Raw genomic sequence first — 57,671 nt, 5'->3', positions numbered from 1 at the left:
GAGTGCGCCTTCACCAAAGTCTCCACAAGCTAAGAGAGATTGTTTGGGTTGTATAACATTGTATCCTATTGATTTTAAAATATCAATATTTTTCATCGTTAAAGGATTGGCATACATATTAGTATTCATAGCAGGAGCAATATATTTGGTTTTGCTTGGATGTAGCGCAAGGGCTACAGAAGTTACAATATCAGAAGCGGCACCATGAGAAAGGCGACTTATGGTATCCGCTGTGGCAGGAGCAACAACAAAAATATCAGTGTGTTTTGCGATATCGATATGATTAACAACATCGGGATGTTCTTCATCCATAATATCAAGGTGTACTTTATTTTTAGATAAAACTTGCAAAGTTAAAGGTGTAATGAATTGTGTAGCTGCTTTTGTCATCAAAACAGTAACATTATGGTTCTTTTTGTTGAGCATCGAGACGATATCTGCAGCTTTGTAGGCTGCAATGCTGCCAGTAACAGCAAGAGTTATATTAGCCATGATAAGCCTCCTCGGATTTTTTTACAATTACTTGAGCAATTTGTGGTTTAGTTTGAAGCTGAGTAATATCCGCAGAACCACTAACTAAGAAGGCTAGATGGTTTTCTCCTTGGATATTAGCTAGATCATTTGCAATAATAAAATCAGCAGAAGTTTCTTTGAGTTTGCTTTGGGCAACCTCCAGCAAGTGCTCCTCACTGACGCCAGAAAGGAGTTTAAAGCCAAAAAGAAGAACTTCAGGTTTCCATTTTTTAATAAATGAAATAACTTTCGGTGTTTTTTCCAAGAGCATCATTTGGTAATCAGAATTTGAGGATATTTTTTTCTGTACTTCAGGGCGGAAATGAATGAGCTGTTCTTTTGTAAGTGGCTGTGGCAAGTCATCTACCCCAGTCATATAAACAGGACGATAATCAGAAACTGCCATACTGTGGACAACAACATCGACTGCTGGAAGAAATCTTTCTACATTATTTAGTAAATCTTGTGTATCGCCAATTGGGATAACAGTTAAATTTTCTTGTTTTGAGGGTAGCTGTGCAAAACGTCCAGCTAACAAAATAACCTGATGTCCGTGTGTCAAAAATTCTTCAGCAGTTAATTTTCCTAAACTACCTGTTGCGAAATTAGTGATACCGCGGACGGTATCAATGGACTCAGTGGTACCACCTGCTGTAATTAAAATCTTCATGGCTTTATTTTAACCTAAGTCTTTTCGCAATGCAAGAAGAGTATACCCCGCTAGGTAACAAAACCAAGAAAGCGGTTGCAATAGTTAGGGAGATGAACTATAATTTAAAATGAAAAAGTCAAAAAGAAAAGAGAGCAATATGCTGACAGAAGAAATTAGAAGTAGTTTTTTACAAGTTTTAGAAGAAGGTGTTAAGCCCGCTACAGGTTGTACAGAGCCTGTGGCTGTGGCCTATGCTGCTGCAGTATGCCGCACATATTTAGAAGATCCCCATATCGATCGAATAAATATACGGGTGTCCGCTAATGTAATGAAAAATGCCTTGGCTGTAATTGTTCCTGGAACGAAAGAAGCTGGAGTAGAAGTAGCTGCAGCTGCAGGTGCCCTAGCAGGAAATGCTGAAGCTGGCTTGAAGGTAATTTCTGAACTCTCGCCAGATATAGTTCCAGAAATTATTAGCCTTGCTCGGTCAAACCAAGTAAAAGCTGAGGTTGCTTCTGTAGCAGATAAATTGTACGTTGAAGTTAGCATAGCTTCAGGGTGTGAAACAGTTACAGTTAAAATTGCAGGGGGGCACACTTCCATTTACTGGATACAAAAAAATAAAGAAGTGATTTTCAAAAAAGAAAAACTTCAATCTAATGAAGAATCAAGTAGTGTTGAATTTTTAAAAAAGTGCAGTTTTGCGGAAATCTGGGATTTTGCAACTAGTCAAAATCTGGAAGATATTTTACCTTTAATAAAAGCACAAGAATTAAACATGAATTTGGCTTCAGAAGGTTTAAGCAATGATTATGGGATGGGGATTGGAAAAGCATTACTTAACCACAGAAGCCTTTCAGAACTCAGTCTTGAAGAGCAAATTGTTATTTGTACAGCTGCAGCTTCAGATGCACGTATGGGAGGCTGCCAGCATGCAGCAATGACAAATTCTGGCTCAGGAAATCAAGGAATTACAGCCACAGTTCCTGTTTGTGTCTTTGCACAAAATAGGAGTGTGAGTGAAGAAAAACTTATTAGGGCATTAACTCTTTCACATCTTACAGCTCTTTATATTCATGCATTTTTACCTTTACTTTCTGCTTATTGTGCTACAGATTCGGCAGCAATGGGAGCAGCAGCCGGTTTAATTTATCTCGAATCAGAGGATGAAGAAAAAGCTGGGATGGCAATTAAGAACATGATTGGTGACGCAGTAGGAATGATTTGTGATGGTGCAGGTTTTTCTTGTGCACTAAAAGTAGTGAGCTCTGTATCCTCAATGTATCGTGCAGTACAGCTGGCTCAGGCAGGCGTGGTTATTCCAGCAACAAATGGGATTGTTTCAGGAGAGGTAGATGACTGTATCCATGATTTAGGACTTTATGTTTCTAGCGGAATGCAGAATTCTGATCCTGTCATATTAGATATTATGATGCATAAGAAATAAAATCTAGAAAAAGAAAAAAGCTCAGAGAAAACTCTCTAAGCTTTTTTCTTTATTGTTTAGGTTCACCGTGGGGATAAAAATTATCTTTTGCCATCTCATCATAGATGACATAAATAGCTTCACGAGGTGCTCCAGTATGTTTCATCACAGACTCTGTGATCTCTTTTGCTAAAGCTTTTTTGGCTTCAGCACTACGTCCTTCAACTAATTCAACATGTACAAATGGCATAGTAATCCTCCTTAGGATTGTTTAATATGCTTTTATTTTATCATTTTTTCTGCAAATGAGCACCTTTTTAAATAGGGGCAACATAAGGATTAAAAAATAGTACACTTTCCAAGCTCATTTTTTTGATTTAATAATTTTTATAATTTATAATTATTCATATAATGTAATTTTGGAAAAAGTCACAACATTCTAATGTTTGCGATTTTACTAATAAAATAGCTTGTTTTCACTTATTTCAGGAAAACTAGATATAGAGGAGGAGTTGAATAAAAAAATGGTTGTTGAATAAATATTGTTAAAATAGGAGGATATATTGTGAAAAATGAAAAATGGAAAAATTATTTAAAAAGTAGTCAATATATAAAAAAACATTTATTATCAGCCGGTATATCAGGAAATGTACTTCTAGCAGGTGTCGTAGTAGCTGGGGCTTATACGCTATTCCCAAACCCTATCGTTGCCAATGCTGCGGTATTAGGAGTAGAAATCTTTGGGGATACCACCTCTTCAAACAACACGACTTCAAGTCTAGCTAACCCCTATCCAGAAGGGTCACAATAAAATGTAAACTTTACAATTTCAGGGAATTCTGCAGTAACTACGAATGTCTTATCTGGTACGCGATATGCAGTCATTGTTATTCCACCAGAACTACGGGGAACGATAACACCGGGACAGGCAACCGGAAGCACCAATGTCTCGGTTGATTTGACTAAAGTTCCACTAATAACAGGACTAGTGGGAACATTAAATAATACGTTGAGTGGTTTAACAAGTATTGTTGACACAGTGACGAGTACAGCAGGACTGAAGTTTGATACCTCGCGACTCTATGCTGATTTGAATTTATTGTCCAATGTAATGACCATTGATCAAGGCGCATGGTCACAAGCAGCAACTCTAAGCCCTGATGGCTCAATGATTATAGTTGATTTGGATAAAGGTTTGGGTCCAATTTTAGCTAATAATGTGATTAATATCTTGCAAGACTTAAAATTAGCGGTTAATGACCTCAATGTTACTGTTACAGCAAGCGATCCTTTGGGTACATTACACTTAACAGCTGCGACTCTTAATACTACGCTGGCGCCCATAAAAACTGCTTTGACCGTGGCTATTGATGGTGTATTAACTCCTGTTTTAAATGATGCAGGTGTTTTGACACAACAATTGTTGGATGTTTCTTTGCTAGGAAGTACGACGGTTAATGTACCAACAACGATAAATATACCTACGACATCAATGACACAAGGAACTGTTACTTCAAAATTTGTTGGTACAATTGTCCAATCAGATATTTTGGATGTGAGTCTTTTCAGTGGATCAGATAGCTCTTCAAATATTTACTGGAATGGATTAGCTGTATTACCAACACCACCTGTAATTTCAACTGTTACCGGAAATTCTCAAGCCGGTTATGTTGTAAAAGGAACAGCTGACCCAGGAAATACAGTAAAGATTATTAATCCGGCTACAGGTCAAGAAATTGGAAGCGGATTAGCAGATAGTTCAGGTAACTATAGTATTACGTTGCCAGCCGGATCAGTTGGCGCCAATGCAGATATTAATGCCACCGCGACAGATACGGCCGGCAATGTAAGTGCACCAACAGCCGGCAAAACCCCAGCCGATGCGGATACGACAGCCCCTGATGCACCGACCATTACTAATGTGATAGGCAATTCCACAGACGGCTATACAGTGACTGGTACAGCCGAAGCAGGTGCGAAAGTAGAAATCAAAGACTCCACTGGCGCAGTTATTGGCACTGCCACAGCGGATGGTTCTGGCAACTACAGCGTAACTTTGCCGGGCTCAGTTGGCCCAAACGCTGATATCACAGCGACCGCAACCGATGCGGCCGGTAATGTAAGTGCACCAACAGCCGGTAAAACGCCAGCGGATGCGGATACGACAGCCCCTGATGCACCAGTAATTACCGGCATCACAGGTAACTCTACAGATGGTTACACTGTCACAGGTACGGCCGAAGCGGATTCGAAAGTAGAAATCAAAGATTCTACCGGAACAATCATTGGCACTGCCACAGCGGATGGTTCCGGCAATTACAGCGTAACTTTACCGGGCTCAATTGGCCCAAACGCTGATATCACAGCGACCGCAACCGATGCGGCAGGTAATGTAAGTGCACCAACAGCCGGCAAAACGCCAGCCGATGCGGATACGACAGCCCCTGATGCACCAGTAATTACCGGCGTCACAGGTAACTCTACAGACGGTTACACTGTGACAGGTACGGCTGAAGCGGGTTCGAAAGTAGAAATCAAAGATTCGACTGGCGCAGTTATTGGCACTGCCACAGCAGATGGATCTGGCAACTACAGCGTGAGCTTACCAGCTTCAGTTGGCCCAAATGCCGATATTACAGCGACCGCAACCGATGCGTCCGGCAATGTAAGTGCACCAACAGCCGGTAAAACACCAGCAGATCCAAAGGATACTACAGCGCCAGATTCACCTAAGGTTACGGACGTCACTAAGAATCCTGACGGAGGCTATGATGTAGGTGGAACTGCAGAACCAGGTTCTACGGTTACGATTACGGATGGCAATGGTAATGTGGTTGGCAGTGGTAAAACAGATGATTCTGGGCACTTCCACATTACATTACCAGCTGGTAGTGTGAAACCAGGGGATGTTCTGAATATTACAGCAACAGATGCAGCAGGTAATGAGAGTGCGCCAAGCCATTTTCAAATCCCATCTAATACCGTTGTACCAGTGACATTTGGTGGAAGTGGAGGTCAATATTCAAATGGCTTGCCAGCTTATTATGCCAAGGGTGTAACCCTTCCTGCAACAGGGGAAAGTGACAACACCCTGCCAACAGTAATTGGTTTTAGCCTTTTAGCTTTTCTAAGCCTTTTACTTACAAATTTAAGAAGAAGAAAAGATGTTAACTAAGATATATCATAGTTGGAACTGAAGCGATTTATTTCTTCTTTCTTTCCAAAACCCTGGGTGAAGATCTGGGGTTTGTTTTTTTATATTCTTGATAAAAACAACTTATTTTACCGTGGATAAAAAATTAAATGTAGATAGACAAATTCTAATAATATGAATAAAAAGAAAGAAATTTTCTTATTCTGTAAGCATTAAATTATCTGAACGATATTAGAGAGTGTTATAATAGTGGTTGAGAAAGGAACTTATTTATGAGAAAATATTTTGCAGAATTTATCGGAACATTTGTTCTTGTATTTTTAGGTACAGGTACTGTAGCTATTGCTAATACTGGAGAAACCGCTATTGGTTACTTAGGCATTGGTTTAGCGTTTGGTTTAGCCGTAACGATTATGGCGTGCGCGGTAGGAGGTGTTTCAGGTGGACATTTTAATCCAGCTGTTTCCCTTGCTATGGTGATTAATAAACGTTTGGCAATCAAAGATGGTGTTGCTTATGTAATTTCACAATTTGTAGGTGCACTTGCTGCTTCTGCAGTATTGTCAATTTTCATTAAAGCTTTGAACCTTCCTAAAGATGGTTTTGGACAAACAGACTTTCCCAATATTACAGCTGGAGAAGCTTTCTTATTCGAAGCTATTATTACCTTCTTATTTGTATTTGTTATTTTGATGGTTACCAGTGAAAAATATGGGAATGCCGGCTTAGCCCCAATTGCTATTGGTTTAGCTTTAGCATTCTTGATTATTGTAGCTTTGAATTTAACCGGTGGATCATTGAATCCCGCACGTAGTTTTGGACCTGCTGTCTTTGCAGGCGGTTCGGCATTGTCACACTATTGGGTGTACTTATTGGCACCATTGGTAGGTGCGGCAATTGCTGCAGTAGCTGCTAAATTTATGGGTAGCGAAGATTAGTTATAATAGAGTAGATTAGTAAGTCTGCTCTTTTTTGATGAAAATTTATCTTTTGAATTTAGAAATTGTGAGTAAAAAAGGAAAAATGCCTCGCTTTACGAGAGCATTTTTATTTTATGCTTGTCTATTTCGACGTATCGAAAAAGCTACAAATGAGAGAATGAGTAGAACGAATCCAGAAAGGACAGAGGTAAGTCCATTGTCATTACCTGTTTTTGGTAAAGTATTACCAGATTGTTTTTTCCCTTTTTCTAGATGATTTCCAGCGGGCATTGCAGGGCTATTTGACTTACTTGTTCTCGTTGTCTGTACGTCTGTCTTCGTGCTTTTCTTTTTCTCTGTTATCACGGGGTTTGCTTTTTCAAACTGTGGATGTTGAACGTCTTCCACTTTTTTGGATTCATCAACAATGACTTCTTGACTAGGCGCAACATGTACATCGACTTGATGCTTTTCTGCTGTTTGATTGGCCTCATTTTCTGTTATAGAAGAGTTTGCATTTTCTGTTTCAACAGCAGGTATTTCTTCGAGTTGCTCTGATTCGTCTTGCACAACTTCCTGATTAGGCGCAACATGTACATCGACTTGATTTTTTTCCGCTGTTTGATTGACCTCATTTTCTGTTACAGAAGAGCTTGCGTTCTCTGTTTCAACAGCAGGTATTTCTTGGAGTTGCTCTGATTCGTCTTCTACAACTTCTTGACTAGGCGCAACATGTACATCGACTTGATTTTTTTCCGCTGTTTGATTGGCCTCATTTTCTGTTACAGAAGAGCTTGCGTTCTCTGTTTCAACAGCAGGTATTTCTTGGAGTTGCTCTGATTCGTCTTCTACAACTTCTTGACTAGGCGCAACATGTACATCGACTTGATTTTTTTCCGCTGTTTGATTGGCCACATTTTCTGTTAGGGAAGAGTTTGCATTTTCTGTTTCAACAGCAGGTATTTCTTCAAGCTCTTCAAAGTTGTTTTCAAGTGTTTCTTCAGTCGCTTCCTTGATTCCTTGTTCACCATTGGCATCACCATCTGCAAAAAGGTTTACAACATCGGAAGTTCCTTGATCTTGAATCGTTTCTTGACCATAGGGTTGGTAATTCACATTACACGTGTTAGTAAAGGATTTGATAGTATTATCAGTGATGATTGTGTTATACATGAAGCTAAAAGAGGCTAGGCGCGCATATTCGCGTTTAATTGTAATGCTAAATGAATCATCGGGAAGAATATCTATGCTACCGTATCCTTTAGCTACAAACTCATCGCCGGTTATCTGGAAGTTTCCTAAATAATTTTCAATACTAACGCGAAATGATTGTGCATCAAGTTTTTGCCCAAGTCCATGCGTGTCAGTTAATACAATATCACTTGAGAGTTCTTCCTTTGTCATATTAGCATTAACAAACCAGCGTACTTTTCCTTTTTCGCCTAGCATGTCACCGCTCTTCCAAAAGAAAGGACGAGTTCCTATTTGCCCTGTATTTCCTGGGTCACCATGAATTGTAATTTCTTGGGCTGTTGCAGTGGTGCTTAAATTTGTTTTGATACTTGTATCGTTAGGATTTTTAGTTCTTGTTGCCTGTAATCCAAAATTAAAATAGCCTTTGACATGTTCAAGCTGATTAACTTTTTCATTAAAGGTGGCAATGACACGGTCTTTATATATGAGTGCTTCACCCAATTCACCTAAAGAAATTTTACGAGGAGAACCGTCGTTTTCTGTCATTCCTTGTAACTCGGTAGGAAGTGTGAAAGTAATCGTGTCACCAGCTTTTACCTTGAGGTTATCCTTGCTGCTGAACTCAACTCTGACAGAAGTCGTCTGACCTTGTGTCAGTTTAGTATTTGAAAATTTGAGACTATCGACAAAGTTGGTGTTGCTTAGTTCTGCAGCAGATGCATGTTCTGAATGGAGCATCAAACCTAAAAAAGCGGTAAAAAAAATGAGCAATATTTGTATTGTTCGTTTCATATAAGAGTATTTTTCCTTTTTGTTTTCTTTCTATTTTAAAAATTGACTTTTTCAGTCTGTTGAAAATTCTAACAAATTTATTTTATGAAAACAACTGTATTGACTTGAAGGAGCAAATATAATTAACAGAAAAACTTTTATTTTGATAAAATAGATGCAGAACACAGAGGAGTAAATAAAATGATAACAGCTATTGCAACAGATATGGACGGCACTTTTTTGGATGAAAAATCGACTTATGATAAAAAGTACTTCTCTACTCTCCAACAGAAAATGAATGCCAAGGGAATCCGCTTCATTGTGGCCAGTGGCAATCAATACTTCAAGTTAAAGTCTTATTTTTCAGATACGAAAGATATTATTTTTATCTCTGAAAATGGTGGGATTATCACAATCAATGATGAGATGGAAATGGTCGCAAGTTTTGATGCAAAAGAGGTAAGTCAAGTTCTAAAGTTACTTGAAGAACTCGAGATTCCTGTTGTTGTGTGTGGTGCCAAGAGTGCCTATACCTTAGAGAGTGTTTCAGAAGAGTTTGAAACTTTCGCCCATAAATATTACGAAAAACTGGAACTTATCCCCTCTTTTGATAAGTTACCCGATGATACAGTAGTTAAATTTGCTACAATTATCCCGGAAGCAGAATTAGCTGCTGTCACGGCAAGATTGAATAGTCGTTTTAAAAAAGGAATAAAAGCGGTAACGAGTGGGAATATCTATCTGGATATTGTCCTTGAGGGCAGTAATAAGGGAGCAGCTATTGAGAGAGTTTTGCAAGAACTTGCACTTTCACCGCAACATTTAGCGGCTTTTGGAGACGCCAATAATGATCTCGAAATGTTGCAAATGGCTGGTTATTCTTATGCCGTAGCCAATGCTAATGCTCAAGCGAAGGCCAAGGCAAAGAAGGTTATAGGCAGTAATAGGGAAAAAGCCGTGCTGGCAGAGATTGATAAAATTATGCAGTGAAAGTAGGAAAAAAGTACAACTTCGAATGCGTACTTTTTTATTTTATGCTTTTTAAACTAAAAAATTAAGAAAGTATTAAGAAATCAAGCTAAAATTTGTTAATAACTTTCTGTTATACTGAGGGCATCAAGTAGAAATGAGGGAAAAGATGAAGCATACCGTTCTAATTGTGGATGATGAAAAAGAGATACGTGAAGCGATTGCACTTTATCTAAAAAATGAGGGGATACATGGGATTCAGGCAAAGGATGGTGTTGAAGCACTGGAAATTCTTGATAACGAAGAAGTTCATTTAATTATTATGGATATCATGATGCCCAAGCTCGATGGTATCGCAGCCACTTTTAAGATACGCCAATCACAACAGATTCCTATTCTGATGCTGAGTGCTAAAAGTGAAGATACAGATAAAATTTTGGGCCTACAAATTGGGGCGGATGATTATCTGACAAAGCCCTTTAATCCTTTAGAATTAATCGCTCGTGTCAAGTCACAGCTACGCAGATATACCTCCTTAGGGAGCTATGAAAAAGCAGAAAGTACCATCCAGCTTCATGGCTTGACTATTGATCAAGACGGTAAGGAAGTACGAGTAGACGGGGCACTGATAAAATTAACACCCACAGAATTCAAAATTACAGAATTATTGGCTTGTAATGCTGGAAAAGTTTTCTCTATTAAGGAAATCTATGAACGTGTTTGGCAAGAGCCGGGATTTAATGCTGAAAATACTGTAGCTGTACATATAAGAAAAATCCGTGAAAAAATAGAAGTAAATCCAAAAAATCCAAAATATTTAAAGGTGGTGTGGGGCATTGGCTACAAAATGGAAAAATAAATTCGCTGTGAGTATTGGACTAGCTTTGCTACTTTTGGGAGTGAACAGTTTAGTTTTTACAGCCTTGAATGCTGAACAATACATTTTTAACGACTATTTTCAGTCGAAATACTTCAAACAAGAGGTTGCAACTTTAGAAGAAGCACTGATCAATACTCAGGTAAATCCAAATCTACCGATAAAGGTAACAGCAGAAGATATTGAAGAATATCGTATGAGTCAACCGGACAAGTATTCGCAAGTAAGTGTGATTAAAGAAGATCCTGTCTTTCTTGAACGACTCAAGGATGCGAAAGCAGCTGGTGACAAAACTGCAATCAAGAAACTTGAGGACCAACAAAATAAGAAATTAAATGAAGTAGAAAAGTTTTTCACAGATGACAAATACGTCACAGAGAAGGTAAAGGAGCATAAGAAAGAACTTATTGCGCAACAAAAAACAGATTGGATGCCACAATATAAAGAGCTTTCCTCAGATATTCATTATCAAGTGACTGAAATTAACTCGGGGAAATATCTAGACAATCTGTCTGACAATAAAACCTTTGCTACAGCAAAAACTTTATTCAAGGGCAATATCAGTCAAATTAATTTTGATGGTCAAAATCGCTTTGATGGTCAAATTATTATATTAAAAAATAGCAACTTCAACCAAAGAGCATCTGTTAAAAGCTTTACTGAAATGAAAAATCTAACCATTGGGCTTCTTTGTATGAGTATTTTGAGTTTTGCAGCCTTTCTTGTTTATTGGAAGAAAACGAAAAAAGGAGAAGATATACTTCTGGAAAAAGTTCAATCTTGGGATAAAATAGCGCTTGATGGGCAGATTTTCCTTGCTTTGATTCTTTTCCTCCTTTATTTGTCACTTACACGTGAAGCTAGCCTTACATGGAGCTTCCTTCCATTGCTCCAAAAATTCTGTTGGGCATTCTTAGTTCTCTATCTGTTTGCAATTGTGAGTTGGGGAATTTATCATAAAGCACAGGAGCGTGAAAATTGGCAACAAACCTATCTGGCCAGAAGTATAAGACTCTTAAAAGATGCTGCGGATAATTTTTCAACAGGGTCAAAAGCCTGGTTCATTTTCTGGAGCATGGGTGCAGCAGTAGTTGGTTTCCTGCTGGCAATGATGTGGGGAGGACAAGGAATTATTCTTTACTTGTTTGTGCTTGTGATTTATCTTTTGTTGATTTCGATTTATCTGCTGCGACGTTTGGTCATGTTTAATCAGACTGTGAAAATTATTGAGAAGATTGCTCAAGGAAAAAATGCGGAAGTCTTAAACGTCAAGCCCAAGGGGAAAACAGTTTTTCGTAAAGTTTCTGAAAATCTCAAAACCATCAATGAGGAAGTGAAAACTTCCAAAAGCCAACAAGTAAAAAGTGAGCGCTTGAAGACCGAGCTCATTACAAATGTTTCTCATGATTTAAGAACACCTTTGACTTCAATCATTACTTCTGTTGATTTATTGCGGAATGCCGATCTGTCCCAAGAAGAAAAGAATAAGTATGTTGCAGTTATCGATCAAAAATCAAAGCGTTTAAAAGTTCTCATCGATGATCTTTTTGAGGTTTCCAAAATGGCCAGTGGTAATATTGATTTGAAAAAAAGTAGAATTGATCTTGTGCAATTGCTCGATCAATCACTGGCTGAACTTTCTGAGAAAATCGAAGATTCCTCCCTCAAGTTTGTTACGCAAACGGATAAGGAACTCTTGGCTTTAGTGGATGGGGATAAGATGTGGCGCGTTTTCGAAAATTTAATCCATAACATCTTGAAATACTCTATGGAAAACACTAGGGTTTATATTTCAGGACATAAAAGTGAAAATGGCACAATTGAATTGGTCTTTAAAAATATTTCGCGAGAAGAACTCGGAGAAAATAGTCAAGAATTGTCGCAGCGTTTCAAAAGAGGCGATTTATCGAGGAACACAACAGGTTCAGGCTTGGGGCTAGCTATAGCTCAGTCGATTGTGGAAGCACATGAGGGACGTTTCCTTTTAGAAACAGATGGAGATTTGTTTAAAGTAACTTTGTCCTTTCCGAGTTTAGAGCTTGAATAAAATAAAAAAAGCACTATCTACATAGTGCTTTTTTTATTTTATTTTTTGTGGTGATCAAGTTTTTCTTTGACATTATCAACTGCATCTTCTGATGCATCTTTAATGTCTGCAGCAACTTCCTTCACCTTACCGATTGTTTTATCAAGGACGCCTTCAGCTTTTTTCTTGTTGTCACCTGTAACATCACCAACAACTTCTTTAGCGTTACCTTTGAGTTTGTCTGTTGTACCTCTGTCGACCATAAAAAATACCTCCTTGTTGTTTATACTTTTATTCTACTGGTTATTGTTTCCTTTTGCAAGGTATTCAACTCGTAAATTTTTTAAGCGTCTGATTTATAGGATTTTCTGATGTAGGACAGTTTTTATAGAAAAAATAATGCACTATATTTGACTCTGTGAGATTAAACTGCTAAAATTTATCCTAAAGTGACACTGTGTCATTTATAGAGTCAAGGGAGGAAAAAATGCCTAAAGCTACATATCTAAAACTTCCAGAAGAAAAAAAACAACGCATCTATGCGGCTTGTAAAACCGAGTTTGCGGATAAACCCTTCCATCAAGCCACGGTGAGAAATATTGTGCAAAGTTTAGAAATCCCTCGGGGGAGTTTTTATCAATATTTTGAAGATTTAACAGATTGTTATATCTATGTTCTGTCTCAAGAGACAAGTGAGCTTCACCAGCTTTTCTTAGATGCGATTAAAAAATATCCGCTTGAAAAAGCCTTAGATGAATACAAGCATTTGTTACTAAAGGAACTCGTACATAATGAAAATTACGCCATCTACAAATATCGCTTTTTAGATTGGAATCACGAATTGACATTAGCTTGGAAAAAGTATAATCCTCAAACATTTGTAAGTAAAGAGCCTGTTTCGCCAATGATTTCTGTGTTTAAAGCAGTTGTTCACGATCTTGTTTACAGACTATTTGCAGAAGAGTGGAGTGATCAAGAATTTGTTGCGCACTATGACAGTGAAGTCGCAGTGATTATGAAGGGCCTCTCAGGCAGTCAAAATCATCAATAAAGAAGAGAACGAAGAGTTCTTCAAGGAGTTGTATTATGTTTTTATCACTTAAAGAAATATTTTATTACAAGACAAGGTACACTTTGATTGCAACAATCATATTTTTGGTTTCTTATGTTGTTTTCATATTGTCAGGCCTATCAACTGGCCTTGCTAGCCAGTTTAAACAAGCTGTAGTGGATTGGAATGCAGAAAAGATTGTTCTGTCAGACAGTTCGAATAACATTCTGTCTGCTTCTCAGATTTCAAAAGCAGAGTTAGATAATATTGATGGAAAAGAGTTGTCTCCCGTTTCAGTTTTTTCAACTTCTATTAATCAGGGAGAGGATAAAAGAGAGAATATTACGGTTATGGCGCTCCCAATAGGTTCTGATATTCTACCACAAGTCAAGGATGGCGTTGATTTTTCAGAAGACAAGAAAGAAATCGTCATCCCAGAAAATCTTGCTGACAAGGGCTATAAAGTGGGAGACAAGATAAAGGTAGGAAATAACGATACAGAGTTAAAAATCGTTGGTATCGCCAAACCGACTTACTACTCAGCAACACCTGTCGTCTACAGTTCATTTGCTACGCTTTCCGCAATTAAAAACATGAACGCAGCAGCCGCAGATGATTCTGTTAATGGTGTCATTGTAAAATCGGGTCAAGTAACCTTGAAAGGTTCAAGTTCAGATAAATTGAAAGTCATCACAACTTCTGAACTTATCAACAATATCCCAGGTTATTCTGCACAGAAAACAACACTGAGCGCAATGATTTATTTCTTGTTCTTGATTGTGCTGCTCATTATTGCTGTCTTTATGTATGTTATTACGCTTCAAAAAGTTCCAATCTTTGGTATTATGAAGGCGCAAGGGATTTCAAACTTCCTTATCATGAAGTCGATCTTATGGCAAAGTTTCTGGCTAGCATTGGTCGGTGTAGTTGCAGCTTTTGGTGGGAGCTATCTCACAAGCTTCGTGCTACCGCAAGCTATGCCGTTTGCAATTGATTTTTCTATATGGACAATTTATGGGCTCATATTGATTGTCGTATCAATACTGGGTTCTGTATTTTCACTGTATACGATTAGAAAAATTGATCCTACTCAAGCGATTGGAGGTTAATAATGAAAGATATTCTACATATGGATAAAGTCACAAAGAGCTTTGGTAAGGGGCGAACAGAAGTTCAAGCCTTGAAAGGCATTGATCTACGGGTACAAGCTGGGGAGTTTATCTCAATCATTGGCCCTTCAGGTTCTGGTAAAAGTACTTTTCTAACAATTGCTGGAGGGCTTCAGTCTTCAACAACAGGGACAACAAAAATCAATACGATTGATTTTAATAAACTCTCAGAAAAAGAACGTTCAAAAGTAAGATTTAAAGAAGTGGGTTTTATCTTACAAGCTTCGAATCTCATACCTTATTTGACTGTCAAAGAACAGTTGAAACTTGTGGATAAGATAAATAAAAAGAACATTAATCGAGGTAAAATAGATGAAATGCTCGGCTCTTTAGATATTTTAGAGCTACAAGATAAATATCCTGGGGAACTCTCTGGTGGGGAACGTCAACGTGTTGCAATCACACGTGCACTTTATAATGATCCAAGCTTGATTTTAGCTGACGAACCGACAGCCAGCTTAGATACAGAAAGGGCTTATCAGGTTGTGGATATTTTAAGAAAAGAAGCACATGAAAAAAATAAAGCCACTATTATGGTCACCCATGATTCGCGGATGATCAAAAATAGTGACAGCGTATATCGTATTGAAGACGGCAACCTCTTTAAGGTAGACAATCCTTGAGGGAGGATAAATAAAAAATGAGGGATAACTCCCTCATTTTTTACGGTTTATATTTTACGACGTTTTAAATAGAAGTAAGAGACGATGAGAATAAGAAAACCGCCAATCGAAAGAAGAGCTAAACCGTAAAAAATATGCGCAGCACTTAGATGTGATGATTGTGGATTAATTAATTGTAGGAAAAATGTTTTTGAATTATTTTGCTTCTCAGTAAGAAACAAGAGGAAAATAATGAGAAAGAATTGATGAATCAAGGAACCTTTTTTTTGAGTTGTGTTTTTTAGAAGAATACGGTGGTCTTCGGGAATATGAAGTGCCATGAAATACTGGTTATTGAGCCATTTATTTAGGAGAAAATGACCATAGCTTAATAAGAAAAAACTAAAACTCAGAGCAGAAGGTACTAACGTCATCAATAACCCAAGCACTAATCCCAGTAAAATGAAATTATCCATGTGTGGGACCAATTGAGTGATTTTCTTATAAGTTGCTAATGCGATGACCATTCCTAAAGCATAAGGCAGGTACAATAAAAGATTTTCTGAACCTTTACCAAAGATATTGATGACATAGAGAGAACCGAATAGAAAAAGAAAATTACCAATTGCACCGTTAAGAAAAGTTAAGATATTTAGGGAAAGTGGTATTTGATAATTCCGGTATTCTTTTCTCGTCTTGTAAATAAGAAAAACAAAGAAAAAACTAAAGCCTAGTAATGAAACCCCAATAGCCAAGGCAGAACTTAGAAGTCTTCCCGTACGTAAGAGGATTAATAGAAGGCAGAGCCCCGTAAAAATAAATAGGTCTTTTTTAGAGAGATATAGAGCGGCTTCGGGTTTCATTCTGTTAGTGAGAACCTGTTTACCTACGGCTTCATAGGCATATCCAAGAGCAATTGCATAAAACAAAATGTATAAGCCAAATGATAAGGAAAGTCCCAAAGTCCCTGAAAGGGTCAATCCTGCAAATAAAGCAATCAAAGCTAAGAGAAGAAGAGGATAGGAAGTTTTCTTTTCCGTATTTGGCTGAAAGTGATTAAGTGTGACTGTCGCAGTAGGAAGCCATGAGGCGCTTAAACCAATAAGAACGCCTGCAGGCAGATATAACCAAGAATTCAAGGGGCCAATAAAAGCAAACACAGAACCTGCAAGGCCTGTATACAAGGATAGAATAAGAAGTTCTAAACTAGAAATAGTATTTTTAATGGCACGGACCAGAAAGACGCCAAGGATACGACAAGTATAGTATAAAGCGAAGGGTAAAACAGAACGTTCAGTTATTCCATCATTTAAACTAAGAAAAAGCAAGAAGGGCACCATGATAACGGTATTGGAAAGGACCACTAACATTGACTTTCCCCAATCATAAGCTATTTCACGTATTTTAATTCTCATTTTTCTACCTCTAAATTTTTGCTAAGAAACAAAATGAATTATCTGAATTATTATATCACGTTGCTTATAAAGATAACAGGGAGTTGTGTGAACAAGAGAAAAATCAAAGAAGGAAGCAGTCTATATTAAAAAAATGAGTGAGATATTCTTAAACCTTAAAAAATGATTAAATTGAACAATCAACTCGTTTAAGTTATAATAGATGCAATAAGGAGGGATTTATGAGACATATGAAAGAGAACAGTATGTTTTTCTAAAAAGATATACTCTAAATCCCGCCAAAATACAGAAGTAAATAGTAGGGAGTTTAGTAGTGAAAAAGATTGAATTAAATGTATCGAGGGTGATTTATGGCTTATTGGGCTTAACTTTAACCTTTGATGTGCTCTTGTCATTAAGTCAACGCACACTTTATGAAAATTTAAGTTCAGTTCTATTGCTCGTAGCTCCAATCCTGATCATGGTTTATATCATTTCAACACAAAGTGGTAGAAAGAGTACGTGGAAAACAGCACTTTTGTTTTTAATGCTCTTTCTAATTTTTGTCCTTGAAACGGGCGTTGTGATTGGGCACGGCTTAAGTCCAACACCGCTCTTCAATGTTTTAGCGGTGATTGCATATACAGGTCTCATAAGAATTTTCCTAGAAAAGAAGTGGACAATGGAGTTGGCTACTTTGAAAAGATGGACCTTTGGACTTTCAGGATTTTATCTTATCCTTGCACTCATCTTTGGTTTTTTTACGGTAAATCAAATTCCAACTGAAATATACAGCAATGTTCGTATCTTTTTAGTTATACTGACCTTGGCTGTTCAACTTTTATTGCTTGGTCTTTCAGGCGTAATTTTATTTAATAAATTAAGAAAAAGTATTGGAAATTTTGCTTGGGGCTTTACGGTAGTGCTTCTCGGCATTTTTGGAGGTATTCTTTTCTATGTACTACAGGCTGACGTCAATGCACAGCTAGTAGCCCGCTTTTTATTGCTTGTCCAAATCGTTATGGCAATCTCATTGATTATCGAAAGCATCTATACTGGTCTTTCCAATTACTTTAAGCCATACAATAAGATACTGCTTTACTTGGTTTCTATCTTGCCACTTGTTTTTCTTTTCGAAAATAAATTCTGGGGCATGAGCTATTTGAAAGAGATTTTTGAAATCATGATTAGTAAATTGACATTTTTTGCAGTATTTTTCTCAATTCTCACTTTTATTTATTATACGATAGAAACAATCTTGCTCTGGTATGCTTACAGTACAAAAAGCTATACGAGTGATCTCATCATGTTGAGATTGAAACGAATTATCGGATCATTGTATTAATTCCTTGTATGAACGAAGAGTTAGTCATCAAAAACACTGTGAAAAGCTTGTTAAATACCAATTATGAAAATCTTGATATTTATGTGATTGATGATGCCAGCATTGATAATACGGTGCAAGAAGTTCAAGAATTCCAAGGTAATAAGAGATTCCATCTTCTCCAAAGATTCCAGCCTCAAGCGCAGCAAGGAAAAGGTGAAGCACTCAATTGGGCTTATAAAAAAATAACGGATTCCTATATTGATAAAGGTTATATTTTTGAAGAAACACTTATCACTATTATTGATGCAGACTCAAGTGTGGCAACAGATTACTTTGACAAGGTAAATTTGGTCTTTAACTCGGATTTTGAATTGACTGGTTTACAATCAAAAGTACAAGTAATCAACCGTAACAGAGACACATCACAAGATTTGGAATTTGGTGAGATTATTAATGCGACTCAATCTTTGCGTAGTAAAACAAATACCGTAGCCTTTGGTGGAAACGGACAGTTTTGTAAACTCAGCACTCTGTATTCTTTGCATGAAGCACCATGGACAACATCGCTAGTAGAGGATTTTGACCTTTCTTTACGTTTCTTTTTATCTGATATATATAATGTACGTAATGTCCAATATGATGATATTAAAATCAAACAAACAGGAATCTATGATGATACGATGTCCTTAGTTAAACAGCGCGTGCGGTGGGCACAAGGCAATATCCAAACCTTTAAGTACATATTCCCTATTATCAAATCAGAAAATTTAGAGTTCAAACAAAAATTAGAGCTGTGTTTTACTCTGATAAAACCTTGGTTGATGGCTATAGAATATGTAGTCGTTATTTACACAGGCGTTGTTTTATTTGGCACATTGCTGCTTTTTGGTTTAAACGATGCAGTGAAAAGTTTTGTTATAATCTTTGCCTTGATGGTACTCTACATTTTCCTTATCAATATTGTCTGGGCAGTCCTGTATAATAAAAACTCTCAGGAAAAATTCAGATGGGGCCATGTTTTAAGCGATGCTTACTATTTGACCAAGTTTTTGATTGTTCTCAGTCAAATCTATCCGCAAGCGACACTCAGAAATTTCAGATCGCAAAATACATGGGATAAAACGAAACGTCAAGCTTAATTTTTCATAAAAAAATTGTAAAAAGAAAGGATGCAACTTGAAAAAATATATCTTACAAGAGAATAATTTTGTTTATTTTTATAATAAAATATATGATCATGCGCATAGTATAAAAGGAGTGGAGTGCGTGCTTCGTGAACAAAATGATAAGCAAGAATGGGTCCTTCCACAAAATATCGATCATTTACCCTTTTTCATACTGAAAGACAATTTAAAAGAAAGCATCAAAGTTGCGAATCCCGAACATTTTAAAGTTGTCATTAAACTTACGCTTGAACAATTTTTGAGTCGCAAGTTTAAAAAGAATATCAAAACGATTGCTGAGTCACTCCAACCATTTGACCTTATTATTGAAATATCTCATAATGAGATTGTGAAAAAGAAGAAGAGTCTAAGACGTGTCAGTCGTAGAATTACAAAGTGCAAAGCCTATGGTATCAATTTTTCTATCAATAATCTTGGAGCCGAATTCTATTTTGCCCGCAACATTCATCGCTTGCTTCCTTTAATTGATGTATTGAAGTTAGATATGCGACATTTTAATGATAAAGAAAAATGGATTGATTTAACCATTAAGTTTTGGAAGAAACTGGCCAATAAATATCAACTTGAGTTAGTTGTGTCCGGTGTTGAAACGGATGAAGATGAAAAACTTGTTGATTTATTAGACATCAATTTGAGGCAGGGTTATCTCTATGGCCCACCTCAAGCAGTGATTGACTGAGGAACCTTTTTACCCCTGAACAGAAGGAAAGAGCTTTTCAGTATATTTGAGGAGAAAAGTAGGCTTGAAATTTGACGAATTAATTTTTTATAGACAAAAAATTTGTGATTTTACTCAAAATGACAAAGAAGAATACGAACTGTTATTGAGATATAAACATGCTGATGTTTGTTATTTCCCGTCGGAGATGTTTGATGAGATTGTTTCTGACCATCAGCTCCATAATTTATACCTTCAAAGGCTGGAAGTCCTCTTGGAAGAACAGCTCAGTAAGGATGATTATATTTATTCCCTGAATCTGGATTATCAAGAACTTTATTTTGAAGAAACGGTAGAATTTTTGAGGACATTTAAATATAGGAACAGGTTAAGATTAGAACTCACAGAGCGCTTGCCCGTAAACTGTCAAAATGAAGAAGACTTCTTGCCGATTGAAGCCATCCAAACGCTTAAGAATTTGGGATATGCGATTGCTCTAGACGATTTTTTATCGGGGATAAATCATTATAAAACGCTATTCATCCTAGATGATTATATTGATCGTGTAAAGATTTCAGCCTTAGATTTTAACAGTTATTTATCACCTACTAAGTTAAAGGATTTTATATTTTCAATTGTTGATACGATTAAATTTCTTAAGAAGGAGATTGTAATTGAAGGAGTTGAGGTGGAAGAGCTTCTCGCAAGTTTTCCAAAAGAATGGCTCCAACAAACTTATTACTATGATAGACCGCATAGCTTCTAATAAAGGAGAAAAAAGATGATTCATATTGATGACATATTAGGCAGTAACTTTATTGATAAAATTTTTTTAATGCCTACCGTTCTAGGTATGATGTTTATTGCTAAGTATATGATTCAGTATTATCAGTTGGATCGAAATAAAGTCACTGCTTATATCTTATATTCGAGCAATTTTGCTTTATTTATAATTTTACTTAAATTTCTGTTTAACGACATTGACCAGGGTTCGCCCTATGGTTATATTATTAGTGATATTTCTTTAGTCTTTATTGCGATTTCGGTCGTTTATTTAGTTGCACCCCCTACCAAAAATATTGAATACGAGGTGTTGCCACAGTTTATTATATATTATGGACTTTATTTGCATGTTTACGGTTTTGATATCCAATCCTCTCTCTTAGTGCTTTCCGGATTGACTATATTTTGGCTTGTGATTTATGTGCTATGTAATTATAAGGAATTGATTTCGAAATATTACATTTCCTACTTTTTCCTTAGTATATTTATTACCCTTGCAGCAATATTAGTAGCTTTTTCGCAATTTGACATTCCAATGAGCTATGTGCTTGGTATTTTAGGAAAGGTATTAGCTGTGCTAGTTATCGCGAAGATCGCGATACATTTAATCAGTATTATTGCCTTGATGTACTCGGATTTAAAGAAAGATGCTTATATAGATGCTTTAACCGATACTTATAATCGTAAAAAGTTTGAAGAAGTCTTGAAGGAAATTTTAGACAGTAAGAATGTTCCACTTTTTTCGATTGCTTTGTTTGACGTGGATTCATTTAAATGTATCAATGATTCCTATGGACATTTGGCAGGAGATTATGTGCTGCGGGAGATAAGTTATGGCATTAAAGATACTTTACTTCAAGAGCATAATAATGGTCAACTGTTTCGATATGGTGGTGATGAGTTCTTTGTGCTCTTTAGAAACCAGTCTGGGGATAAGGTCAAAGCAATAATGGATGATATCCAAAAAAATATCTCGGAAAAAGATTTTATCTATAATGATACCTTATTAAATGTTTCTATATCTGTAGGTGTTTCAGAAATAAGAGATGAAAAAAGTCTGAAGGACATTATTGATAAAGTTGATAAAAACTTATATGTCGCAAAAGCAAACGGGAAAAATCAAGTCTTCTATATGTAAAGAAGAGTAGAAATGGAGTAGACATGAAAAAAATAATGCTCGTTTTTGGTACACGACCAGAAGCAATTAAAATGGCACCCTTAGTCAAAGCTATCGAGAAAGATGAACGTTTTGAAGCTGTAACGGTGGTCACAGCGCAACACAGAGAAATGCTGGATCAAGTTCTCGATATTTTTCACATTCAACCTGATTACGATTTAGATATCATGGGAAAAAATCAAAGCCTTAGTCAAATCACCACACGTGTTATTGACGCCATTGATCAAGTGCTGGTAGAAGAAGAACCAGATATCATGCTTGTTCATGGAGACACCTCGACAACTTTTGCAGCCTCTATTGCTGCTTTCTATCATAAAGTAACTTTGGGACACGTAGAAGCAGGATTGAGAACTTGGGACAAATATTCACCTTTCCCAGAAGAAATGAACCGTCAAGTCACAGATGTGCTCTCCGATATTTACTTTGCACCAACTGAAGAAAGCAGACACAATTTATTAAAAGAAAATCATCCGGATGAGAATATCTATGTGACAGGCAATACTGCTATCGATGCTTTACGATATACTGTACCAGCACATCTTCAAAAGGATCGTCGCCAGATTCTGGTGACGATGCACCGCCGTGAGAATCTGGGTGAACCAATGGAAAATGTTTTCCGTGCCATCAAAACGATTTCCGAAGAATATGTCGACTTTGAGGTAGTTTATCCACTTCATAAAAATCCAAAAGTGAGAGAAATTGCTTATCGCATTCTTGGCGACTTGCCGAATGTGCGACTGATTGAACCATTAAATGTGGTTGATTTTCATCGTATGGAAAACGAAAGCTATCTTATCCTGACGGACTCAGGTGGTGTGCAAGAAGAAGCACCTTCTTTTGGTGTGCCTGTCCTTGTGTTACGTGATACAACAGAAAGACCAGAAGGCGTAGAAGCAGGCGCCTTAAAATTAGTCGGTACAGATGAAACCGATGTTTATCAAGCCATACGGGAACTTCTTGATAACGAAGAAGCCTATAATAAAATGAGCCACTCTAAAAACCCTTATGGTGATGGACATGCCAGTGAAAAAATACTTGATGCTATTGATCAGCATTTTAAACACTGAACACCATGAAATCGCAATAAAATACTCTGACCTTATAAGAAGTCAGAGTATTTTATTGCGAGAAATCATCCTCACTATTTGTACTATAAAAAAATCAGATATATAAAAGTTTTTTCCTCGCGTTTTTGAGGGAAACTGATATAATGATTCTAAGAAACTGAGACAATATTATTTTATCCTCTCGTAAAGTTTCTGGAGAAGTATGTACTTCTACCTTTTATAAAAATGAAAGAGGTTTTTGTATGAGTTATGCGAATGAAAAATCGTTTAACAAAGCTACTTCAGCGGGCTTTATAATCGCGCTTGGAGTAGTTTATGGTGACATTGGGACAAGCCCTTTGTATACCATGCAGTCTATTGTTACAGGACAAGGAGGCTTGCAAAATATTTCAACGGACTTTATCCTTGGTGCGGTTTCCTTAGTTATCTGGACACTGACCTTGATTACAACCGTTAAGTATGTGCTGATTGCCCTCAAGGCCGATAATCATCAAGAAGGTGGGATATTCTCCCTCTTCACCTTAGTTCGACGGATGGCTAAATGGCTGATTATCCCAGCAATGATAGGAGGGGCCACCTTACTTGCAGATGGGGCTTTGACTCCAGCAGTTACAGTTACCTCTGCTGTCGAGGGCCTAAAAGGAGTTCCTGGTTTAGGAGAAATCTACGCCAACCAGTCATGGGTTATTGTTACAACGCTTATCATTCTGGCTATACTCTTCCTTATTCAACGTTTTGGAACCGGCCTAGTCGGAAAACTTTTTGGACCGATAATGCTTATCTGGTTTAGCTTTTTAGCTATCACAGGTCTTTTAAATTCCTTTGCGAATCTTGAAATTTTTAAAGCAATCAATCCTTACTATGCTGTCCATCTCTTGTTAAGTCCAGAAAATAAGGCAGGGCTCTTTATTTTAGGTTCGGTATTCTTGGCGACTACCGGAGCAGAAGCCCTTTATTCTGACCTTGGACATGTGGGCAGAGGCAATATCTATGTCAGCTGGCCTTTTGTAAAACTTGCAATTGTTTTATCTTACTGTGGACAAGGGGCTTGGCTTTTGGCACATAAAGGTGGCGATTTGGGAGGTATGAACCCCTTCTTCGCCGTAATCCCTACAGACATGATGATCTATGCCGTTGTTTTAGCGACTTTAGCTTCTATTATCGCATCACAATCTCTGATTTCGGGATCATTTACCTTAGTTTCAGAAGCCATTCGCTTGAAGCTTTTACCGATGATGCGGATTTACTATCCAGGGAAAACTTTAGGTCAGCTTTATATTCCAGCAGTCAACTTGATTTTATGGCTTTCGACAAGTGCGATTGTACTTTATTTTAGAAGCGCGGAACACATGGAGGCAGCTTATGGTCTAGCCATTACTGTCACTATGCTTATGACAACAGTACTTCTGGCATATTATCTCGTTTACCGAGGCTTAAAGAAACCTTTGGCTTACCTGATAGCTGCATTCTTTGCTAGTATTGAATTGATTTTCTTTATTGCCTCAGCAGCCAAGTTTGTTCATGGAGGTTATGTTGTAGTGATTATGGCGGCCATGATTATATTTGTGATGTTTGTTTGGTTCCAATCAAGTAAAAGTGTGAACAAACATATTAAGTCACTGGATCTCAATGATTTCAAAGGACAATTGAAAGAACTCAAAGAAGACAAGGAGATGGATCTCTATCAAACCAATCTCGTTTATTTGAGTAATAAAATGGAAGGTGATTTTATTGACCGTTCTATCCTATATTCAATACTTGATAAACGTCCTAAAAAGGCGGAAGTTTACTGGTTTGTTAATGTGAAAGTTACTGATGAACCATGGACTTCCGAATATGAAGTTGATATGATGGGAACAGATTATATCGTTAAAGTTCATTTGTATCTAGGGTTTCGCATGAAACAAGAAGTGCCCCGTTATCTTCGGACGATTGTTAAAGATTTAATAAAATCAGGACGATTGCTTAAACAAGAGCAAAAATACACCACAATGCCTGGTAGGGATGTTGGTGACTTCAGATTTGTAGTTATCGAGGAACGGGTGACAAATGCACAAAAACTTCCAGCTTTTGATCGATTCGTCTTGAAAGCAAAAGCCCGAATCAAGCGTTATACAGCAACACCAGATCGCTGGTTTGGCTTACAATTTTCGGAAGTGTCACTTGAGCGGGTGCCATTAATATTATCAGATGTATATAATTTGAGCATCAAAGAACGTCCAAAACTAGAAGATGAAGGTGAAGAAGACATAAGCTATTAGTATAGATACAATTAACCAGAACAACTGGATTTTTCCAGTTGTTTTTTTGTCATGCCACTTGTTGAAGAGTTACTACAAAGTATCTAAGGCACCTCGGAGTACCTACTATACAAATAGTAAATCTTGCTATATAATGAGTGCTATAGAAATCTGTAATTCATAAGGAGGAAAATATGAAGGCAATAGAAGTATCTGAATTTGGTAACAGTAACGTTCTTAAGTATAAAGAGCTTAAAGACCCAGTTATGAAAGATGATGAGATTTATGTCAGCCTCAAAGCTGCAGCGGTCAACCCAGTTGAAACCTATGTGCGCCAAGGAACATACGCGCAACTGCCTTCGCTCCCTTATATCCCAGGAAAAGATGGAGCTGGGATTGTCAAAGCTGTAGGTGCACAAGTGAAAAACTTTAAGGTAGGTGATCGTGTCTTTGTGACTGTAGAGAGTGATGCTCAGTTTGGAACATATGCACAAGCAATAACATGCAAGGCCACCGAAGCGACCTTACTCCCAGAAATTATGACTTATAGTCAAGGAGCAGCACTAGGATCGAGCGGCTTAACCGCCCTTTATGCCCTTAAGCAAAAAGCGGACCTTAAGTCTGGAGAATATATACTTATACATGGTGCAACTGGAGGAGTGGGGACACTTGTCCTTCAATTTGCCAAGCTGTATGGTGCCAAGGTTATTGCAACAGCAGGGTCTGAAAAGGGCCTTGAGATATTGAAAAAGCTTGGTGCAGACTATGTCTTTAACCATCATGCTGAAGGATATATCGAGAGAATACAGGACTTGACAAAGGACCATGGTCTTGATGTGATTATCGAAATGCTTGCAAATGTTAATTTACAGAAAGACTTAGATGCTATTGGCAACAACGGGCGAATTGTTATTATTGGTAATCGAGGTGAAGTAACCATTAATCCTCGTGTCTTGATGATGAAAGGGGCACATATCACAGGTCTAATGTTGGCAAATATCACACCAGAAGAAGTGGAGGAAAACACACACTTGTTACTGCAAGGTTTAAGTGAGGGTGTTAAACCTGTCGTTGATAAAGTATTCCCACTCGAGCAAGCTGCGACAGCGCAAGATTATATCATGGAAAACAAAGGAAGTTTGGGTAAAATCATTCTTGATACGGCAGCTGAATGATCTGAATAGATGAAAATAAAAAGGCAGGTTTTAATCTGCCTTTTTATTTTAGAAAAGCCTTGACTTTAGTGCGGAATCGTACTATAATGAAATGGTACGACTTCGCACTAAAAAGGAGCGGTTAAATGAAATATCGAGAAATAATGACACAATTTAGCACAGCGCTTGGCAAACTTGATATGACTTACGCGCTTGTGGCGCATGAATATAATCTGACTTTTAATGGACTAATGACGCTCTATATTATCGATGAAAGTGATACTGTCACCCAAAAAGAAATAAGTGAAATCTTATTTTTGCCGAAATCAACAGTACATAGCTTACTTTTGAAATTGCAAAAACAAGATATTCTTCAACTCACTAAAGGAAAAAATGAAAAGGAAAAATTTATCGTTTTCACTCCAAATGGAAGAAAAGTTTTTGAGGAGATTCAAGAGCAAACAGATATCTTTGAAACACAAGTTATAGAAGAATTCGGCTTGAAGAACACACAAGTATTTTTGGAGCAAACGAAAACTTTTACCGAAAGCTTGCTTGAAAAAGCACAGAGAGTTATGGAGGATAAAAAAGATGAAAATTGAAATAAGAGCATTTGATCCAAAGGATTATCAAAAAGCAATCCAGTTTGCTGTTAAAGGGATGAGCTTTGATAGGTACAGTAATAATAAAACCATCATCAATATGTATGCCAAAAATTTTCTATATTTTGAGCTGTCAAAAGCTACGCAAGCTATTGCTGCCTATGTTGATGGTGAAATGGTGGGCTTATTGCTCGCAGAGATATATGGAGAACCTAAACTGAAACAAACCTTTGGCCAAAAAGCCTACATGAAGACTTTTAACTTTTTGCGGACCTTTTCTAAAAACAAAGGCTTAGACACTTATGAAGCTACGAATAAAGAATTATTACGGTCGTATAAAAGTGAAGCATCACCTGAGGGCGAAATTTTGTATTTGGCTGCTGATCCCGAGAAAAAAATCAAAGGTGTAGGTACCGCTTTAATCAATGAGCTTACTGCGCGGGAAGCTGGAAAAGAAATATTCCTTTTCACAGACACGGGCTGTACTTATCAATTCTATGAATACAAGGGTTTTCATATGGCCGGAGCTCGAGATATTCAACTTGATTTTGGTCAAAATCGAATCGATTTAACTGCAATGCTTTTTAGTAAAAAGTTAGCGCAGCAATAAACAATAAAAAACCGTAAGCTTAAAACTACGGTTTTTTATTGTTTATGGATGAAGAAGAAAAATACAATTGGGCTAATTTTTCTTTTTGGATAATATTAGTAGTATCAATGAAATAATCGCATTACCATTTTTGGGCAGCCTGCGCGATTTTGTTGAGTGATGTTTCCCAGGATGGGTAAAAATGCAAAGCCATTTTTCCAGTAATTCCCTTGTGTTTTAAAATCTTTTTTTCTCGAAGAACGCTCTTGGGAATGATAAACTGGCCACTCAAGGGTCCATCAATGACTGAAATGACAAGTTTATCGGGAAAAGCTTCAAAACTAAAGGGGATATTTTTGTTGTTGGTGTCCTTTTCCCAAAATGCTACAAAATATCCTTGTTTTTTAGGAGTTTTTTTAGCGCGACGACTTCGAAAAGATAGACCATCTGCTTGAAAACAAAAACCTTCGTATTCAGAATTATAAGTATCTTTTGTAGGTATACTTGGAGATAAGCCTAAATCATTCAAAAGGGTCGTTATATAGGTCAGCGAATTATACATGGTTTAAGTTTACCACAAGTAAGAGAGAGAAAAAATCAAAGCTACTTATTTTGACACAGCAGCAATCAAAATAGTTTACAAAAAAATAGGAATGTAGTATTATTGACTAGTCAATGATTGACCGGTCAATTTAAAAAGGGGGACAAATGAACCTTAGACAAATGAGTCAGCTCTTTTACAAGCTAAAACTAGCGAATCAAGAGATGACAACGAAGTTTGAAAAAGAAACTGGCTTTAGTATTACCCGTTATGAGCTTATGATGTTTTTGAAGGAAAACGGTCAATGTTCTCAAGGGCAATTACAGAATGAGTTAAAAATAGACAGTGCAGCTATTACAAGGCATCTAAAATTGCTCGAAGCAAAAGGTTATGTTACCCGTGAGAGAAATAAACAAAACAATCGCGAAGTTTTTGTTAAAATCACGGATAGCTCAAAAGAGGCTTTGGAACGTTGTGAAAGAAACTATAATAACTCTTCTGAGAAAAGTTTAGAGCTAGCACTCACAGCTCAAGAAGAAGACGTACTTCTTGAGCTGCTCACAAAGTTATTGGGACATAAAGGAGAATAAAATGTCAACTCGTATTGTAAATAATGATTTTTCAGAAATCACATTTGGAAGAAAATCCGTGCGTGTTTATGATGAAACTTATAAAATTTCACATGAAGAAATGCTTGAAATGATCCAAGAAGCAACAACAGCACCATCATCTGTAAATATGCAACCTTGGCGTTTTGTTGTTGTTGAAAGTGATGAAGAAAAAGAAAAATTAAAACCTTTAATTCGTTTTAATACCCGTCAAAATGAAACTTCTTCGGCTATGGTTCTTATTTTTGGGGATCTTCTCTGTTATGAATTAGGGGAAGAAATTTATAACCAAGCTGTAGAAGAAGGCAAGATGCCAGCAGATGTACGTGATCAACAGTTAGAAGCGATTATTCCTTACTACCAAAGCTTTAGTAAAGAAGAAATGAATGATGTTGTCAAAATTGATTCAAGCTTAGCTGCAATGCAATTTATGCTCATCGCACGCGCTCATGGTTACGAAACAAATCCTATCGGCGGATTCGAGGCAGACCAATTGGCAGAAGCTTTTGGTTTGGACGAAAACCGTTACGTGCCAGTAATGATTTTATCTGTCGGCAAAGCCAAAGAAGCAGGATATGAATCTGTAAGATTAGCGGCTGAAAAAATTACAGAATTTAAATAACAAAAAGATGCTAGATTATCTAGCACTTTTTTATTATTATTTATCTTTCTTTCTTACTTATTGTTGATAATTTGAATTTCTCCCTCAACACCAAGAATATCCTTAATTTTAGCCTGTAACTCTTGGATAGCCTCTAGTGCACGTTCTTGTTGAGAAGGGGTTACTGCTTCAATCACCAAGATGGCGTTTGTAGTTTCTTCTGTCAACATGGTACGTTGGGCTTCACGCCAATTCAAAGAGCGACAGATCGCACCATCAAGGTCATAATATATAATTTCTTGCGCAAGAGCTGGCTCACTCTTTTGCGCCCCCAGAGGATAAAAATCTTCACCCCCCTTGGCTAAGCCTAAATGTAAATCGCCGTTGATTTTATCTAAGTCCTCACCGCCACAAGGTACACCATAACGAAGAGAAATACTATTATAGATATCCACAAGTGGGTTGATTGGTTCTAACTCTTTGCCCTGAGCCACTCTTTTTAAAAGAGCTTCAATAGAAGAGCGTGCACCTTTTTTCTTCTTAAACTGTGTAAAAATATCACGCCATTCGGAGATGACAAAGTTTTCTTTAAAATCATCTTCAACTAAAAATTTTTCAGACTCTTTAAATGCCTCCTTTAGAAGCTCTTGGTAGGGGCCTAAATCATGAACATGATTGTCAATATTGTTTACAACTAAGGTATAGAGTTGAGCTTCTGGAAAAAGTTCCCAAAAGTTTTTATCCACAGTAACAGTTTGCATAGTAGTTCTCCTTATTTCTTTTTTCATGATTAAATCTGTTTGCGTTAAAGTCCCTAAATGAAAATGACGTGACCCACATTCCACATAGCCTTGATTTTTATAAAAACCATAAGCAGTAGGATTGTGCTCCCAGACACTGAGCCAGATATATTCCTTGTGTGTGCGCTGTGCTTCTTCGAAAGCAAAATCTAATAAATGTTTTCCTAAGCCTAAGTGCTGGTGAGACTTTCTAACATATAGTCTTTCCACTTCAAGAGCCTCAGCTAAAGTAGAGTGTTCTGGAAGAGTTGCATTTTTCCACTTGATATAACCTGCGAGACAACCATCTTGGAAAATAAAATAGAAACTATTGTTAGAGTCATTGAATTCTTTGGTTAATTGTTGAGGATTAAAAGCTTTTTCTAAATAAAGCTCTAAATCTTCTGGTGGATTTTGTTCTCCAAAAGTTTCAGCGAAGGTTTCTATACTTAAGTCTTGTAAGACATGTAGATCTTGCATAGTAACGCGGGAAATTCTAATATTCACACCAACTCCTTTTAGTAGATTCGTTTCTTTCCTTTTTTAACATCGATCCAGTTATCCACGATATTTTGACTGATTTTTCCGAGTAAATTCTCTACTTGAGTAATCTCCTCTGCATTAAGACCGGATAAGGCAACTTGAGTAGAATAGTAAAGCTCTCTGTTTAATATAGGGTAAACTTCTTTGCCATGAGAAGTAACATATAGTAGTTTATTTTTTTTGTTTCCAGTATCTTCAACTTTTTTTATAAGTTTTTTTTCTACCAATTGATTGATAGCACGACTTGCTGTACTCTTATCGACACATAAAAGTTCAGAAATTTGTTGTTGATTAATTCCAGGATTTTCAAAAATACGACTGAGGTAGAGGTATTGTCCTTTTGCAAGTTTCAGCTCCTTGAATTCAATATTACTGATAGAATCTAAGGCGCGTGCTATAGTACCGATATCTCTTAAAATATTATTTTGAATAGTATTTCTCCTTTCATGAAAGAGGATGTATTGATTATAAAATAAAATAGTTGCGTTTGCAACTATTTAGTTATATATAATAAATACCTTAACTTAATAAGCCTAAAATATTATTCAACATATGAAGACAAATAACAAAAAATAAGGAACGCTGAGAGCTTAAATAAGCTAAAGCTAAAAGCATTGCTCCAGGTACATAGAGGACAAAATCCATAGGTTGCTGCATATGCATAGCGGTGAATAAACCAGTAGAAACAAGGACTGCAATTAGTGTTCCTGTATAATTTGAGAGTCTATTAAGGAAGATATGGCGAAAGATAATCTCTTCAATGATGGGGCCTAAAACACCAAGAATAAGGATGGTAAAGAATAAAGGGATTTGCTTACTCATTTCAGAGAGAGCAGCTTGATTTTCAGGGTTTAATCCCTTTCCATAAATACCTTGAGCCAGAGATTCCACCAAAAGTATCGCTGCCATCCATAAGGGGAGGCTTAAAATTTTCCATAAGGAATGCTCCTTAAAATAGCCAAAACTTTCTCTCAATTCTTTTCGGAAGAGAATAAGTGCTGTCAGTGCAGAGACTGTTATACCAACTGCGAAGTTTAAAAAATCAGATTCTACCCAATTTGTCTGAGCTAACTCAGATAGAAAGAGTAAGGGGATCATTCCAAGTTGGAAGGGGACAAATAAAATATATATAGTTAATACAATGAATTCTCTTTTATTATCACGTAAAAAATTCAAAAGTATAGACCTCCTTGTTTGAATTGGCGATTCGCCTCAGATATTTTAACATAGCATAAAGTCTATACCAATTAAATTGTTTATGTTTTTATAGAGAGAAGTCTTTTTCATATCTCATTAAGAAACAGCGAAAAGATATTTTCCTTTGGAAAATGTTGAAACAAGTTTGTAGAGCAAAATTCCCAGGAAATAATTGACAAATGCCGTAGAAAAAATCGTAATTAAAAGAACAGGAAGGCCCATTTTAAAGACAACCATAAGCTCCGAAATGTGAAGTAAAGTTCCCAAAAGATATACAGCAAAAACATACACGCAACCACTTATCAATGTGGCGAGGAAATAGATTACCCCTATTTTAGCTAAAAATAATTTGGGAGAAATTCTTAGGACTAACCTATATAAGAGTAAGCATGCCAAGGCTGACAGGGTACGGTCAAAAGCAGCTGGCAGCTGGAAAATCGGATTACCACCAAGAATCATGGAAGTAAGGATAACAAGACCGCTTGCCAAGAAAACTTGTTTGAGTGTAGGTTTAATCATTATACAGAGGAATAAAAAGGCCAAGGAAAAGTCCGGGCGAATAATTCCAGCGATACTGGGAGTGATAATATTCAAAATTTGTCCAAGTATAATGAAGATTGGAGTAAGTGCAATAGTATTTGATGATTTGTTTTTTTGATTCATAAAAGTTCCTCTTTCTAGTTTTTAATGATAAGGCAGAGTACTTTCTATAACACAAAAAAAGCATAGAAACTTCTATGCTTTAATCATCCAATTTGAGCATAGATACAGGTTTTAGAAAGTACACTAAAATTTGTATCTATGGTTTTCTTCAGTTAGAAGCCATACATACACCTGTATCTTTGCCAAAGTTGAGTAGAATAACAGTTGATCATTGGTTGTACAGCTCCTTTCGTTTTTATTAGGAGTAATAATATCATTTTCTAAGAAAACTGTCAATGCTTTGAACTCACAGAGATAAATTAATTTCGCCTTATAGAGATTTAAAAGGAAGTTTTTTGAACATAAAAATCTATGCCTGATAGCCTTAATTGAGTATATATTTGACGACCAACTTGTAAATGAGTTATAATTTCACGTGCATATTTTTTTAGGCATAAATGTAATTATTGTTATTTATCATAACGTTAAAAACAAAATTAGGAGGTCATTAACTGTGTATAAAAAATATGGAGATTGTTTTAAAAAGTTAAGGAACCAAAAGAATTTGGGACTCTCATATTTTAGTAAGATTGGAATAAATAGAGCAAATTTATCTCGATTTGAAAGAGGGCAAAGTATGATGAGTTTTGAGCGCGTTGACTTGATGTTAGAAGAGATGCAAGTTCCCTTAGCAGAGTATGAATTAATTGTAAATAACTTTATGCCCAAATATCAAGATTTTTTCTTGTTGGAACTAGAAGAAGCCGACTTTAGTCAAGATCTAAATAAAATTCAAAAGTTATATCTTGAGGCGCGTGAAGCAGGAAAACATATGTTGTCACTTGCTGCAAAAACTCGACTTGAAAATATAAGTCCCCTGGAAGTGAGAGAGATTGAAAATTATCTTTGCAATGTTAAAGAATGGGGCTATTTTGAGCTCACATTATTTTATTTTGTCTCAGATCATATTGCTATTAATCAGATGGAAAATCTTCTGGCCAATTTTGACAAAAGGTGTGAAAAATATTGTCGATTATTAAAGTACAGACGAAGATTATTACAGATTGCGTATCAAAGTGCGGCTATATTTGCAGCGCATGGAGAAAGAATTGAAGCTGAAAATATATTAGAAATTACCAAAAAATATCGGGAAATGGGAGTGGATTTATATGCTGAAGTTTTGAGGCATCTGGCAACAGGAATTGTTATTTTTAACTTTGAAGATAAGGATTTAGGACGTAAAAAAATTAATTGTGCTCTGGGAGCTTTGGAGGAATTTGGAGGTTTACGATTGAAAGAATTTTATCAAAGAAGGTTGGAAAAGTTTTAAAAAAATTAATCTCTGTATCTGTTGCTTTAAAGCAACAGATACAGAGAGTTTTTTTATTTTTAAGAGAATATACTTGATATAGAAAGGAGATGAAATCTAGATTTGGGCAACAATTATTTTGAAAATTGTTACCACATATTTTAAGGAGGTATGATGAATCAAAAAAAATTAACATTATTCGGATTCTTTGCTTTAACTGCTTCAATGGTTTTGACCGTATATGAGTATTCGACCTTTGCCACTTCTAAATTGCACTTGGTTTTCTTTTTACTACTAGGCGGAATACTATGGTTTTTACCAGTTGCCCTATGTGCTGCAGAAATGTCCACAGTTGAGGGGTGGAAAAATGGAGGTATTTTCAGCTGGGTGAGCCAAACTTTAGGAGAGCGTTTTGGATTTGCGGCAATTTTTTTCCAATGGTTTCAAATTACAGTTGGATTTGTAACAATGATATACTTTATCTTAGGAGCACTTTCATACGTATTAAATTTTGAAGCTTTAAATTCAGATCCACTCATTAAATTTATAGGCTTGCTGGTCATTTTTTGGGGACTGACCTTTTCACAATTAGGTGGGACTCAGCGCACTGCAAAATTAGTAAAAGCGGGATTTATAATCGGGATTGTAATTCCATCCATTATCTTATTTGTATTAGCAGTAGCTTATTTTGTAGGAGGAAATCCTATAGAAATCCCCATCAATAAGGCAGCTTTTATTCCAGACTTTTCACAGCTTTCAACATTGGTAGTTTTTGTTTCGTTTATTTTAGCTTATATGGGAGTTGAAGCTTCAGCTTCTCATATCAATGAGTTAGAAAATCCAAAAAGAAATTATCCTTTAGCAATGGTTTTATTAGTAATATTAGCTATTTCTTTAGATGCGCTTGGGGGCTTTACAGTGGCTGCAGTAATACCTCAAAAAGAGTTATCTTTAAGCGCTGGTGTGATTCAGACTTTTCAAACACTGATCTTACATTTTAATAACCACTTAAGTTGGTTGGTCAAAATAATTGCAATAATGATTGCGTTTGGAGTAATGGGAGAAGTAAGCTCATGGGTAGTTGGGCCTTCTCGAGGAATGTTTGCAGCAGCGCAACGTGGATTACTTCCAAAATTTTTACGAAAAACGAATACCCATGATGTTCCCGTGCCCTTAGTTATGATTCAAGGTGTCATCGTGACTCTTTGGGGAGCGATTTTAACCTTTGGTGGTGGCGGCAATAATTTGTCCTTCTTGGTAGCAATTTCTTTGACTGTAGTTATCTACTTGGTTGGTTATCTACTATTTTTCTTAGGTTATTTCGTCTTAATCTACAAGAAAAAGAATTTAAAACGAACATATAATGTTCCAGGAAAAATGATAGGCAAAACAATTATTGCAGGAGTAGGGTTATTATTATCTCTGTTTGCTTTATTAATTTCTTTTGTCCCACCGGAATCAATTGCTCAAAGTGAGACACGAACTTATCAAATGATATTACTTATAAGCTTTGCTGTTACAGTAATCTTACCATTTGTTATTTATGAACTACATGATAAAAAGAGTCATAGATCTCTTGAAGAACCAATTCACTTCAAAGCAGGAGAAGTGAATCCAGCCGTTTATCCGGCAGCTCGAGGGGAGCATCATATTGTAAAGAATGAAGAACATGTATTAAAACATTAAAGAAATTGGAGGATATAAATATGTTATATGGAAAAGAAAATCGGGATGAGGCAGAATTTTTAGAACCAATATTTGGCTCCGAAAGTGAACAAGTTGATTTGCCCAAATATAAATTAGGGAGAAAATCGATTGAACCTCGGGTAGCTTACCAATTAGTTCAAGATGAGATGCTAGATGAAGGGAATGCGCGGTTGAACTTAGCCACTTTTTGTCAAACATACATGGAACCCGAAGCAGTAAAACTAATGAGTCAAACTCTTGAGAAAAATGCAATAGATAAATCAGAATATCCAAGAACAACCGAAATCGAAAACCGTTGTGTAAATATGATTGCTGACCTTTGGAATGCAAGTGAAAACGAACAGTTTATGGGAACATCAACAATTGGTTCTTCAGAAGCTTGTATGTTGGGAGGAATGGCAATGAAATTCTCTTGGCGTAAACGAGCAGAAAAGTTAGGCTTGGACATTAATGCTAAAAAACCAAATCTCGTTATTTCTTCTGGGTATCAAGTTTGTTGGGAAAAATTCTGTGTATATTGGGATATTGAAATGCGTGAAGTACCGATGGACAAAAACCACATGTCAATTAATCTAGACAAGGTTATGGATTATGTTGATGAATATACTATTGGTATTGTGGGGATTATGGGGATTACGTATACAGGAAGATATGACGATATCAAGGCTCTTGATAAGTTAGTTGAAGAACACAACAAACGTACAGATTATAAAGTGTACATACATGTAGATGCTGCTTCAGGTGGACTTTATGCACCATTTGTTGAACCACATCTTAAGTGGGATTTTCGATTAAAAAATGTCATTTCCATCAATACATCAGGTCATAAGTACGGTCTCGTTTATCCTGGAGTAGGTTGGGTATTATGGCGTGATAAGAAATATTTACCAGAGGAGTTAATTTTTAAAGTAAGCTATCTTGGAGGAGAATTACCAACCATGGCTATTAACTTTTCTCATAGCGCGGCTCAGCTGATAGGACAATATTATAATTTTGTACGCTATGGTTTTGATGGATACAAAGCTATACATGAAAGAACGCATAAAGTAGCGATGTATTTAGCAAAATCAATTGAAAAAACAGGTTTATTTGAAATTGTAAATGATGGTTCACAACTTCCAATTGTATGCTATAAATTAAGAGAAGACAGAAATTGTGACTGGGATTTATACGACTTAGCCGATCGTTTATTAATGAAAGGATGGCAAGTGCCAGCCTATCCTTTACCAAAAAACTTAGAGGATAATATTATACAACGGATAGTAATTCGAGCGGATTTTGGAATGAATATGGCATACAATTACGTGCAAGATATGCAAGAAGCTATTGAATTTTTGAATAAGGCACATCTTAAATACCATAATAATCCTAAAAATAAAGTATATGGATTTACACATTAAAACAATCTCATTTTTACAAGCCAAACCTATTTTCGTTGATTAATAACAAGAGTGAATATATAACAAAAAAGACGAGATTTTTCTCGTCTTTTTTGAGAAGGTTTACATTAAAGCAAAGATAAACTCTGAGTATAGCACAACCATAATAGTAAGTTATTCCGAAAGATATTCTTTCAATCTCTCCATAGCAATCTTAATCACTTCCATTGAAGCTGCATAGGACAAACGGACATAACCTTCACCATATTGACCAAAGGCTGATCCTGGAATGAATGCTACATGTTTTTTCTTTGCAAAATCATATAAAAATTCAAAAGAATTGCTGTTATATTCTGCTGGAATTTTGGCAAAAATATAGAAAGCCCCGTCTGGCTTGATAATTTCAAAGCCAAGTTCAGTCATTTTCTCAATAATGTAATCCCGCCGTTTGAGGTATTCGACTTTCATTAGCTCAGCATCATTTTTTCCTTTACTCAGAGCTTCAACTGCTGCCCATTGCGATTGTGTTGAGGCGGAAGTAACCAGATATTGGTGTGTTTTTACAAGCTGATCAATCAAGTATTTTTCTGCAAAAATCAGCCCCATTCGCCAACCCGTCATCGCATGTGATTTTGAAAGGCCATTAAGTACAAAAGTTTGATCACGTAAAAAGGTCGAAATAGAAGTATGTACATGTTGGCTATAGTTAATTTCAGAATAAACTTCGTCAGAAAGGACAAAAATTTCATGTTTTTTGATGATTTCAGCAAGTGTTTTAAGTTGGGCATGAGTGTAAGTTATGCCCGTTGGATTTGAAGGATAATTAAGGATGATAGCCTTGATATTCTCGGTTTCGTTCAATACTTGTTCAAGTTTTTCAGGAGTTAAGACAAATTTATCAGTTGTGGTATCAATCTCGACCAATTGACCGCCAGCTAAGCTTACTACAGGCGCATAACCAGGATAAGCAGGTGCCGGGATTAGAACTTTATCGCCAGGTTCAATAATTGAAAGGAGACAAGTAGCAATCGCCTCTGTGACACCAACTGTGGTCAAAATTTCTGTTTCAGCATCGTAATGCAAATTGTATTTTTCAGCTACAAATTGACTGGCTGCATGACGGAGTTCAATCAGGCCACGCATGCCAGTATAATGACTTTCATCGGCATCAATCGCATCAATTGCAGCTTTTTTGATATGTTCAGGTGTCGGAAAATCTGGTTCACCAAGTGTTAATTTCAAAACATTCGGTATTTTGGAGATTTCCTGATCAAATTCACGAATTTTAGAAATTTTAATTTTTCCAAGATTAGTGTTAAATTTATTTGATAAATCCATACATAGCACCTCCGCAGGTCAATAGTTAAAGTTGGCTTCAAGCAAAAACTCCGTATATTCGTCGTTTTAAATTTGTATTATAGCATTTTATTTTAAAAATTCACAAAACAATGTCGCAAAATATTTTGGAGATTCGGAAGTTCAGATAAAAAATACACCTTGTAAACCTTGATTTAAAGCAGTTTTAAAGAAAAAAATAAGTCAATACTAAAAATTTGAAAAGTTTTCAATTGACAAACAATACTGAAAATATTATAATTGTGAAAAATAAATTAGAGGTAGCAATGCAAATGAGTACTACACGAGAGGAGGCATCCGACGACCGTGTACGAAAGGTAATCATTGCCGAACGTTAGCAACAGAGGCATCTGGCTAGCGTGGGGGTATAGGAAACACCTATACCACTCGGACTTGAATAAGTCTGGCGCTAAGTGATCGAACCGAATAATATAGAATTCTTTTTTAACTCTATTTTCATGACGACATAAAAGGCGCTTGTACTTACAAGTGCCTTTTGTTTTTATATGATGTGAGTTTGCAGGTTGAAGCGCGACAACGATAGAATAATGTTTTAGCGAGTCAACGAATAAGAAAAACTCTGCTTCTTACATCGAAACTCATTATATCAGTGGTCAAAGGGCACTGGAGACAGAGTTAAAGATTGAGATGGGAAAAAATATCATTTGGTAGACTAAAAGTAAAATCTTCCTTCTTTCAGTTACAATTTTTGACAAGCCTCCATAGCATTGAAACTACCGAAATCTTCAGATAAAGATTTGCATAGCAAGTCCACAGGAGCATGAAATGAAAGTACCATTTATTACTAAAGATCAATTAGATAAAATTACTGCAGAATTTCCGACACCATTTCATTTGTATGACGAGCACGGAATTCGCGAAAAAGCAAGAGCGCTAAACACAGCATTTTCTTGGAATAAAGGTTTCAAAGAATTCTTTGCGGTAAAAGCTACACCAACGCCTGCAATTTTGAAAATTTTGCAAGAAGAAGGCTGTGGAGCTGATTGCGCGAGCTATGTTGAACTTATACTAGCAAATAAATGTGGTTTTGATAAGTCTGAAATTATGTTTTCATCAAATGACACTCCACCTGAAGAATTTTTATTAGCCAAAAAGCTAGGGGCTACGATTAATATTGATGCATACAACCATATTGAATTTTTATCCACATTGGCAGGATTTGAATTTCCCGAAACAATGAGCTTACGCTATAACCCTGGTGGAGTTTTTACAATGGGTACCAAAATTATGGATAATCCTGAAGAATCAAAATTTGGAATGACAAAAGCCCAACTGATTCAGGGAATTAAAGATTTGCAAAAGTTGGGTGTGAAGAAATTTGGAATGCATAGCTTTTTGGCTTCAAATACTGTGACAAATGAGTATTATCCAAAATTAGCACAGCAATTATTTGAATTAGCACTTGAAATTCGTGAAAAAACAGGCGTTTCTCTTGATTTTATAAATCTTTCTGGTGGTATCGGCGTTAATTATCGTCCAGATGAAGCTCCTAACGATATTGCTGTCATCGGCGAAGGAGTACATCGTGTTTATGATGAAGTTCTAACTGCCAATGGCCTAGGGGAAGTCAAAATTTATACGGAACTTGGACGCTTTATGTTGGCGCCTCATGGCTTACTGGTCACACGTGTCTTGCATAGAAAGCAAACCTATCGGACGTATATTGGCGTGGATGCGAGCGCAGTTAATCTGATGAGACCAGCATTTTATGATGCTTATCATCATATTACTGTTATAGGAAAGGAGGAAGATAAAGTGAAAGAAATTGTTGACGTGACTGGTTCATTATGTGAAAACAATGATAAATTTGCCAGGCAGCGCGAACTTCCTGTGATTGATGAGGGAGACCTATTAGTCATTCATGACACAGGTGCGCATGGTTTTTCGATGGGATATCAGTATAATGCAAAATTACGAAGTGCCGAATTATTGCTTCAGCAAGATGGGAGCACGCGTATGATTCGACGGGCAGAGCGACCTGAAGACTATTTTGCAACATTGGATGGCTTTGAGTTTGAAATCTAACCGAAAATTAGCTGGTGAATGCTTGTAACAGCTTTTACTTCTAACCACTGATAAAATCATAAATAACATTTGGATACAAATTAAAGGAGTGGAGTAAGAACAAGGCGAAGAGGAGATGTTTTTCAAGAGAAAGAAAATTATACGATGAGTAGTTTCCTTTTCTTCTATCGCAACACTCGTCAAAGGTTTCTGAAATATATCTACAGGAGAAAATAATGCTTAAAGGTTCAATTGTGGCGCTCATCACGCCCTTTAATGATGATAATTCTATAAATTTTGAAAAATTAGCTGAGCTGATTGAATTTCAGATTAGCCATGGAAGTGCGGCTATTTCTATTTTAGGCACAACAGGAGAAGCACCGACGATTAGCTTTGAGGAGAAAAAAGCAATCGTTGAGTTTGTAGTTAAACAGGTTGCTGGACGTATTCATATCAATGTTGGAGCAGGAAGTAATAACACAGCACAAGCAGTGGAATTTGCTCAAGCATTTGAAAAGTTAGGTGCGGATAGTTTGCTTGTGATTACCCCTTATTATAATAAAACCAATGAAACAGGGATGTTAAAGCATTTTACTAAGATTGCGGAGTCTGTCGATATTCCGATTATCATGTACAATGCACCAGGTAGAACAGGAGTGAATCTTTCTGTTGAAGCCGTAGAAGTATTGGCGAAACACCCGAATATTACAGGCTTAAAAGAAGCATCAGGCGATATTGCCTATGTGGAAAAAATTAGCCGCTATCTTTCTAATAATTTTGTATTATATAGTGGTAATGACGATATGATAGTTCCATGCCTGAGTTTAGGCGCTTCGGGTGTAATCAGTGTTTGGGCTAACTTCATGCCAGATGTAGTTAAGGAGTTAATCGAAACTTTTGCGACCAACCCAGCTCATTCTTTGAGTCTGCAACAAAAATATTTGAACTTGATTGACAGCTTATTTATAGAAGCAAATCCAATTCCGGTCAAATTTGTGATGAATCAACTCGGTTATAATGTCGGTTCTGTTCGGTTGCCACTTGACGAGCCATCCGAAACGGCAAAAATTCAACTTCTTAAAGAATTGGAGATTTTATAATGAAAGTTTTACAAATTGGAACAGGTACAATGGGCGGGCTGCTTGCGGCAGAGCTAGAAAAAGAGCATGAATTAACAGTCGTATCCTTAACAAAGGATATTCCAGAAGAAAAATTCGATGTGGTCATTGATTTTTCACATCCTGAGAATCTCAATAATCTTGCTAAATATCTAAAAAAGCATCCAACAGCCACAGTTATTGCCACAACAGGCTTTGATGACATACAAAAGGCAACAATTGATCACCTTTCTGAAAAAATGCCTGTATTATTTAGTGGCAATTTTAGTATTGGAGTTATCTTGATGAATCGTTTAGTCAAAGAAATGACCTATATTTTATCGGACAGTTTTGATATTGAAATCATTGAAAAACATCATAATAAAAAAATAGATGCACCATCTGGTACGGCAAAGATGTTACTTGACAGTATCAATGAAACATTGGGCTATAAAGTTGTTCATGGACGTTCAGGTATAAAGCCACGTGAGAAGAAAGAGATTGGAGTGCATGCTGTTCGAGGGGGTACAATCGTTGGCGAACATGAAGTAATATTTGCAGGAAGGGACGAACTTCTTACGATTAAGCATGAAGCTCTTTCGAAAATGATTTTTGTAAAAGGGGCGATCACAGGGATGAATTGGCTTATTCATCAAGAAAGTGGGATGTATTCAATGGAGGAAGTTCTTTTTGGAAAAGACGGAGTGAATTAAGTCCTATTTTTATAGAAGAGAAACAATAAAATAAATTTTGGATATTCCTTAAAAAACTTAGTTTTTATAGGATTACACACAAGAAGGAGATTTATGGAAGTACAAAAAATTTCGGCTCAAGAAATTATTCAATATATTGGAAATGCTGAGAAAAAAACAACAGTTAAAGTAACTTTTGAAGGTCAATTGACAGGTCAAATACCAAAAGAAATCATCAAAATCAGCAATACTTTGTTTGGAGATTGGAGTTTGATTCAACCGCTTTTGGCTGATATGACTGAAAATAAAGACTATATTGTGGAGCTTGATAGCCGCAATTCAGCTGTACCCTTGCTTGATATTCGCGATGTCAATGGACGTATCGAGCCAGGCGCAATTATCCGTGAACATGTCGTAATTGGTGATCATGTAGTAATCATGATGGGAGCAATTATTAATATAGGTGCTGAAATTGGGGCTGGTACAATGATTGATATGGGTGCTGTTCTAGGAGGACGTGCAACAGTTGGTAAAAATTCCCATATTGGTGCAGGCGCAGTACTTGCTGGTGTAATTGAACCAGCTTCATCTGTGCCTGTGCGTATTGGGGATAATGTACTTGTGGGTGCAAATGCAGTGGTTATTGAAGGTGTACAAGTCGGTTCAGGTTCAGTTGTTGCGGCCGGTGCTATTGTGACACAAGATGTTCCTGAAAATGTAGTTGTTGCTGGTGTGCCAGCCCGTATTATCAAGAAAATTGATGCCCAAACGCAGCAAAAAACTGCACTGGAAGAAGCGTTGAGAAATTTGTAAAATTGCCATAAGGATAGACTATTTATCAACATACATGATGCTTCGTACGCTATTAATAAATGGAGTATATCGTCCATGCACTTCAAATAGCGCCAAAGTTATTTAACTTTAGAGTGTACGAACTTTATCTTCGAGTATCTTATATCCAAAGAAGAAAGGATAAAAATGAAAAAATATAATATATGTGTTGTGGGTGCAACTGGACTTGTTGGTCGTACTTTTCTCGATATTTTAGAACAAAGAAATTTCCCAATTAAAAATTTGAAATTATTAGCCTCAAGTCGTTCAGCAGGTTCAGTTTTGTCTTTTGCGGGTCAAGAATACGTAGTTGAAGAATTAACGGCTGATTCATTTAATGGTTATGATATTGCCCTTTTTAGTGCTGGCGGAGATACTTCTGAACAATTTGCCCCAATTGCACGAGAAAAAGGGTTGGTTGTCATTGATAACTCATCAGTTTGGCGTGAAAATCCTGGAATTGGCCTGGTTGTCCCAGAAATTAATATCCAAGATACGCAAATGAATAAAATCATTGCCAACCCAAACTGTTCAACGATTCAATCTGTTTTACCGCTTTATGCTTTGGAGAAAGCCTTTGGTATTTTACAAGTGAACTATACAACTTTCCAAGCAGTAAGTGGAAGCGGACAGAGAGGTCGTGACGATTTACTTCGGACACGTCAAGGCAAAGCACCAGAATTTTATCCATATAATATCTCTGAAACAGCCCTTCCTGAAATTGATGTTTTCTTTGAAAATGGATATACCAAAGAAGAGATGAAAATGGTCAATGAAACACGTAAAATCTTACATAAGCCAGAGTTGGCTGTTTCAGCAACTTGTGTACGTGTTCCAGTAATAAACAGTCACGGTGTGAGTATCCAGGTAATATTGGATCAGCCTTTCACGCTTAGCGAAGTTCGTGAGGTTTTTTCAAACCAAGAAGGTATAACTCTTATCGATAACCCTAAAAATCATGAATATCCAGTTTCAACAATCGCAAATGGTAATGATAATGTTTATGTTGGACGTATTCGTGAAGATTTGGCGCAAGCAAACAGTTTACTCTTTTACTGCGTAGCTGATAATATCCGTAAAGGCGCAGCATTAAATGCAATTCAAATTGCGGAACATATGATCCAGGAGAATTTAATTTGACATTAACTATTGCAAAATTTGGCGGTTCATCCTTATCTACAGAAAGCCAATTTCAAAAAGTAAAAAATATTGTCAGCCAAGATGAAACGAAAAAAATTGTCGTTGTTTCAGCGATTGGACGTAAAAAGCCATCTGATGATAAGGTTACCGACTTGCTCTATCTCATTGCGGCTCATGTGAAACACGGTGTTTCTTACCAAGCACTTTGGGATAATTTAGTCACTCGATTTGTTGCAGTCAAAGAAGAATTGCAGCTTAAATACGACATCTTATCACATTTAGAGAAACTTAAATGTGAGCTGGATTCGGGTCAATTTACAGAGGATTATCTGGTGAGTCGTGGCGAGTATTTTACAGCGCATCTAATGGCGGAATATCTGGGCTATCAATTTATTGATGCGGCTGAAGTAATTTCCTTTTCAGGTAACGGTCGTATCAATTTGGAAATGTCAAAACGTTTGTTGCAGGAACAATTCTCTGGAATTGAGAGAATTGTTCTCCCAGGATTTTACGGTGCTTTCCAAAATGGAAAAATCAAACTTTTGAGTCGTGGTGGTTCAGATATTTCAGGCGCAATTCTGGCAAGCTGTTTAGGTGCTGATAAATATGAAAACTGGACAGATGTATCAGGTGTAATGATGGCAGATCCGCGTATTATTAACAATCCAGCAACGATCAGTGAATTGACTTATGAAGAGTTGAGTGAATTGTCTTATATGGGGGCAAGTGTGCTGCATGCTGAGACGATTTATCCGATTCGTGAACTCAATATTCCTTTGCATATTAAAAATACGAATGCTCCAGACGCCGAAGGCACTTTGATTTTGGCAGAACACCGTACGCATACGACACAAGTTTCAGGAATTTCAGGCAGAAAAAACTATGTTTCGATTAATATTGTCAAAAATCAAATGGCAACAGAGGTTGGTTTTTTACAACGTACTTTGAAAATTTTTGATGATTATCATTTGAATATTGAACATCTCCCTACAGGTATCAATCAAATCGGAGTTATCGTCGAAATGGTTGAAGTAGAAGAGATTTTGCTTGATTTACTGGACCGCCTAAAAAAAGATTTGAAAGCAGATGATGTCACAGTCAAAGAAAATATTTCGCTTTTGACAGTTGTAGGTGAAGAAATTATACGCTCAGCAAAAGTTACGAACAAAATTTTTACAGCACTTGCTAAAGAAGATATTGATATTGAGCTTATTACACAAAGCCCGCGTGGAATCAATATCATTATCGGTGTTGCCAATAAGCATTATCAAAGGGCTTTAGTCGCCTTATATGAAGAATTGACAACCTAAAGGACTTAATAAGGAGGTGTAGAGTGCCTTTTACAAATGAAGAATTGCTTCAAATACGTCGGGAATTGCATGAAATTCCTGAGCTTGGTATGGCAGAATTTGAAACACAGGCTTATCTATTAGATAAAATACAGCAAATGATACAAACAGTTAAGCATGTCAAAATTCGAACTTGGAAGACAGCCGTTCTAGTCAAAATAACAGGATTTGACTCAGACAAAATTATAGGCTGGCGTGCAGATATGGACGGGCTTCCAGTTAATGAAGAAACAAATTTAGAATGCAGTTCAAAGCACCAAGGAAGAATGCACGCTTGTGGACATGATATACACATGGCTGTAGCACTTGGTTTATTAAAAATTGCTATTGAAACGCCAAGTAAAAATGACCGTCTTTTTCTTTTTCAGCCCGCTGAAGAAAATCTCTCAGGCGCAAAACTTTTATATGAGGCAAACGTTTTTGCGGATTGGTTACCGGATGAGTTTTATGCACTTCATGTTCATCCAGAACTACCTGCCGGACAACTAGCAACAAATAATCACACTTTATTTGCAGGAACTTGTGAGGTTAGTATTAAGTTTACTGGAAAAGGAGGCCACGCAGCGTTCCCCCAGAATAGTAATGATATGGTAATTGCTGTGAGTCATTTTGTAACGCAAGTGCAGACAATTATCTCGCGAAATGTTGGGCCAATGGAAAATGCTGTTGTGACTTTTGGAAAGATGCGTGCTGGAATGACTAATAACGTGATTGCCAAAGAAGCGGAAGTTCACGGAACAATTCGTACCTTGACGAAGGAAATGAACGAACTGACACAAAAACGTATCACACAAATCGCTGAAGGTATTGCGCAATCCTTTGACTGCCAAGCGGAAATTATACTAAAACAAGGAGGTTATCTCCCTGTTATTAATAATAAAAATCTTGCAGACCAACTGATGACTTTTCTGAAAGAAAAGCCAACAGTTAATTTTTCAGAAATTTCCCCCTTGATGACAGGGGAGGACTTTGGATACTTATTAGATAGAGTACCTGGTGTGATGCTCTGGCTCGGTGTTCAATCAGATTATCCCTTACATCACGAAAAGATGTCTCCAAAAGAAGCAGCTATAATGCCTGCAGTGGAAGCGCTCAGTGCCTGGCTAGCTACTCGATAAATTTCTTTACAACTGTTGGTATTAAACCGGCAGTTTTTTTGATGGTAGTTTATAGTATCGATGGATTCTTAATACTTTTAGTATTAGGAATGAGTAAAACAGAAATATTGAAGCAGAAGGTATTTCAAACTTTTATTCGATAAAGGTTTCTACCGTTGGAAACAAAATTTATGAAATAAAAAAGTCAAATGCTTCATATAAGGAAATTATTTTAGAATAGGTGGGCCTGTATCGGTACCAGTATTTGATGAATTTTTAAAAATAAAAGACGAGGAAAAATACAGATAAAAATGATATAATAAGTATGTTTTTTATTCTGCACTTTTTCCAAAAGAAAAGGCAGAGATATAAAAGTTGAAGATATAAAAGTAGGAACTTTATAGTCATAAACTCGATAAATAACTTTCTATCTTTTAAATATTATGGAAAAGAAACTGGGTGAGATAAGCAATTCTCTTGCCATTGTATGCGCCACTCTCATATTTCATTATTAGCAGAAATGGGAATAAACCAAAAAGTGGTGATGCAAAGAGTTGGTCACGCAACATCCACTATTACCAATAATATATATACTCATGTCACACCTAATATGTCTAAAGAATTAAACCAAAAAATGAATAGAATTAACAAAATTTCTTAAGCAATTTGGTGGGCAAAAAAAGTGGGCAAAAATGAAAGAAAAATAGTGATAATTAATGATATTATTATCGAAAATAAAATAATGATATCACTGGAAAATGCTATTAAATAAGGCTTTTAAGCCATTTTTATAAAGGGGAAAGAAAATTGGCACAATTGTACTTCAAATATGTAGTGATGCACCATGACCTCTTTAGTAGTGAGAAGTAATAATAAAAAAATATTTTAGTGGGCAAAAAGTGGGCAGAATAAAAATTGATAAAGGTATAAAATAAAGAACCGTTATTTAACGGATTTTTATTATGTGTGTATAAAGTTAAGTCTCACTTTTTTATATCATTATGTTATCGGAGATATTAGTGTTATACTAAGTTCGTTGTAGGTCGATGCTTATGTCAAAAATTTGTACTTTCCTACGACTTATAAAATATCTAGCTATAGAGTGTAATCTATAACTGGATTATTTATCAGAAAGAGGCATCTCTCACATATCGGATGTCTCTTTTCTGTATGATTAGGCATTATACAAATATTTTAATATACATGGGTACATAATAATTTTAGTATATTAGAAATTTTTATTGTTTATATATTATATTTTAAAAGTCAGTGAGTTTCTGACTATTGGCATTTAGTTCATGAACGAAGATTTTTTATGTCAATTTGACAAAAATGAATAAGCGTGATACTATGTACTAAGTAAGTTTAGTCAAAGTTATATATTTTTAAATGTTTTCTTTAACCATAATGATTTACAATCTAGTTGAAAGGAAATATATACTATGACAAAAGGAACAGTAAAATGGTTTAATGATGCCAAAGGATTTGGCTTCATTACAGCTGAAGATGGAGTAGATGTGTTTGCACATTTCTCAGAAATTCAAAGTAACGGCTTCAAAAAACTTGAAGAAGGTGAAAAAGTTACATTTGATATGGGCGAAGGTCAACGTGGACCACAAGCAACAAACATCAATAAAGCATAATTAAAAAAGTCACTCTAAGAGTGATTTTTTTGTAGTCAAGAAGTATAAATTAGGGAATGAGAGAAAAGTGTGTTACAATGAGTGAGTCAATTGGATACATCTACGGAAGATCTAGCTTGTTAGGTTATAGCGTGATTTAAATAAGTGATTTAAATTTCTTCTGTTTTATTAACGCGGGATGGAGCAGCTAGGTAGCTCGTCGGGCTCATAACCCGAAGGTCGTAGGTTCAAATCCTGCTCCCGCAATTAGAATAAAATTCTGCTTCGTCAGGATTTTTTTATTTTGTTAGATCATTACTTTTATTAATCATTTGAATGAGACCATCATAGGTAAGATCAGTATTGTTCACATTTATGGTATTCCAATGGGTTTTATTCATATGGTATCCCGGAAATACTCCTGCTATTTGTCTAGCCTCCTCACCGTGTTCTGGACTCAGCTTTAAATCAATTAATAGTTCGTTATCTTTTTCAAAGATTAAAGCTATAATTTTTTTATTAGATTTTTGTCTAATGGTTGTCCAAAGTATTTTTTCACGATTATTATTGTTAAAGGGATAGTCTTCATAGGAGTTCGTTATTTTTAACACCAAGTTGATAAGTTCTTGTTTTTTCATTTTTATCTCCTTATTGCTTGGTATTATACCATTATTTAAGAGAAATTTTGAGGTTTTAATTGTGTTTGTGACTACTTTTTTGAATTTGTATAAGTGACTAAGATTTTCAAAATATATTTATATTTTGATATAATACTATTGGCAGAAATAAAAAAATGTTAATAAATATATATCATGAAACTACACCTTGCCAGTGTAGTTTTTAGTTTAATTTAAGTTATTGAAAATAGAATAAATGAGTCGAATCTTTTTCATAAGTACCTCATTTGATGGTGCTTTTTTGTATCATTAGGTTAATGAGACTATTAGTGTTATAGTAAGAGTGTTCGTAGGCGTTACTTCACTGCCACGAAGTTTTGACCTCAAATACGGACTCTAGTTATGACGAGAAATTATAACTAGGCTATTCATCAGAAAAGACACCTTCGCATATTGGGTGTCTTTTTGTGAAATTCGTATAGTCAAACTATTATGCTTTATTTATGTGTCGGACAGCTACACAACCACTAACAATTGAGAGAAGCTTTAATTACTGTTTTGTGTCTGTCTTAGACTCTTGTTATGTATAGATGTATATCAAGAGGCTTTTATGTTTAAAAATAATAAAGTATTTTTAATAATATCTGTGAAAATGAATAGAATAAATAAGAAAAGAACTCTTTTCATTATTGTTTTTTCTTAACCTATAATTTATTTTTTCCTCTAAGCAAATATAAAATGAATAATCAGATTTTTTTAGTATCTGTTTTTTTTAGGGGGGAATATGATATACTTTAACTATCAAACAATACAGGGGTAAAGATGCCACCATATGATTATGAGTTTTATCGAAAAAGAAAACACGATCCAAAATGGAGAGTTTTTTATCTGAAGTTAAGAAATAAAAAGATATTAAAAAGAACAATGGTATATATTGTAGTAGTTATAATGTTGATAATTTTGGGTTTATTTATAAATTATATTGACGAATATAAAATTTCTTTAAGAGATTTTAATTTAAAAATCCTCAAAAATTTCTTTAACCATTACATAGAATTATCTAAAAAACTATTTTGGACCGTTATTGATAAAATATCTCATACATTACAACGGAAATGGCAGTAAAAACATCGGATAGAAGTTTATTCTATATGATTAGGTGTTAATCAACTATTTTGTTATACTTGAATTACCGTCAGGTATGAAACACTCACCATACAAACTATTTACAATCCCCGTGGGAAGTGAGTGTTTTCTTTTTAAAATAAAAAGCTTTCTACTTGCGTTGGAGCTTTTTATTTTATATTATGTATTTACTATCAATTATGCTATAGTTGACTTGTGTCTCCTTGACATATAAGACCGATTCTTCGTATGTGGATTTCTTCAAAAGTCAGTTGAGTTTCTGACTGTTGGCATTTAATTCATGAACGAAGATTTTTTATGTCAATTTGACAAAAACAAATAAGCATGATATTATGTACTAAGTAAGTTTAGTCAAAGTTATATATTTTAAATGTTTTCTTTAACCATAATGATTTACAATCTAGTTGAAAGGAAATATATATACTATGACAAAAGGAACAGTAAAATGGTTTAATGATGCTAAAGGATTTGGCTTCATTACAGCTGAAGATGGAGCAGATGTGTTCGCACATTTCTCAGAAATCCAAAGTAACGGCTTCAAAAAACTTGAAGAAGGCGAAAAAGTTACATTTGATATGGGCGAAGGTCAACGTGGACCACAAGCTACAAATATTAATAAAGCTTAATTGTAAGGCACTCTTTGGAGTGCTTTTTTTTAACCAAAGCCCAAGGGAGAGTACTATTAGTCTTAAAATATATTGGCGAAAAAATTGTGCTTCTAGTAAGCAGGCACTCTTATGGTTTGAAACGCATAGAATTGCAATAGAATGTATCGAGATCACAAAAATAACTCATAACGAATTAATAAAACTATTATTATTAACGGATGGTGGGTTTGATGATATTTTAAAAATATGAGTTAACGTCGTCAACTCATATACTCGGTTATTTGCTTTTTTATTTCCCCTGAAGTATAGAAAAACTGCAAGTCTTGATGGCTTGCAGCTTATATTTTTGGTATAATCTAAAACAGAGAAAGTTTATAGCGGATGGCTAAGTATAGAAAGAGGGGTGATGCCTATGAGTATAGGTGTTTCCCTATCAAACTAGAAAGGCTAGATTTTTGAGTGTTTCAGACAGCTTAACCTTGGTGATTGCATTTGCAAGCTTCATTGTTATGTTGCTCAATCTCATTATTGTGATTGTAAAGAACATAAAAAAATAGACCCGCTAATACTTTTGGCTAAGTAGGGTCTATTTTTTAGATGAATTTAGTCAACCGTCTTAAACGGTCTCTATGGAGCTTGTTAGTAGCAAGCTCTTTTTTCTTTACTCTTATTATAACATACTCACATTATTTCTCAAGTACTTTAGATAGTATTTGCAATATTTCCTTTAGAGAAACTTTTATCGATTTGTATCTTTTGGGGTCAGTACACTTTTGCTAGTTAACGGTTCCTGAACTTTTTAGTGCCACTGACTTTTACTTGGCTACATTGGACTTGTTTGCAGCAAGTTCTTTTTCTTTACTTAAATTATATCATATTATGTCGTTGCTAATTCAACCACTGGGAATTTAAAAATTCATCCCAAACATAAGAGACATCAGATGTTTTTGGTTCTTCATCAATAATTATTTCTTGTATTGTTCCTGCCTCTTCCTTGAAAATATAAGATTTCCACTGGGCTTTGTTATTATCGACTCGGTTAATTGTGGTAAACCAATAAAAAGGAAATTCTAATTCATTTTTTTCTATTTTCTTTTCTACCCTTAATTCGAATCTTCTAATTGAGTTAATTACACGATTTTGGTTACTATCAGCATCCCATAAAATGAGCACCTCAGGCTTATCATTATCTATATAGCAATTGGGTATAAGATGACTGCGATCATAACAGTTTTTAAATTTTTCAACAACTATATTAGTTTTTCTTATATAAGCATCTATTGGGCGAACAGAAACACAAAATTTTCTTTGTTTTATCTTTTTTCTATATTTATCTTTTTTTTCTGTAATTAATGCTGCAGCTTGTACAGTGCTTTCATCATGAAAAACAAATATTTTATTTTGGAGAATATTAATTTCTTTATTTATAATTTTTTCTTTACTAATCTTGTTATTTATTTTAACTATTTTACCCAATATCATCTCCTAGGTTATTATTCATAGTTTAATCCGATACTTCTATTTTAAATCAAAATCAAAAAAAAGTATACTGTTCAGAAAACCTCCATTTTCTGAACATTTTTTTATATCAAAAATTCACCAATAACAATGAAACTTTAATCCTTGTTTATGCGCTACATACATATTTTCTTGAAACTCTTGTGCATGATATTAAAACTTTTTCTACATATAAATAAATTAGTCTAAAATTAAATAGTTTGTTTAATTAAATTTTTGATTTTGTGAAAACGTCAGCTTAAAATAAACTTAATAGATTTTAAGGAGATGTTATGAACAAAAAATTACTACTTACGAGCTTCCTCACCCTTGGTGTAATCGGTGCAGGAACAGTTACTTACGGCTCACTTACTTCAATGCACAAACTCAACAAGAGGTATCTTCCCCAGAACTTTCTTCGAGTGTAACCAACTCAGAAGTAGAGAAAAAGATACAAGAATCTACAGATACTGAAATGAGTTCATCTGAAGATCTTGAAACTCCAAATATCTCAAAAGAAACAAGTGAAACTCCTGCGGCTTCTCAAACTAAAGAAAATCCAGTGTTGAATCAAGATGAAAAGGAACAAGAAGAGTTTGCAGAAGAAGCCGTTAAACAAGATTTTTACTTGGAACAACCGGATGCTAATGGTACACTTAGCTATGTAAAAGCTACAGATGAAACAGTCAAAGAATTGATGGATGAAACAAATAGTGATAAAGTAGGCATTTATCAAGTCGTTTTTAATGGTGAATTAATCTCCGTTTTAAGTAAGTTAGATTAAGGCAGGGAGTATTTTGAAAATTAAACATTTACCTATGAAGCTTGGAATTATTGCTTCTACTGCAATTCTTCTTGCGACTGCTACAGTTCCTAATGCTCTTGCTTTTTCAGTTACACAGAACAATACGTCTCAGGATGGTATATCTGTAAATATCAAGCAGATTAATGAACTTTCTAAACAAGATCTTCTGAATCCAGAAGCAACGCCTTCACAAATTTTGGCACAAACTGTTGCAGCAGTCGTCTCTCACGATCCTGCTGGTCCAAATGGGAACTTTATTGAAGTATTAAATGCCAGTGATGTGCTAAAATATTTCTATCCCAAATATACTGCAGAACAACTTAGAGGGGCAACAATCACACCTAAACAGGCCGTTGAGTGGCTTCATACTAAAGGATATACTGCAAGTATTATTGATCGTCCTCTTACAACTACTGAAATAAAAGCACGTTTGGATAAATCTGAACCAATCATTACAGTTTTTGATAATGCAAATGCGGACAGCTGGCTTTGGAAAAACTATGCCGGTGTACTCTATGCTCACGATGATGTTGAAACAGGAACTGCTGAAGGTAAATTGCACGCTTCTTTTATTAAAACAATAAACTTTGGAGAAGCAATTGTCAACGATGGTCAAGAAGCTCAAGAAATCAAGTTTCCTGAACTTCAAAACTCAACTGACCCAAACCAGGCTGCTGCTCAATATAAATGGGTTTCTACAATAACAGGAATTAAACGGGATCCATCATGGGAAAATGCACAATCCATTAAAGGAGATAAAGCAAAAGGTGTTTTTGCTTCTAAATTAACCGGCTCTTTGTCAAATCGGACTGATGAGTCGGATATATAAGATGATAAACTTGAGATTACTCTCAGATTTATCATCTTTTTTAGTTATTTAATTTTAATAAGGCCGTTTATCAAGAAAATTCTTATACGCATATTTGTAAATGAGTTGAATCCATAGGAAACTCTTTTAAGTGTTTTTATATGAGTGTTCTTAGCTTCAATTTTTCCATTGGAAAAATTATATTTAAGAGCGTTTCTAATACCTTCTTCATAGGAAATCAGATTTTCTATTTTATCTCTAAATTGTGTATCCAAGCTATCAGGTAGATTTTTCAATAGTTCGAAAAAGGAACGGTCATCTTTGTTTCTAAAGTGATACATTAATAAATGGAAAATGTCATAAGCTTCTTTTAGTTCAGAAGAAAATGAGAGTAGTCGATCAATCACCATAGATTCCGTTAAAAGATGGTACTTTGGAGAAGGAAAACTTCTCCAAGTTTTGAACTCTGAAATGGAAATATTTGTTTGATTTTTTAGAAGTAATTTCCAGTTTGATTTTAATTTATTTGCTTTTGACTTTTTCTTATTGGTAATTAATCTCTTCATTTCTCGGACTCTAAAATCATTAAAAGCGGTGTTCAAATGCTTCACAATATGGAACCTATCAATGATTAATTTAGCAGTAGGAAAGACATTTTTAGTTAATTGAAAGTAAGCAGCATTCATATCTGTTACTAAAAATTTAACTTTTTCCCTTTCCTCCAACGGAGAGCGATTGAAGTAAGGGATTATTTTATCTAATTTCCTACTAGGTAAAATATCTACTAATTCACCTGTTTCTCCATCAGCACATATGAAGCTCATTTTATCTTCATAACTAGCGTGAGATCTAAACTCATCTACCATTAAAACTTCTGGAAAACTCCGTGGTTTAAGTTGTTGCGGGAGTTGTGATTCAACTGACTTAAGAACTCTTAAAACTGTAGTTAATGAAACGTGGCATTGTTTAGCTATAAATGTCATAGAGATTTTCTCAGTTAATAATTCTAAAATTTTCAAAGTAATAAATTTACTGATATGACAGTTTTTTTCAACAATAGAACACTGTGCCGTCCAATTGTGCGAACAGCTTTTACAATGGAATCGTTGTTTCTTCAGTTTTAAAATAGTGGGCATATTTTGATAAGAATCTAACTGAATAGTTACTTCCTTTTTTCCATTTCTAACAACTACACTTTTCCCTTCATTATCAACAATAGTTGAACCACAGTTCCTACAAGCCGAAGGCATGGGAGAATAGACTCCAAAGATAACTAAAGTGTTCTTCCCTTTAATTTTATATTCCTCCGTATTTGTTAAATCTAAATGTTCATCTGTAATTCGTAGCATTTTTTTGATATGATTATTCAAGACATGTCGTCCTTTCTATCTTAGATTTTTGGTCGTACTTAAATTTTACTAGATAGACGACATGTTTTATATTTAAATAAACTAAAAAAGGACTGATGAATCAAAATTTGATTCATCAGTCCTTTAAATTATAGAGCCAATTAACCAAAGCAGGAACACAATCTTAAGTGGACTTTACAGATCCAGCGATTACAAAACTCTTAAATAAGTATCCTGCATCTGCAAAAGAGCATAAAACAAAACTTGCGGCTGTGTCTTTGATTAACCTCTATGAAGATGCACAACATCAAAAGACAGTAAAAGATTTGGAAAGTTTCCTTAAAATTGCACCTACAACTTTTGTGACTTCTCAACAAATTATTGACTGGTATAAATACTTAGGCTTTGACTTTGATGTTTATAAAGGACGTGCACCGATGGCTCTAACAAAAGCCATCAATGATAAAGGTCGCCTCTACTTGACACTATTTAAAGCTCAAGATGCTAAAAATAAGGAACAAAATACTGCTACTTTAGGAACTGGTTATCTGAATGATAGCGCTAATGGTTATCGCCCTTATTGGTCTTCTGTTAAAGCAGAAGATACTCTGTCACCTTATTACAATACACCACTTACAGCTGCAGGTTTGAAGAAACAACAAGAGTTAGCTAAAAAATTCCAATATACGAACGTTCAACGCGTGAAGGGAACATGGCCTGTCGAAAAAACTACCTACAATGAAGAGATGACACTTTACAACATCCGCTTAAAAGGTACCCCAAATGATTCAGGTATTACAACACCACCTACTTCATCTATAACTACTCCGCCTACAAACTCAAATATCAAACTCAATACAACTGCAAGCTATAAAGATAATTCTAATTTCCATGTTAGGGAAACTCAAGGTCAAGAGCCTTGGTGTACAAGTTATGTTCAAGCAAGTGCAGTTAATACTATTGGTAAAGCGCCACTTAATCATACAGCTGATAAAGGAGCAATCACCACTGTCAAAAAACTTATGCAATTAAGTTATCCAGGTACGTCTGACTCTGATCTTTCAAAAATGAGCGGTAAAACAGTTCAAGAGGCTTTGAAAAATTTAGAAAAAAACTATCAAACAACGGCAACAATTGAAGAACGGACGTTAAGCTTTGCGGAAGTTAAGAAGGAAATTGATGCTGGTGGAATCGTCTCTATGGATGGTTATGATATTGATTCAACAGATAAACCAGGAACTGGTGAGAATCTGGGACACGAAGTAGCAATTGTAGGTTATGTGACTCCAACTTCAGGAACACAAACACCATACTATGTCGTTTGGAATCCTTGGTGGAATTCAACTTTTTACTTATCTGCCAATGCTAAAACCTTTAACCTTGGTGGTGTAAAATACAAATGGACTCGTACATGGCATAATTGGAGAAAAACGTCTCCTGCTTCTAGTTCAGTTCAAAGCATTGATCCAAAAATTGCGGATAAGAAAGTTGCCAGCACACCAAATCCAATGGCTTTGAAAGAGAATACAGAACTATCTTTAGATTTAGCAAGCCCTGGTGCATTTACAAGTAATCTTCAATACTTCAGTAATAAGCAAGATATTTTCAGAAAAAAAGTGTCACAGATGGGTGCAATTAAAAATGTATATGCACCAGGGTTTGGGGACATCTTTGGATATGCTATTTCTAGAGATTATAACAAAAATTATATGGAAGTTCATCATAACAGAGGTAAGAAAACTGTATCCTATGGAAATGGTGCAGATTTTGCAAAAGATGTAGATGACCTCTTAGGTATCGGAGATACACTCCTAACTGTAGGAGCAATTAGTATTGCTACCTTAGCAGCTTCAATAGCAATAGCAATCACATTCCCAGAAGCTGCTGTTATCATGTCTTTCCTTCAAAAATTGGGAATAACTGCTGTTGGGATGTCACCCTTTGCTGCTGCGACACTAATTTTAAAGTATGTTAATACTGTACACTCTACAAGGTCTCAATATGATTCTCTTAGAAGTCTTTATTAATATTGGAAGGTATTACAATGATTATATTAATACAAGTGTTACTTATGGCTATACCTTTAATTATATATGTCTTTGAAGATAATAAAAATAAAAAATATGGCCCTAGACTAAATGGAGTAGAAGTAGTTAGGAGGATTTTTAGCTACGGTAGCTTATTATTAATAGTCTATTCACTTATTGGTTCTATCTTCCTTTTGTTCTTCTTCATTTTCAATCTATCTTTAAAACATTTTATGTGGTTAGCATTTAGCTCAATTATTTTATATATATCAAAAAAACTTTATGATGAGAATAAACTTTGAAGAAAAACTAGTCTCCACTCTGGGAAAGGTTCTAGCTAGAAGAAATCTAGAAAAAACCTAGAACCTACACTCAAACAATGAAGAATTTTCAAGATGGCGTTGATACAATGATAGCTTCAAGAAATGGATTTGCAGGATATGGTATTGGAATGGCAATTGCCATGGCAGGACTAATAGTGGCTCAATTTATACCAGTTGTAGATATAGTAGTCGATGCTATTACAGGTGTATTAGGAGGAGGCTTAGGTCCTGGTGGAGCTACTGCACTTGCACTTTTAATTATAAACTATGCTAACGCATCATCTTCTATTGCTCGGAGCTTTAACGCACTATGAAAAAAAATATAGGAACCCTTATTATTGTAATTGCCAGTCTTATTGTAGCTATATCAGGAATAACATACACCTTATATATGCTCATAACTAATTTCCCTATTAGTCCTATAATAATCTTATTTCTACACTTTTCATTCACATTCTTAGGGTTTATTCCCTTTGT

The 57,671-nt window shown here is 35.7% G+C and carries 54 protein-coding genes, 1 tRNA gene, 2 pseudogenes and 1 riboswitch (1 of these 58 running past the window's edge); of the genes and pseudogenes, 41 read left to right on the top strand and 16 right to left on the bottom strand.

The features are described from left to right. Together coaC and J0J33_RS00270 are read right to left on the bottom strand one after the other, a co-directional pair. On the bottom strand, nt 1–492 hold the 5' portion of the coding sequence (gene coaC / locus J0J33_RS00275; RefSeq protein WP_019292961.1) for a phosphopantothenoylcysteine decarboxylase. Its footprint begins 60 nt before the window's first position; 492 of the gene's 552 nt are visible here — the first part of the coding sequence; it begins with the start codon at nt 490–492; its stop codon lies beyond the left edge, outside the window. Then, nucleotides 485–1,183, bottom strand: a complete 699-nt coding sequence (locus J0J33_RS00270; RefSeq protein ID WP_003134172.1) for a phosphopantothenate--cysteine ligase — start codon at nt 1,181–1,183, stop codon at nt 485–487. Before J0J33_RS00270 ends, coaC begins: the two co-directional genes overlap by 8 nt. 139 nt (nt 1,184–1,322) lie before the next feature. On the opposite strand from J0J33_RS00270, the gene J0J33_RS00265 reads away from it, so the two are divergent. Next, nucleotides 1,323–2,612, top strand: coding sequence for a serine dehydratase subunit alpha family protein (locus tag J0J33_RS00265; RefSeq protein ID WP_206887886.1), 1,290 nt, complete (start codon nt 1,323–1,325; stop codon nt 2,610–2,612). 49 nt (nt 2,613–2,661) lie between these two features. Here J0J33_RS00265 and J0J33_RS00260 read toward each other — a convergent pair whose 3' ends face one another. Continuing rightward, nucleotides 2,662–2,841, bottom strand: a complete 180-nt coding sequence (locus tag J0J33_RS00260) for a 2-hydroxymuconate tautomerase (RefSeq protein ID WP_014025285.1) — start codon at nt 2,839–2,841, stop codon at nt 2,662–2,664. Between the two features lie 315 nt (nt 2,842–3,156). Between J0J33_RS00260 and J0J33_RS10715 the strand changes: the two genes are divergently transcribed. From J0J33_RS10715 to J0J33_RS00250, 3 genes are all read left to right on the top strand, one after another. Beyond that, nucleotides 3,157–3,402: a hypothetical protein gene (locus J0J33_RS10715; protein ID WP_240265690.1), complete on the top strand. Its 246-nt coding sequence runs from the start codon at nt 3,157–3,159 to the stop codon at nt 3,400–3,402. A gap of 15 nt (nt 3,403–3,417) precedes the next feature. Then, a complete protein-coding gene (locus tag J0J33_RS00255) occupies nt 3,418–5,766 on the top strand; it encodes an Ig-like domain-containing protein (RefSeq protein WP_338404268.1) in 2,349 nt (782 codons plus the stop codon). Between the two features lie 251 nt (nt 5,767–6,017). Further along, nucleotides 6,018–6,683, top strand: a complete 666-nt coding sequence (locus J0J33_RS00250) for an MIP/aquaporin family protein (protein ID WP_019293817.1) — start codon at nt 6,018–6,020, stop codon at nt 6,681–6,683. A gap of 114 nt (nt 6,684–6,797) precedes the next feature. On the opposite strand, the gene J0J33_RS00245 is transcribed toward J0J33_RS00250, so the two are convergent. Then, on the bottom strand, nt 6,798–8,651 hold the full coding sequence (locus J0J33_RS00245) for a collagen binding domain-containing protein (protein WP_206921736.1): 1,854 nt from the start codon (nt 8,649–8,651) through the stop codon (nt 6,798–6,800). Between the two features lie 180 nt (nt 8,652–8,831). Here J0J33_RS00245 and J0J33_RS00240 point away from each other — a divergent pair, with 180 nt between their 5' ends. From J0J33_RS00240 to J0J33_RS00230, 3 genes are all read left to right on the top strand, one after another. Then, nucleotides 8,832–9,620: a Cof-type HAD-IIB family hydrolase gene (locus J0J33_RS00240; RefSeq protein WP_117517693.1), complete on the top strand. Its 789-nt coding sequence runs from the start codon at nt 8,832–8,834 to the stop codon at nt 9,618–9,620. 148 nt (nt 9,621–9,768) lie between these two features. Continuing rightward, nucleotides 9,769–10,458: a response regulator transcription factor gene (locus J0J33_RS00235; protein ID WP_206921818.1), complete on the top strand. Its 690-nt coding sequence runs from the start codon at nt 9,769–9,771 to the stop codon at nt 10,456–10,458. Further along, the gene (locus J0J33_RS00230) at nt 10,436–12,523 is read left to right on the top strand and encodes a sensor histidine kinase KdpD (RefSeq protein ID WP_206887880.1); all 2,088 of its coding nucleotides are present in this window, start codon (nt 10,436–10,438) and stop codon (nt 12,521–12,523) included. Before J0J33_RS00235 ends, J0J33_RS00230 begins: the two co-directional genes overlap by 23 nt. 38 nt (nt 12,524–12,561) lie before the next feature. Here the strand turns inward: J0J33_RS00230 and J0J33_RS00225 are convergent, their stop codons facing one another. Continuing rightward, nucleotides 12,562–12,765 (bottom strand): CsbD family protein, encoded by a 204-nt coding sequence (locus J0J33_RS00225; RefSeq protein ID WP_003134237.1) that lies wholly within the window; start codon nt 12,763–12,765, stop codon nt 12,562–12,564. Between the two features lie 224 nt (nt 12,766–12,989). On the opposite strand from J0J33_RS00225, the gene J0J33_RS00220 reads away from it, so the two are divergent. From J0J33_RS00220 to J0J33_RS00210, 3 genes are read left to right on the top strand one after another with little or no spacing between them, the layout of a single operon-like run. Next, nucleotides 12,990–13,553: a TetR/AcrR family transcriptional regulator gene (locus tag J0J33_RS00220; RefSeq protein ID WP_206887878.1), complete on the top strand. Its 564-nt coding sequence runs from the start codon at nt 12,990–12,992 to the stop codon at nt 13,551–13,553. Between the two features lie 35 nt (nt 13,554–13,588). Then, complete coding sequence (locus J0J33_RS00215; RefSeq protein ID WP_019294143.1) at nt 13,589–14,662, top strand: ABC transporter permease; 1,074 nt, start codon at nt 13,589–13,591, stop codon at nt 14,660–14,662. Nucleotides 14,663–14,664: 2 nt separating this feature from the next. After that, nucleotides 14,665–15,345 carry an ABC transporter ATP-binding protein gene (locus J0J33_RS00210; protein WP_206887872.1) on the top strand — a complete coding sequence of 227 codons (681 nt, stop codon included), beginning with the start codon at nt 14,665–14,667 and terminating at the stop codon, nt 15,343–15,345. Between the two features lie 47 nt (nt 15,346–15,392). Here the strand turns inward: J0J33_RS00210 and J0J33_RS00205 are convergent, their stop codons facing one another. Further along, entirely contained in the window at nt 15,393–16,739 is a 1,347-nt protein-coding gene (locus J0J33_RS00205; protein WP_003134242.1) for a hypothetical protein, read from the bottom strand. A gap of 313 nt (nt 16,740–17,052) precedes the next feature. On the opposite strand from J0J33_RS00205, the pseudogene J0J33_RS10915 reads away from it, so the two are divergent. The 9 genes and pseudogenes from J0J33_RS10915 (at nt 17,053) to J0J33_RS00160 (ending at nt 27,520) form a co-directional block, all read left to right on the top strand. Then, nucleotides 17,053–19,184 (top strand): annotated as a pseudogene (locus J0J33_RS10915) (glycosyltransferase family 2 protein). 37 nt (nt 19,185–19,221) lie between these two features. Continuing rightward, on the top strand, nt 19,222–19,908 hold the full coding sequence (locus tag J0J33_RS00195) for an EAL domain-containing protein (RefSeq protein WP_206887869.1): 687 nt from the start codon (nt 19,222–19,224) through the stop codon (nt 19,906–19,908). 64 nt (nt 19,909–19,972) lie between these two features. Further along, nucleotides 19,973–20,653 (top strand): EAL domain-containing protein, encoded by a 681-nt coding sequence (locus J0J33_RS00190; protein WP_017370988.1) that lies wholly within the window; start codon nt 19,973–19,975, stop codon nt 20,651–20,653. 15 nt (nt 20,654–20,668) lie between these two features. After that, nucleotides 20,669–21,808: a GGDEF domain-containing protein gene (locus J0J33_RS00185; protein WP_086583051.1), complete on the top strand. Its 1,140-nt coding sequence runs from the start codon at nt 20,669–20,671 to the stop codon at nt 21,806–21,808. Between the two features lie 23 nt (nt 21,809–21,831). Continuing rightward, nucleotides 21,832–22,914, top strand: a complete 1,083-nt coding sequence (wecB, locus tag J0J33_RS00180; RefSeq protein WP_206887867.1) for a non-hydrolyzing UDP-N-acetylglucosamine 2-epimerase — start codon at nt 21,832–21,834, stop codon at nt 22,912–22,914. A 242-nt stretch (nt 22,915–23,156) separates the two neighbouring features. Then, complete coding sequence (locus J0J33_RS00175) at nt 23,157–25,175, top strand: KUP/HAK/KT family potassium transporter (RefSeq protein ID WP_206921735.1); 2,019 nt, start codon at nt 23,157–23,159, stop codon at nt 25,173–25,175. Nucleotides 25,176–25,348: 173 nt separating this feature from the next. Beyond that, nucleotides 25,349–26,329, top strand: a complete 981-nt coding sequence (locus tag J0J33_RS00170) for an NADPH:quinone reductase (protein WP_206887866.1) — start codon at nt 25,349–25,351, stop codon at nt 26,327–26,329. A 125-nt stretch (nt 26,330–26,454) separates the two neighbouring features. Then, complete coding sequence (locus J0J33_RS00165) at nt 26,455–26,910, top strand: MarR family winged helix-turn-helix transcriptional regulator (RefSeq protein WP_003134249.1); 456 nt, start codon at nt 26,455–26,457, stop codon at nt 26,908–26,910. Continuing rightward, nucleotides 26,900–27,520: a GNAT family acetyltransferase gene (locus tag J0J33_RS00160; RefSeq protein WP_061414746.1), complete on the top strand. Its 621-nt coding sequence runs from the start codon at nt 26,900–26,902 to the stop codon at nt 27,518–27,520. Before J0J33_RS00165 ends, J0J33_RS00160 begins: the two co-directional genes overlap by 11 nt. A gap of 121 nt (nt 27,521–27,641) precedes the next feature. Here J0J33_RS00160 and J0J33_RS00155 read toward each other — a convergent pair whose 3' ends face one another. After that, nucleotides 27,642–28,028: a MepB family protein gene (locus tag J0J33_RS00155; protein WP_240265686.1), complete on the bottom strand. Its 387-nt coding sequence runs from the start codon at nt 28,026–28,028 to the stop codon at nt 27,642–27,644. A 179-nt stretch (nt 28,029–28,207) separates the two neighbouring features. Between J0J33_RS00155 and J0J33_RS00150 the strand changes: the two genes are divergently transcribed. Together J0J33_RS00150 and J0J33_RS00145 are read left to right on the top strand one after the other, a co-directional pair. Further along, on the top strand, nt 28,208–28,630 hold the full coding sequence (locus J0J33_RS00150) for a MarR family winged helix-turn-helix transcriptional regulator (protein WP_017370986.1): 423 nt from the start codon (nt 28,208–28,210) through the stop codon (nt 28,628–28,630). Between the two features lies 1 nt (nt 28,631). Then, the gene (locus tag J0J33_RS00145) at nt 28,632–29,270 is read left to right on the top strand and encodes a nitroreductase family protein (RefSeq protein WP_206916252.1); all 639 of its coding nucleotides are present in this window, start codon (nt 28,632–28,634) and stop codon (nt 29,268–29,270) included. A 53-nt stretch (nt 29,271–29,323) separates the two neighbouring features. Here J0J33_RS00145 and J0J33_RS10700 read toward each other — a convergent pair whose 3' ends face one another. The 5 genes and pseudogenes from J0J33_RS10700 to J0J33_RS00125 form a co-directional block, all read right to left on the bottom strand. Continuing rightward, a complete protein-coding gene (locus J0J33_RS10700; RefSeq protein WP_046401215.1) occupies nt 29,324–30,010 on the bottom strand; it encodes a B3/4 domain-containing protein in 687 nt (228 codons plus the stop codon). 123 nt (nt 30,011–30,133) lie between these two features. Then, nucleotides 30,134–30,508, bottom strand: a pseudogene (locus tag J0J33_RS10695) (GNAT family N-acetyltransferase); the annotation flags it as partial. A gap of 38 nt (nt 30,509–30,546) precedes the next feature. Next, entirely contained in the window at nt 30,547–31,002 is a 456-nt protein-coding gene (locus J0J33_RS00135; RefSeq protein ID WP_206889257.1) for a MarR family winged helix-turn-helix transcriptional regulator, read from the bottom strand. A gap of 88 nt (nt 31,003–31,090) precedes the next feature. Continuing rightward, nucleotides 31,091–31,747: a CPBP family intramembrane glutamic endopeptidase gene (locus J0J33_RS00130; protein WP_206921734.1), complete on the bottom strand. Its 657-nt coding sequence runs from the start codon at nt 31,745–31,747 to the stop codon at nt 31,091–31,093. A 117-nt stretch (nt 31,748–31,864) separates the two neighbouring features. Then, a complete protein-coding gene (locus tag J0J33_RS00125) occupies nt 31,865–32,431 on the bottom strand; it encodes a tryptophan transporter (protein WP_165719913.1) in 567 nt (188 codons plus the stop codon). A 493-nt stretch (nt 32,432–32,924) separates the two neighbouring features. Here J0J33_RS00125 and J0J33_RS00120 point away from each other — a divergent pair, with 493 nt between their 5' ends. The 3 genes from J0J33_RS00120 to J0J33_RS00110 all read left to right on the top strand — a co-directional run bounded on the left by J0J33_RS00120 (nt 32,925) and on the right by J0J33_RS00110 (nt 36,826). Next, entirely contained in the window at nt 32,925–33,740 is an 816-nt protein-coding gene (locus tag J0J33_RS00120; RefSeq protein WP_206921733.1) for an Rgg/GadR/MutR family transcriptional regulator, read from the top strand. A 153-nt stretch (nt 33,741–33,893) separates the two neighbouring features. Further along, nucleotides 33,894–35,405, top strand: coding sequence for a glutamate:gamma-aminobutyrate antiporter (gene gadC / locus J0J33_RS00115; RefSeq protein WP_206921817.1), 1,512 nt, complete (start codon nt 33,894–33,896; stop codon nt 35,403–35,405). Between the two features lie 20 nt (nt 35,406–35,425). Next, complete coding sequence (locus J0J33_RS00110) at nt 35,426–36,826, top strand: glutamate decarboxylase (protein ID WP_019292826.1); 1,401 nt, start codon at nt 35,426–35,428, stop codon at nt 36,824–36,826. Nucleotides 36,827–36,979: 153 nt separating this feature from the next. On the opposite strand, the gene J0J33_RS00105 is transcribed toward J0J33_RS00110, so the two are convergent. Further along, on the bottom strand, nt 36,980–38,143 hold the full coding sequence (locus J0J33_RS00105; RefSeq protein ID WP_206887852.1) for a pyridoxal phosphate-dependent aminotransferase: 1,164 nt from the start codon (nt 38,141–38,143) through the stop codon (nt 36,980–36,982). 265 nt (nt 38,144–38,408) lie between these two features. Beyond that, nucleotides 38,409–38,581, top strand: a riboswitch (Lysine riboswitch). A gap of 366 nt (nt 38,582–38,947) precedes the next feature. Between J0J33_RS00105 and J0J33_RS00100 the strand changes: the two genes are divergently transcribed. From J0J33_RS00100 to J0J33_RS00055, 10 genes are all read left to right on the top strand, one after another. After that, entirely contained in the window at nt 38,948–40,207 is a 1,260-nt protein-coding gene (locus J0J33_RS00100) for a diaminopimelate decarboxylase (RefSeq protein WP_206887849.1), read from the top strand. A 215-nt stretch (nt 40,208–40,422) separates the two neighbouring features. Beyond that, on the top strand, nt 40,423–41,286 hold the full coding sequence (gene dapA / locus J0J33_RS00095) for a 4-hydroxy-tetrahydrodipicolinate synthase (RefSeq protein WP_206887846.1): 864 nt from the start codon (nt 40,423–40,425) through the stop codon (nt 41,284–41,286). Next, entirely contained in the window at nt 41,286–41,996 is a 711-nt protein-coding gene (dapB, locus tag J0J33_RS00090) for a 4-hydroxy-tetrahydrodipicolinate reductase (RefSeq protein ID WP_206887842.1), read from the top strand. Before dapA ends, dapB begins: the two co-directional genes overlap by 1 nt. 93 nt (nt 41,997–42,089) lie before the next feature. After that, nucleotides 42,090–42,788 (top strand): 2,3,4,5-tetrahydropyridine-2,6-dicarboxylate N-acetyltransferase, encoded by a 699-nt coding sequence (gene dapD / locus J0J33_RS00085; protein WP_206887839.1) that lies wholly within the window; start codon nt 42,090–42,092, stop codon nt 42,786–42,788. 165 nt (nt 42,789–42,953) lie between these two features. Next, nucleotides 42,954–43,946, top strand: coding sequence for an aspartate-semialdehyde dehydrogenase (locus J0J33_RS00080; RefSeq protein WP_206887836.1), 993 nt, complete (start codon nt 42,954–42,956; stop codon nt 43,944–43,946). Next, nucleotides 43,943–45,256 (top strand): aspartate kinase, encoded by a 1,314-nt coding sequence (locus J0J33_RS00075; protein WP_206887832.1) that lies wholly within the window; start codon nt 43,943–43,945, stop codon nt 45,254–45,256. Before J0J33_RS00080 ends, J0J33_RS00075 begins: the two co-directional genes overlap by 4 nt. A gap of 23 nt (nt 45,257–45,279) precedes the next feature. After that, entirely contained in the window at nt 45,280–46,413 is a 1,134-nt protein-coding gene (locus tag J0J33_RS00070) for an N-acetyldiaminopimelate deacetylase (RefSeq protein WP_206887829.1), read from the top strand. A gap of 466 nt (nt 46,414–46,879) precedes the next feature. Then, the gene (locus J0J33_RS10690) at nt 46,880–47,053 is read left to right on the top strand and encodes a tyrosine-type recombinase/integrase (protein WP_370569280.1); all 174 of its coding nucleotides are present in this window, start codon (nt 46,880–46,882) and stop codon (nt 47,051–47,053) included. A gap of 781 nt (nt 47,054–47,834) precedes the next feature. After that, nucleotides 47,835–48,035, top strand: a complete 201-nt coding sequence (locus J0J33_RS00060) for a cold-shock protein (RefSeq protein WP_014025161.1) — start codon at nt 47,835–47,837, stop codon at nt 48,033–48,035. Nucleotides 48,036–48,207: 172 nt separating this feature from the next. After that, nucleotides 48,208–48,281, top strand: a tRNA-Met gene (locus tag J0J33_RS00055). Between the two features lie 32 nt (nt 48,282–48,313). Here J0J33_RS00055 and J0J33_RS00050 read toward each other — a convergent pair. After that, a complete protein-coding gene (locus J0J33_RS00050) occupies nt 48,314–48,652 on the bottom strand; it encodes an MmcQ/YjbR family DNA-binding protein (protein WP_017368468.1) in 339 nt (112 codons plus the stop codon). An 801-nt stretch (nt 48,653–49,453) separates the two neighbouring features. Between J0J33_RS00050 and J0J33_RS00045 the strand changes: the two genes are divergently transcribed. From J0J33_RS00045 to J0J33_RS10910, 3 genes are all read left to right on the top strand, one after another. After that, the gene (locus tag J0J33_RS00045) at nt 49,454–49,756 is read left to right on the top strand and encodes a hypothetical protein (RefSeq protein ID WP_003134277.1); all 303 of its coding nucleotides are present in this window, start codon (nt 49,454–49,456) and stop codon (nt 49,754–49,756) included. A gap of 446 nt (nt 49,757–50,202) precedes the next feature. Beyond that, nucleotides 50,203–50,403 (top strand): cold-shock protein, encoded by a 201-nt coding sequence (locus tag J0J33_RS00040; protein WP_014025159.1) that lies wholly within the window; start codon nt 50,203–50,205, stop codon nt 50,401–50,403. 404 nt (nt 50,404–50,807) lie between these two features. Further along, on the top strand, nt 50,808–50,942 hold the full coding sequence (locus J0J33_RS10910; RefSeq protein ID WP_370569279.1) for a putative holin-like toxin: 135 nt from the start codon (nt 50,808–50,810) through the stop codon (nt 50,940–50,942). A 331-nt stretch (nt 50,943–51,273) separates the two neighbouring features. Here J0J33_RS10910 and J0J33_RS00030 read toward each other — a convergent pair whose 3' ends face one another. Further along, nucleotides 51,274–51,861, bottom strand: coding sequence for a hypothetical protein (locus tag J0J33_RS00030; protein ID WP_206887823.1), 588 nt, complete (start codon nt 51,859–51,861; stop codon nt 51,274–51,276). A gap of 496 nt (nt 51,862–52,357) precedes the next feature. On the opposite strand from J0J33_RS00030, the gene J0J33_RS00025 reads away from it, so the two are divergent. Beyond that, a complete protein-coding gene (locus J0J33_RS00025) occupies nt 52,358–52,666 on the top strand; it encodes a hypothetical protein (RefSeq protein ID WP_206887820.1) in 309 nt (102 codons plus the stop codon). 13 nt (nt 52,667–52,679) lie between these two features. Beyond that, nucleotides 52,680–53,516, top strand: a complete 837-nt coding sequence (locus J0J33_RS00020) for a hypothetical protein (RefSeq protein ID WP_206921732.1) — start codon at nt 52,680–52,682, stop codon at nt 53,514–53,516. A gap of 44 nt (nt 53,517–53,560) precedes the next feature. Here J0J33_RS00020 and J0J33_RS00015 read toward each other — a convergent pair whose 3' ends face one another. Further along, the gene (locus tag J0J33_RS00015) at nt 53,561–54,865 is read right to left on the bottom strand and encodes an ISL3 family transposase (protein ID WP_089202021.1); all 1,305 of its coding nucleotides are present in this window, start codon (nt 54,863–54,865) and stop codon (nt 53,561–53,563) included. Nucleotides 54,866–55,032: 167 nt separating this feature from the next. Here J0J33_RS00015 and J0J33_RS00010 point away from each other — a divergent pair, with 167 nt between their 5' ends. Together J0J33_RS00010 and J0J33_RS00005 are read left to right on the top strand one after the other, a co-directional pair. Then, complete coding sequence (locus J0J33_RS00010) at nt 55,033–56,871, top strand: C47 family peptidase (RefSeq protein ID WP_206887812.1); 1,839 nt, start codon at nt 55,033–55,035, stop codon at nt 56,869–56,871. A gap of 409 nt (nt 56,872–57,280) precedes the next feature. After that, nucleotides 57,281–57,508, top strand: coding sequence for a hypothetical protein (locus J0J33_RS00005; protein WP_206887810.1), 228 nt, complete (start codon nt 57,281–57,283; stop codon nt 57,506–57,508). The last annotated feature ends 163 nt before the right edge of the window (nt 57,509–57,671 follow it).

The organism is Lactococcus sp. LG1267 (assembly GCF_017309545.1).
Lineage (GTDB): Bacteria > Bacillota > Bacilli > Lactobacillales > Streptococcaceae > Lactococcus > Lactococcus petauri.
This window is presented reverse-complemented; position numbering and strand designations above follow the sequence as displayed.

Coding starts and splice junctions, on each gene's coding strand:
- J0J33_RS00270 (WP_003134172.1), bottom strand. CDS start 1,183: ATGAAGATTTTAATTACAGCAGGTGGTACCACTGAGTCCATTGATACC.
- J0J33_RS00265 (WP_206887886.1), top strand. CDS start 1,323: ATGCTGACAGAAGAAATTAGAAGTAGTTTTTTACAAGTTTTAGAAGAA.
- J0J33_RS00260 (WP_014025285.1), bottom strand. CDS start 2,841: ATGCCATTTGTACATGTTGAATTAGTTGAAGGACGTAGTGCTGAAGCC.
- J0J33_RS00250 (WP_019293817.1), top strand. CDS start 6,018: ATGAGAAAATATTTTGCAGAATTTATCGGAACATTTGTTCTTGTATTT.
- J0J33_RS00245 (WP_206921736.1), bottom strand. CDS start 8,651: ATGAAACGAACAATACAAATATTGCTCATTTTTTTTACCGCTTTTTTA.
- J0J33_RS00240 (WP_117517693.1), top strand. CDS start 8,832: ATGATAACAGCTATTGCAACAGATATGGACGGCACTTTTTTGGATGAA.
- J0J33_RS00235 (WP_206921818.1), top strand. CDS start 9,769: ATGAAGCATACCGTTCTAATTGTGGATGATGAAAAAGAGATACGTGAA.
- J0J33_RS00225 (WP_003134237.1), bottom strand. CDS start 12,765: ATGGTCGACAGAGGTACAACAGACAAACTCAAAGGTAACGCTAAAGAA.
- J0J33_RS00220 (WP_206887878.1), top strand. CDS start 12,990: ATGCCTAAAGCTACATATCTAAAACTTCCAGAAGAAAAAAAACAACGC.
- J0J33_RS00215 (WP_019294143.1), top strand. CDS start 13,589: ATGTTTTTATCACTTAAAGAAATATTTTATTACAAGACAAGGTACACT.
- J0J33_RS00210 (WP_206887872.1), top strand. CDS start 14,665: ATGAAAGATATTCTACATATGGATAAAGTCACAAAGAGCTTTGGTAAG.
- J0J33_RS00205 (WP_003134242.1), bottom strand. CDS start 16,739: ATGAGAATTAAAATACGTGAAATAGCTTATGATTGGGGAAAGTCAATG.
- J0J33_RS00185 (WP_086583051.1), top strand. CDS start 20,669: ATGATTCATATTGATGACATATTAGGCAGTAACTTTATTGATAAAATT.
- wecB (WP_206887867.1), top strand. CDS start 21,832: ATGAAAAAAATAATGCTCGTTTTTGGTACACGACCAGAAGCAATTAAA.
- J0J33_RS00175 (WP_206921735.1), top strand. CDS start 23,157: ATGAGTTATGCGAATGAAAAATCGTTTAACAAAGCTACTTCAGCGGGC.
- J0J33_RS00170 (WP_206887866.1), top strand. CDS start 25,349: ATGAAGGCAATAGAAGTATCTGAATTTGGTAACAGTAACGTTCTTAAG.
- J0J33_RS00165 (WP_003134249.1), top strand. CDS start 26,455: ATGAAATATCGAGAAATAATGACACAATTTAGCACAGCGCTTGGCAAA.
- J0J33_RS00160 (WP_061414746.1), top strand. CDS start 26,900: ATGAAAATTGAAATAAGAGCATTTGATCCAAAGGATTATCAAAAAGCA.
- J0J33_RS00150 (WP_017370986.1), top strand. CDS start 28,208: ATGAACCTTAGACAAATGAGTCAGCTCTTTTACAAGCTAAAACTAGCG.
- J0J33_RS00145 (WP_206916252.1), top strand. CDS start 28,632: ATGTCAACTCGTATTGTAAATAATGATTTTTCAGAAATCACATTTGGA.
- J0J33_RS10700 (WP_046401215.1), bottom strand. CDS start 30,010: ATGCAAACTGTTACTGTGGATAAAAACTTTTGGGAACTTTTTCCAGAA.
- J0J33_RS00125 (WP_165719913.1), bottom strand. CDS start 32,431: ATGAATCAAAAAAACAAATCATCAAATACTATTGCACTTACTCCAATC.
- gadC (WP_206921817.1), top strand. CDS start 33,894: ATGAATCAAAAAAAATTAACATTATTCGGATTCTTTGCTTTAACTGCT.
- J0J33_RS00110 (WP_019292826.1), top strand. CDS start 35,426: ATGTTATATGGAAAAGAAAATCGGGATGAGGCAGAATTTTTAGAACCA.
- J0J33_RS00105 (WP_206887852.1), bottom strand. CDS start 38,143: ATGGATTTATCAAATAAATTTAACACTAATCTTGGAAAAATTAAAATT.
- J0J33_RS00100 (WP_206887849.1), top strand. CDS start 38,948: ATGAAAGTACCATTTATTACTAAAGATCAATTAGATAAAATTACTGCA.
- dapA (WP_206887846.1), top strand. CDS start 40,423: ATGCTTAAAGGTTCAATTGTGGCGCTCATCACGCCCTTTAATGATGAT.
- dapB (WP_206887842.1), top strand. CDS start 41,286: ATGAAAGTTTTACAAATTGGAACAGGTACAATGGGCGGGCTGCTTGCG.
- dapD (WP_206887839.1), top strand. CDS start 42,090: ATGGAAGTACAAAAAATTTCGGCTCAAGAAATTATTCAATATATTGGA.
- J0J33_RS00080 (WP_206887836.1), top strand. CDS start 42,954: ATGAAAAAATATAATATATGTGTTGTGGGTGCAACTGGACTTGTTGGT.
- J0J33_RS10690 (WP_370569280.1), top strand. CDS start 46,880: ATGCGCCACTCTCATATTTCATTATTAGCAGAAATGGGAATAAACCAA.
- J0J33_RS00060 (WP_014025161.1), top strand. CDS start 47,835: ATGACAAAAGGAACAGTAAAATGGTTTAATGATGCCAAAGGATTTGGC.
- J0J33_RS00050 (WP_017368468.1), bottom strand. CDS start 48,652: ATGAAAAAACAAGAACTTATCAACTTGGTGTTAAAAATAACGAACTCC.
- J0J33_RS00045 (WP_003134277.1), top strand. CDS start 49,454: ATGCCACCATATGATTATGAGTTTTATCGAAAAAGAAAACACGATCCA.
- J0J33_RS00040 (WP_014025159.1), top strand. CDS start 50,203: ATGACAAAAGGAACAGTAAAATGGTTTAATGATGCTAAAGGATTTGGC.
- J0J33_RS00025 (WP_206887820.1), top strand. CDS start 52,358: ATGAGTTCATCTGAAGATCTTGAAACTCCAAATATCTCAAAAGAAACA.
- J0J33_RS00005 (WP_206887810.1), top strand. CDS start 57,281: ATGATAGCTTCAAGAAATGGATTTGCAGGATATGGTATTGGAATGGCA.